At 60.0% G+C, this 57,130-nt stretch carries 53 protein-coding genes and 4 pseudogenes (1 of these 57 cut by a window edge); 40 read left to right on the forward strand and 17 right to left on the reverse strand.

Annotation, left to right across the window (positions count from 1 at the left end; all coding sequences use genetic code 11):
* The 3 genes from NKI63_RS26670 to NKI63_RS26680 all read left to right on the forward strand — a co-directional run.
* On the forward strand, positions 1–293 hold a 293-nt coding region (locus NKI63_RS26670), incomplete at its 5' end, for a hypothetical protein (protein ID WP_352823923.1).
* Between the two features lie 789 nt (positions 294–1,082).
* Positions 1,083–1,817: a thermonuclease family protein gene (locus NKI63_RS26675; RefSeq protein WP_352496426.1), complete on the forward strand. Its 735-nt coding sequence runs from the start codon at positions 1,083–1,085 to the stop codon at positions 1,815–1,817.
* Between the two features lie 223 nt (positions 1,818–2,040).
* Complete coding sequence (locus tag NKI63_RS26680) at positions 2,041–2,529, forward strand: hypothetical protein (protein ID WP_156937504.1); 489 nt, start codon at positions 2,041–2,043, stop codon at positions 2,527–2,529.
* A gap of 62 nt (positions 2,530–2,591) precedes the next feature.
* Here the strand turns inward: NKI63_RS26680 and NKI63_RS26685 are convergent, their stop codons facing one another.
* Entirely contained in the window at positions 2,592–3,986 is a 1,395-nt protein-coding gene (locus tag NKI63_RS26685; protein WP_031195538.1) for a Do family serine endopeptidase, read from the reverse strand.
* Between the two features lie 246 nt (positions 3,987–4,232).
* Between NKI63_RS26685 and NKI63_RS26690 the strand changes: the two are divergent.
* The 3 genes and pseudogenes from NKI63_RS26690 to NKI63_RS26700 all read left to right on the forward strand — a co-directional run.
* Positions 4,233–4,469 (forward strand): annotated as a pseudogene (locus NKI63_RS26690) (hypothetical protein); the annotation flags it as partial.
* Positions 4,470–4,558: 89 nt separating this feature from the next.
* A complete protein-coding gene (locus NKI63_RS26695) occupies positions 4,559–4,945 on the forward strand; it encodes a hypothetical protein (protein ID WP_023680933.1) in 387 nt (128 codons plus the stop codon).
* Positions 4,942–5,466, forward strand: a complete 525-nt coding sequence (locus NKI63_RS26700) for an RES family NAD+ phosphorylase (RefSeq protein ID WP_023723120.1) — start codon at positions 4,942–4,944, stop codon at positions 5,464–5,466. The genes NKI63_RS26695 and NKI63_RS26700 overlap by 4 nt, the downstream gene beginning before the upstream one ends.
* A 43-nt stretch (positions 5,467–5,509) precedes the next feature.
* Here NKI63_RS26700 and scpB (NKI63_RS26705) read toward each other — a convergent pair whose 3' ends face one another.
* The 4 genes from scpB (NKI63_RS26705) to NKI63_RS26720 form a co-directional block, all read right to left on the reverse strand.
* Positions 5,510–6,223: an SMC-Scp complex subunit ScpB gene (scpB, locus tag NKI63_RS26705; protein WP_352468048.1), complete on the reverse strand. Its 714-nt coding sequence runs from the start codon at positions 6,221–6,223 to the stop codon at positions 5,510–5,512.
* A 2-nt stretch (positions 6,224–6,225) separates the two neighbouring features.
* The gene (locus NKI63_RS26710) at positions 6,226–7,179 is read right to left on the reverse strand and encodes a DUF1403 family protein (protein ID WP_031195481.1); all 954 of its coding nucleotides are present in this window, start codon (positions 7,177–7,179) and stop codon (positions 6,226–6,228) included.
* Positions 7,180–7,421: 242 nt separating this feature from the next.
* Entirely contained in the window at positions 7,422–8,015 is a 594-nt protein-coding gene (locus NKI63_RS26715; RefSeq protein ID WP_023723123.1) for a type II toxin-antitoxin system VapC family toxin, read from the reverse strand.
* Entirely contained in the window at positions 8,005–8,301 is a 297-nt protein-coding gene (locus tag NKI63_RS26720) for a hypothetical protein (protein WP_352468047.1), read from the reverse strand. The genes NKI63_RS26715 and NKI63_RS26720 overlap by 11 nt, the downstream gene beginning before the upstream one ends.
* A 276-nt stretch (positions 8,302–8,577) precedes the next feature.
* On the opposite strand from NKI63_RS26720, the gene NKI63_RS26725 reads away from it, so the two are divergent.
* From NKI63_RS26725 to repC, 4 genes are all read left to right on the forward strand, one after another.
* The gene (locus tag NKI63_RS26725) at positions 8,578–9,708 is read left to right on the forward strand and encodes a site-specific integrase (RefSeq protein WP_051409794.1); all 1,131 of its coding nucleotides are present in this window, start codon (positions 8,578–8,580) and stop codon (positions 9,706–9,708) included.
* A gap of 1,006 nt (positions 9,709–10,714) precedes the next feature.
* Positions 10,715–11,896 carry a plasmid partitioning protein RepA gene (repA, locus tag NKI63_RS26730; protein ID WP_023749471.1) on the forward strand — a complete coding sequence of 394 codons (1,182 nt, stop codon included), beginning with the start codon at positions 10,715–10,717 and terminating at the stop codon, positions 11,894–11,896.
* Positions 11,893–12,927 (forward strand): plasmid partitioning protein RepB, encoded by a 1,035-nt coding sequence (repB, locus tag NKI63_RS26735; RefSeq protein WP_031195483.1) that lies wholly within the window; start codon positions 11,893–11,895, stop codon positions 12,925–12,927. Before repA ends, repB begins: the two co-directional genes overlap by 4 nt.
* A gap of 155 nt (positions 12,928–13,082) precedes the next feature.
* Positions 13,083–14,426: a plasmid replication protein RepC gene (gene repC / locus NKI63_RS26740; RefSeq protein WP_023723128.1), complete on the forward strand. Its 1,344-nt coding sequence runs from the start codon at positions 13,083–13,085 to the stop codon at positions 14,424–14,426.
* A gap of 301 nt (positions 14,427–14,727) precedes the next feature.
* On the opposite strand, the gene NKI63_RS26745 is transcribed toward repC, so the two are convergent.
* Entirely contained in the window at positions 14,728–15,660 is a 933-nt protein-coding gene (locus NKI63_RS26745) for a recombinase family protein (protein ID WP_031195486.1), read from the reverse strand.
* A 612-nt stretch (positions 15,661–16,272) separates the two neighbouring features.
* Here NKI63_RS26745 and NKI63_RS26750 point away from each other — a divergent pair.
* Both NKI63_RS26750 and NKI63_RS26755 read left to right on the forward strand, forming a co-directional pair.
* The gene (locus tag NKI63_RS26750; protein WP_084643174.1) at positions 16,273–16,536 is read left to right on the forward strand and encodes a hypothetical protein; all 264 of its coding nucleotides are present in this window, start codon (positions 16,273–16,275) and stop codon (positions 16,534–16,536) included.
* Positions 16,536–17,228, forward strand: a complete 693-nt coding sequence (locus NKI63_RS26755) for a nucleotidyl transferase AbiEii/AbiGii toxin family protein (protein ID WP_023723131.1) — start codon at positions 16,536–16,538, stop codon at positions 17,226–17,228. Before NKI63_RS26750 ends, NKI63_RS26755 begins: the two co-directional genes overlap by 1 nt.
* A 38-nt stretch (positions 17,229–17,266) precedes the next feature.
* Here the strand turns inward: NKI63_RS26755 and NKI63_RS26760 are convergent, their stop codons facing one another.
* A complete protein-coding gene (locus NKI63_RS26760) occupies positions 17,267–18,382 on the reverse strand; it encodes a tyrosine-type recombinase/integrase (protein ID WP_023723132.1) in 1,116 nt (371 codons plus the stop codon).
* Between the two features lie 141 nt (positions 18,383–18,523).
* On the opposite strand from NKI63_RS26760, the gene NKI63_RS26765 reads away from it, so the two are divergent.
* The 3 genes from NKI63_RS26765 to NKI63_RS26775 are packed head-to-tail and all read left to right on the forward strand — an operon-like array spanning position 18,524 to position 21,983.
* On the forward strand, positions 18,524–19,465 hold the full coding sequence (locus NKI63_RS26765) for a DUF1403 family protein (RefSeq protein ID WP_352756335.1): 942 nt from the start codon (positions 18,524–18,526) through the stop codon (positions 19,463–19,465).
* 2 nt (positions 19,466–19,467) lie between these two features.
* A complete protein-coding gene (gene scpB / locus NKI63_RS26770) occupies positions 19,468–20,169 on the forward strand; it encodes an SMC-Scp complex subunit ScpB (protein ID WP_352823924.1) in 702 nt (233 codons plus the stop codon).
* Entirely contained in the window at positions 20,166–21,983 is a 1,818-nt protein-coding gene (locus NKI63_RS26775) for an SWIM zinc finger family protein (protein WP_023722825.1), read from the forward strand. The genes scpB (NKI63_RS26770) and NKI63_RS26775 overlap by 4 nt, the downstream gene beginning before the upstream one ends.
* Before the next feature lie 82 nt (positions 21,984–22,065).
* Here the strand turns inward: NKI63_RS26775 and NKI63_RS26780 are convergent, their stop codons facing one another.
* From NKI63_RS26780 to NKI63_RS26800, 5 genes and pseudogenes are all read right to left on the reverse strand, one after another.
* Positions 22,066–24,384 carry a TOTE conflict system archaeo-eukaryotic primase domain-containing protein gene (locus tag NKI63_RS26780; RefSeq protein WP_352468044.1) on the reverse strand — a complete coding sequence of 773 codons (2,319 nt, stop codon included), beginning with the start codon at positions 24,382–24,384 and terminating at the stop codon, positions 22,066–22,068.
* Between the two features lie 154 nt (positions 24,385–24,538).
* On the reverse strand, positions 24,539–25,606 hold the full coding sequence (locus NKI63_RS26785) for a TniQ family protein (protein ID WP_023722827.1): 1,068 nt from the start codon (positions 25,604–25,606) through the stop codon (positions 24,539–24,541).
* 5 nt (positions 25,607–25,611) lie between these two features.
* Positions 25,612–26,489, reverse strand: a pseudogene (locus NKI63_RS26790) (TniB family NTP-binding protein).
* A 7-nt stretch (positions 26,490–26,496) separates the two neighbouring features.
* The gene (locus tag NKI63_RS26795; RefSeq protein ID WP_023722830.1) at positions 26,497–28,149 is read right to left on the reverse strand and encodes a TnsB C-terminal domain-containing protein; all 1,653 of its coding nucleotides are present in this window, start codon (positions 28,147–28,149) and stop codon (positions 26,497–26,499) included.
* Positions 28,150–28,184: 35 nt separating this feature from the next.
* The gene (locus NKI63_RS26800) at positions 28,185–28,382 is read right to left on the reverse strand and encodes a hypothetical protein (RefSeq protein ID WP_031195293.1); all 198 of its coding nucleotides are present in this window, start codon (positions 28,380–28,382) and stop codon (positions 28,185–28,187) included.
* Between NKI63_RS26800 and NKI63_RS26805 the strand changes: the two genes are divergently transcribed.
* Entirely contained in the window at positions 28,290–29,321 is a 1,032-nt protein-coding gene (locus NKI63_RS26805; RefSeq protein WP_280940438.1) for an RHE_PE00001 family protein, read from the forward strand. The genes NKI63_RS26800 and NKI63_RS26805 overlap by 93 nt on opposite strands.
* 349 nt (positions 29,322–29,670) lie before the next feature.
* Here NKI63_RS26805 and NKI63_RS26810 read toward each other — a convergent pair whose 3' ends face one another.
* On the reverse strand, positions 29,671–29,976 hold the full coding sequence (locus tag NKI63_RS26810) for a hypothetical protein (RefSeq protein WP_352468043.1): 306 nt from the start codon (positions 29,974–29,976) through the stop codon (positions 29,671–29,673).
* Positions 29,977–29,997: 21 nt separating this feature from the next.
* Here NKI63_RS26810 and NKI63_RS26815 point away from each other — a divergent pair, with 21 nt between their 5' ends.
* Positions 29,998–31,782, forward strand: coding sequence for a RecQ family ATP-dependent DNA helicase (locus NKI63_RS26815; protein ID WP_023722834.1), 1,785 nt, complete (start codon positions 29,998–30,000; stop codon positions 31,780–31,782).
* On the opposite strand, the gene NKI63_RS26820 is transcribed toward NKI63_RS26815, so the two are convergent.
* Positions 31,779–31,985: a hypothetical protein gene (locus tag NKI63_RS26820; protein WP_023722835.1), complete on the reverse strand. Its 207-nt coding sequence runs from the start codon at positions 31,983–31,985 to the stop codon at positions 31,779–31,781. The two genes, NKI63_RS26815 and NKI63_RS26820, sit on opposite strands and share 4 nt — an antisense overlap.
* Before the next feature lie 261 nt (positions 31,986–32,246).
* On the opposite strand from NKI63_RS26820, the gene NKI63_RS26825 reads away from it, so the two are divergent.
* The 13 genes from NKI63_RS26825 (at position 32,247) to NKI63_RS26885 (ending at position 49,019) form a co-directional block, all read left to right on the forward strand.
* A complete protein-coding gene (locus NKI63_RS26825) occupies positions 32,247–32,690 on the forward strand; it encodes a hypothetical protein (RefSeq protein WP_023722837.1) in 444 nt (147 codons plus the stop codon).
* A gap of 118 nt (positions 32,691–32,808) precedes the next feature.
* Positions 32,809–33,138, forward strand: coding sequence for a hypothetical protein (locus NKI63_RS26830; protein WP_051409787.1), 330 nt, complete (start codon positions 32,809–32,811; stop codon positions 33,136–33,138).
* Positions 33,139–33,542: 404 nt separating this feature from the next.
* A complete protein-coding gene (locus NKI63_RS26835) occupies positions 33,543–36,539 on the forward strand; it encodes an N-6 DNA methylase (RefSeq protein ID WP_023722840.1) in 2,997 nt (998 codons plus the stop codon).
* 170 nt (positions 36,540–36,709) lie between these two features.
* Positions 36,710–37,003: a hypothetical protein gene (locus tag NKI63_RS26840; protein WP_023722841.1), complete on the forward strand. Its 294-nt coding sequence runs from the start codon at positions 36,710–36,712 to the stop codon at positions 37,001–37,003.
* 116 nt (positions 37,004–37,119) lie between these two features.
* On the forward strand, positions 37,120–40,104 hold the full coding sequence (locus NKI63_RS26845; RefSeq protein WP_348633266.1) for a TrlF family AAA-like ATPase: 2,985 nt from the start codon (positions 37,120–37,122) through the stop codon (positions 40,102–40,104).
* A gap of 268 nt (positions 40,105–40,372) precedes the next feature.
* Positions 40,373–41,632: a metallophosphoesterase family protein gene (locus NKI63_RS26850; protein WP_023722843.1), complete on the forward strand. Its 1,260-nt coding sequence runs from the start codon at positions 40,373–40,375 to the stop codon at positions 41,630–41,632.
* Positions 41,629–45,099 (forward strand): ATP-binding protein, encoded by a 3,471-nt coding sequence (locus NKI63_RS26855; RefSeq protein WP_352468042.1) that lies wholly within the window; start codon positions 41,629–41,631, stop codon positions 45,097–45,099. Before NKI63_RS26850 ends, NKI63_RS26855 begins: the two co-directional genes overlap by 4 nt.
* Positions 45,100–45,534: 435 nt before the next feature.
* Complete coding sequence (locus tag NKI63_RS26860) at positions 45,535–45,981, forward strand: hypothetical protein (RefSeq protein ID WP_023722846.1); 447 nt, start codon at positions 45,535–45,537, stop codon at positions 45,979–45,981.
* Positions 45,978–46,181, forward strand: coding sequence for a hypothetical protein (locus NKI63_RS26865; protein ID WP_031195303.1), 204 nt, complete (start codon positions 45,978–45,980; stop codon positions 46,179–46,181). The genes NKI63_RS26860 and NKI63_RS26865 overlap by 4 nt, the downstream gene beginning before the upstream one ends.
* Before the next feature lie 93 nt (positions 46,182–46,274).
* Positions 46,275–46,652 (forward strand): hypothetical protein, encoded by a 378-nt coding sequence (locus tag NKI63_RS26870; protein ID WP_156948343.1) that lies wholly within the window; start codon positions 46,275–46,277, stop codon positions 46,650–46,652.
* A 137-nt stretch (positions 46,653–46,789) separates the two neighbouring features.
* On the forward strand, positions 46,790–47,332 hold the full coding sequence (locus NKI63_RS26875; RefSeq protein ID WP_352753155.1) for a hypothetical protein: 543 nt from the start codon (positions 46,790–46,792) through the stop codon (positions 47,330–47,332).
* Complete coding sequence (locus NKI63_RS26880; protein ID WP_023722851.1) at positions 47,329–48,030, forward strand: IS6 family transposase; 702 nt, start codon at positions 47,329–47,331, stop codon at positions 48,028–48,030. Before NKI63_RS26875 ends, NKI63_RS26880 begins: the two co-directional genes overlap by 4 nt.
* A 197-nt stretch (positions 48,031–48,227) precedes the next feature.
* Positions 48,228–49,019 (forward strand): calcium-binding protein, encoded by a 792-nt coding sequence (locus NKI63_RS26885; RefSeq protein ID WP_352468040.1) that lies wholly within the window; start codon positions 48,228–48,230, stop codon positions 49,017–49,019.
* 102 nt (positions 49,020–49,121) lie between these two features.
* Here the strand turns inward: NKI63_RS26885 and NKI63_RS26890 are convergent.
* Positions 49,122–49,211 (reverse strand): annotated as a pseudogene (locus tag NKI63_RS26890) (IS6 family transposase); the annotation flags it as partial.
* Positions 49,212–49,798: 587 nt separating this feature from the next.
* On the opposite strand from NKI63_RS26890, the gene NKI63_RS26895 reads away from it, so the two are divergent.
* Positions 49,799–50,227, forward strand: coding sequence for a DUF309 domain-containing protein (locus NKI63_RS26895; RefSeq protein ID WP_031195309.1), 429 nt, complete (start codon positions 49,799–49,801; stop codon positions 50,225–50,227).
* Positions 50,228–50,881: 654 nt separating this feature from the next.
* Here the strand turns inward: NKI63_RS26895 and NKI63_RS26900 are convergent.
* Entirely contained in the window at positions 50,882–51,040 is a 159-nt protein-coding gene (locus tag NKI63_RS26900) for a hypothetical protein (RefSeq protein ID WP_023722855.1), read from the reverse strand.
* Positions 51,041–51,914: 874 nt separating this feature from the next.
* Between NKI63_RS26900 and NKI63_RS26905 the strand changes: the two are divergent.
* Positions 51,915–52,114 (forward strand): annotated as a pseudogene (locus tag NKI63_RS26905) (cold-shock protein).
* 237 nt (positions 52,115–52,351) lie between these two features.
* Here NKI63_RS26905 and NKI63_RS26910 read toward each other — a convergent pair.
* Positions 52,352–52,822, reverse strand: coding sequence for a Ros/MucR family transcriptional regulator (locus NKI63_RS26910; protein WP_031195311.1), 471 nt, complete (start codon positions 52,820–52,822; stop codon positions 52,352–52,354).
* Between the two features lie 646 nt (positions 52,823–53,468).
* Here NKI63_RS26910 and NKI63_RS26915 point away from each other — a divergent pair.
* From NKI63_RS26915 to NKI63_RS26950, 8 genes are all read left to right on the forward strand, one after another.
* Positions 53,469–53,735, forward strand: coding sequence for a DNA -binding domain-containing protein (locus NKI63_RS26915; RefSeq protein WP_352468050.1), 267 nt, complete (start codon positions 53,469–53,471; stop codon positions 53,733–53,735).
* A gap of 348 nt (positions 53,736–54,083) precedes the next feature.
* The gene (locus NKI63_RS26920; protein ID WP_023722859.1) at positions 54,084–54,470 is read left to right on the forward strand and encodes a phage integrase central domain-containing protein; all 387 of its coding nucleotides are present in this window, start codon (positions 54,084–54,086) and stop codon (positions 54,468–54,470) included.
* Positions 54,361–54,822 (forward strand): tyrosine-type recombinase/integrase, encoded by a 462-nt coding sequence (locus NKI63_RS26925; RefSeq protein ID WP_051409784.1) that lies wholly within the window; start codon positions 54,361–54,363, stop codon positions 54,820–54,822. Before NKI63_RS26920 ends, NKI63_RS26925 begins: the two co-directional genes overlap by 110 nt.
* Before the next feature lie 296 nt (positions 54,823–55,118).
* The gene (locus tag NKI63_RS26930) at positions 55,119–55,325 is read left to right on the forward strand and encodes a helix-turn-helix transcriptional regulator (RefSeq protein WP_084643138.1); all 207 of its coding nucleotides are present in this window, start codon (positions 55,119–55,121) and stop codon (positions 55,323–55,325) included.
* 31 nt (positions 55,326–55,356) lie between these two features.
* A complete protein-coding gene (locus NKI63_RS26935) occupies positions 55,357–55,584 on the forward strand; it encodes a hypothetical protein (RefSeq protein ID WP_156948345.1) in 228 nt (75 codons plus the stop codon).
* A 77-nt stretch (positions 55,585–55,661) separates the two neighbouring features.
* Positions 55,662–56,108 (forward strand): hypothetical protein, encoded by a 447-nt coding sequence (locus tag NKI63_RS26940; protein WP_156948347.1) that lies wholly within the window; start codon positions 55,662–55,664, stop codon positions 56,106–56,108.
* Between the two features lie 348 nt (positions 56,109–56,456).
* Complete coding sequence (locus NKI63_RS26945; RefSeq protein ID WP_031195317.1) at positions 56,457–56,636, forward strand: hypothetical protein; 180 nt, start codon at positions 56,457–56,459, stop codon at positions 56,634–56,636.
* A 70-nt stretch (positions 56,637–56,706) separates the two neighbouring features.
* Positions 56,707–57,130 carry the 5' portion of a hypothetical protein gene (locus NKI63_RS26950; RefSeq protein WP_023722865.1) on the forward strand. It continues 206 nt past the right edge of the window, so the window shows 424 of its 630 coding nt (coding positions 1–424); the start codon lies at positions 56,707–56,709; its stop codon lies beyond the right edge, outside the window.

The following is a 57,130-nucleotide window of genomic DNA, read 5'->3' on the forward strand; positions in this document are numbered from 1 at the left end:
CCGGTGCCCCGTGGCCCGGATGCGCCAAGCTTAACGAACCTGACGTACCGAACAAACGATGGCACCAAGAACATCATGCCGGATACGGCTTCATCGAGAGCTTCAACGGCAAGGAAGGCGCGTCAACACTCTACGCTACGATTGCTGGCCGCCCGTCGTCACGGCGCATATGCGACGTTCCGTTAGCCGCCGATCGCGTTCCTATCCACGACAATCGCGTGGTGGTACATTCGGTTGATTTGGCGAATGTTTTTTGTCGTCAACTCACCGGGAAACCGGGAAGGTGGTCATGAGAATTATTACCGCTCTAGCATGCGTCGCCCTCCTTGCAGGTTGCACAACGGCAGGCCCCCCAGGGCCCCAAGGGCCTGTCGGTCCACAAGGTCTTCCCGGCAAGCAGGGACCTAGAGGTGCAATGGGGGCTGAGGGTCCGGCGGGGAAGGACGGCGTCGGCGGTTGGGAAATCACCCAGTATGCAAGCGCGAGTGATACAAGCCCAGACAAATCCGCACAGGCTTGGTGTCCCAAGCCAAAAGTCGTCATAGGTGGCGGTGCCAGCGCGTCAAATTCAAATGCTCTAATTTCTAGGAGCTTGCCGGTTACTTCCCCAGCTCCAGGGTGGGTAGCACAAGCGCATGTAGCCGCTACGTCCCCAACAGCTTGGACGCTGACAGCATACGCCATTTGCGCGCTTGTCAAATAGTCGGCGCTTGGCCGGGCCGGTGAACTTTGCGTTGTCGCGTCTTGGAGACACAAACGGCGTTCTAGTCTTCATCCCAAAAATCCTGCAGCGAGGCGTGCCGAAGGTCTTCCTCGCCCCGGAGGTGCTTCACGCGGACCTTGATGCCCGCTTGCGAAGGCCATAGTTGAGACGGTTGAAAGGCTGAGCCGGTGCCCCCCGCGTTGACCAGTTGCCGACCGGCTAGTGCAGCTTCTGGACTCTCGCCCGGAATGGCGGCATTCTCTCTTCCGGGAGAGCGGGCGTGGGCAAAGGCCACCGTTATCAAGGCGCCAATCAGGCTGACCGCTGGCGAAGGCGCGCCGGCAGAAGAATGCCGTTACGGCGGCTGCCGCGACCCCTCTTGGGGCTGATCTTCCTCGGCGCCGGCACGCTTGCCGCCGCAGTCACCCAATTCGCGATCCAGAGCACCGCCGGCCAACAGAGCACGATAACAAACTGGACAGAACCATTGCCTGGCCACATGGAAGGCCGCGCCTCGGTGATCGATGGCGACACAGTAGAGATTGCAGGCCAAAGGATTCGTTTCAATGGCATCGACGCGCCCGAGAGCCGTCAGCACTGCGACGACGCCAAGGGCTTTGACTACCCATGCGGGCGCCGCGCTGCCCAAGCCTTGGACAAGTTCCTGGCAGCTTCGCGACCGCTGCATTGCAGTTTTGTCGATCGTGATCGGTACGGGCGTCTTGTCGGGAACTGCGATCGGGCGGGCGGTCGTAGCGTTCAGCGCTGGCTTGTCGAGCAGGGCTTGGCACTGGACTGGCCCCTCTACAGCCACGGCGCCTATGCGGGGCAGCAGGCGAAGGCAGAGGCGGCAAAGCTCGGTCTGTGGGCCGGAACTTTTCAGGCGCCTTGGGTGTGGCGTCTAGCGCATGCCGACAACCGGCCGCTTTCTAACCAGCCGCTTGGCTTAATCAACCGCCATCAGGTCGCACAAAGCGGCTATTCATGCGAGCCGCGGCGCACCTGTTCCCAAATCAGCTCGTGCGATGAAGCAAGTTGGTACCCAGCCAACTGCTCTTGGGGCCGCAAGCTAGACCGCGACAAAGACGGCATCGCCTGCGAAAGCCAGTGTTGAACCTGCAGGTGCTGCCGCTTCACGGTCGCACGCACGTCGGTGTTGGCGCCGCGGCGCGTTGGGGTGGGTTTGGTCATGTGGAGGGGTTCCTAATGAAAGGGCCGCCTCGACGGGTGGCTTTTGAACGGTGACGGACTGCCGTTCCAAGCGGACCAGCTATTGTCGACTAAATGAAAGCGGGAAGATCCAACGATGCCTCCAAAATACGTGCAGCCCTCCGTTCATGAGACAGCTTTCAGCGGCATTCCAAATCGGCAGGGAGTTCGGCAGAGCCGAGGCCGAAGTTATGTTGCCCCGCCCATCGATTATGATCGCCACCCATCGACAACGAGCGATGCAGAACACGGCGAGCCGACCTGACGTTATCATTCGCTGGCATCAAGTCCGGCCTGATTTTCCAGAACTCGTTGCAACTGATGCGGCGAACTTTGACGCTGCCGTCTCAACAATGACCGTGCGAGATGTGGTCATATGGCGTCTTCGGGAAGGGCGCTCGCTGCGCGGTTCCGGCAAGGCCGGTCTTCATCATCGCCAACGCGGCGAAGGTCTTCTATCACGCTATATAGGAACGGAGTGCGTCAAAATTGACACGGGCTCGGCACGAGCTGCTCAAGTGCGGACGATGATGGGAGCCACGGCCGGCTGGCTGCTTTTTGCCGCGCGCGAGATGGGAGGAGGCGGCTGGAGTGATGTTTGGGCTCCGGCGACCTGATTCCGTTCTTTCGGATACGGAACGGAAACTTTGCCACATTTTTGGTTTCGACGCACGCTACGTCAGGAAGCAGCTAGGGCAATGAAGAGCGATTGTCCTTGCCTGTTTATGCGCAACAGAATGGGCTTGTGCTGCTGCCGGGATCTTGCCCACTCCTCCTGGATATCTGACGGCTGTGCCACATCCCGGTTGTTGGCCGAGACAATCACGTCGCCAGGTCGAAGGCCGTTCTCGGCGGCGGGGCTATTCGGCGCCACTTCCTGGATAAACACGCCGGTGGTACCCGGCTGCAGACCGAGTTGCTGGCGCGCTTCGTCCGGAATGGTGCTGAGCGACAGCCCGAGGCGTTGGTCCGCCGCTTCCGGACTCGGAACGGCACCGGTCTGCACCTCCTCGTCCTTGCGTTGGCCGACGGTCAGCTCCACCTCCTGCTGGGAGCCGCCGCGGTTCCTTGTCAGCGTCGCTTTCGACCCTGGCTTTTCGTTCGCTGCCGCCAGTGTCAAGTCATGGACGCCCTGGATGTCCTTGCCGCTGAACCGGGTGATTACATCGCCCGATTGTAGGCCGGCCTTCTCCGCCGGACTGCCGGGCTCGACCGAGGCGACCAGCGCTCCCTTGGTGCTCGATATCCCAAGCGCTTGGGCAAGCGACGGCGTCACCTCCTGGAGACGCACTCCGATGAAGCCGCGGTCAATCCGGCCGGTACGGATCAGCTGATCGGCGACGCTTCGTGCAGTTCGGGACGGCACGGCGAAACCGATGCCGATGCTGCCGCCCGATGGCGAGACGATGGCCGTGTTGACGCCGATCACTTCGCCGCGCGCGTTAAACAGCGGGCCGCCGGAATTGCCTCTGTTGATCGAGGCGTCTGTCTGGAGGAAATCGTCGTAAGGGCCGGCCTGGATGTCGCGCGAGCGGGCGGAAAGAACGCCGACGGTCACGGTTCCCCCGAGCCCGAAGGGACTGCCAATCGCGATCGTCCAGGCACCCGGCTGCATTGCGTCAGAGTCACCCCAGGCGGTGGTCGTCATGTTGGGGCGTGGATCGACCTTCAGCACCGCGATGTCGGTTGCTGGATCGCGGCCCACAAGTCGCGCGCGCGAAGTCTCCTTATCGGAGAATACGACGTGGATTTCGGTGGAGTCGGCCACGACATGATTGTTGGTGACGATGTAGCCCTCCGGACTGACCACGAAGCCGGAGCCGAGAGCTTCTCGCACCTGCGGCTGGGCAGGCCCGCGGCTGTCGAAGGGGTTGAGAAAATCGTCGAGCATCGTTTGGTCCTGGATGATCTGCCTCGTCGTGATCGCGACCACGGCCGGCAGCTTCTGACGCAGGATTGCGCTGAAGTCGTTCGGGATTTCCTGTGCTGAAACCGGAGCAAAGCCGCCAGCCGAGAGCATCAAGATTCCTGCGACGAGGCCCATGCTCAGTCGCTTCCTGGCAATGTAAGACATGATTGATTCTCCTGCCCGACCGCCCTGGCGCTGCCGCGCGACTTTTCCCAGACGCAACAACTGACATTCACGCCGATTGTTTCACCGGTTCGAAAAAATGTTGATCGTGGGCTGAACTGCGAGGATTTGGCCTTGTCGGGCCATTGAAATTTGCTCGAAACTCTCCAAAATTTCGGCTGGTGAAAATCGCGAGAGCCACCAAAGATGACATCAACAAAGGAGACTATTCAAAGCGGAGGACCATCGATGGAAGGAGCCATTTCGACGAGTTTTCCCCCAATCGGGCCCGAGGGTCCTGATGTTTTTCTTGACCGGTTGCTCCATCCAGCACGGCATTTCGAGCGACCTCAGGACGTGCTGACTGACGCGACGCTGGACGTCCAGGAGAAGCGTGCAATCCTTTCGTCCTGGGCATCGGATGCCTGTGCGGTGGAATCGGTGCCGGCGCTACGCATGCCGCCGGGAGCAACCGAACCGGTCAGCTCCATGTTGGGGACAAGACGATGCCTCCGTCCACTTGCTATGCATCGGAATGTGCATATATTGTGCATATGAGAGGTCGGAGATTTGTCATGGCCCACGCACAGCTCGCACATTCCACGGTGATTTCCGGCTTTGTCGATAGCCTGCAGGAGCCGCGCACGCCTTATATCTCGCCGAAGCGCCTGTCGCAGGCGCTGGGCGTGAAGGTGGCCAACTTGGCCCAGCTGACCGGTGTCCACCGCAACACGCTCCGCAATCCCTCATCGGAGCGCCTGCAGGGCCGGATGCGCGAGATGGTGAAAGTGATCTCGGCGGCGACGGAACTCACCGGCGACGTCAACAAGGCGATCTTTTGGTACCGCAATGAACCGATCGCCGACTATGGCCATCGTACCGCAGCCGAGCTCGTCGCGGGCGGCCAGGTCGAGGCGGTTCTGGCCTTTATCCGGGATCTCGAGAATGGTGCGCGCGGGTGAGGATCACCCGCATCGGTCCAGACGAAATCTTCCATCGCTATCTGACTCCCAAATGGGCTTTCCTGCCCACCAGCGGTGCAGGCGCAGCGATGGACGGCGGTCGTTTCAACCGGCCAGGCATCGAAGCACTTTATCTGTCGCGTGCGACCCAGACGGCGCTTGATGAATACAAGCAGGGAGCCAGCATCACCCCGCCCGCCACCCTTGCCGCTTACAAGATCACGCTCGCCGAGGTAGCCGACCTTTCGCAGGGTTTCGACCCGGACATCTGGGACGGCCCGTGGAAGGAGTGGGATTGTGCCTGGCGCCAGGTCGCTCGCATCGACAAGAAGATCCCGCCATCGTGGAAGCTCGCGGATCTGGTCATCACCGCCGGACTTCGCGGCATCCTGTTTCCGTCGCTGCGTCACGCCGGCGGCACCAATCTGGTGATCTTTCCGGCCAATCTTGTCGACAGCGACCATGTCGCGGTTCACGATCCCGATCAACGGTTGCCGCACGACCAGTCGTCCTGGTGCTGAGTTATCGACCGTCTCTGGGATCGCAACGCGACGACGTCCCCCGTCACGGCGCTTGGTCCCCAACGACATCGTCCTCGCCGTCGCCCTCCCCGCTCGCCAGCCCGGCTGGAATATCGCCGGCCAGCAGCTTCTCCTTCGACAGCAGCCCTGCGTCCTCAAGCGCCTCGAAATCCGGTAGCTGGCGCAGCGTGTCGAGCCCGAACTGCGAGAGAAAAGTTTTCGTCGTCACATAAGTATAGGGCGCGCCAGGTTGCGGCGAGCGCGGACCCGAAGCGATAAAATCCTGCGATCGCAGCACGCCGATCAGGTCGCGCGAGATCTCCTTGCCGAAGAAGCTCGACAGCTCGGCCCGGGTGATCGGCTGGAAATACGCAATGCACATCAAGATCAGCGCCTCGGACTGCGACAGGGGTTTTGACCCCGGCCCGCCATCCGTACCCTGCCCCGTGGCAGCTCGAATTGCATCGGAGTAGACCCTCCTGGTCCGGTGCTGCCAACCGCCGGCGACCGACACCAGTTCATAGGGCCGGCCGCGCAATTCTTCGCGAATGTCGTCGATAACCAGGTCGATGTTGCAGCTTCTTCCGACGACCCGCGCCAGCGTCTCGCGCATCACCGGCGTGTTGGCCGCAAAAATCACCGCTTCGACGCGACCCATCCATTCGCGCCAGCGCAACTCCGCCGGCAGGTGTTCCAACTCAGTGTCGAGCAGCGATGGCTGGGCATTTTCTTTTCTCTGGGCCGTTTGGTCGGCCATCGCTAGAGCCCATACAGCCGGAAGGTCGGCCGTCCCGACAATTCACGCACTGCCTCGAATTCTATCAACCGGTCGAACAGCCGCCGTGACCCGAACCGCGACAGGTTTTTGGTCACGAGCGAGCCGGAGACGGCATCATTGTCGAGCAGTTTTGCGATCGCCTCACCTGCGCCTTTGGCGCGGAGCTTAGGCGCCACCGCCATAAGCCGCTCAGCCCGCCGAGAAATTTCGCCGGCGACCCGGCAGGCATCCGCCGCGCCCTGCGCCAGCGCCACGCATACTGCCCGCTCAAACCCTTCCCCTCCAGGCCGGATCCGTTTGCCGCGTCCGCCTTCAGCATGGAAGGCCGGAGCAAACGCCTGCGCCACCAACATTGGCACGGGCCGCGACCAGCGCAGCTTTTGCGCCAAGACCAGATCGGCACACCACCAGGCCAGCGTTTCGGCCTCCGACCGCATTGCGACCACGTAGCCGGCGATTGCCCCGGCAGCGAACGGCGCCGGTCGCCCGGAACGGGCAAGATTGTCGATCACCTCGGGAAGATCGGCAAAGGCATCGTCCCAGCGCAAGCCGAGCAGCGCGACCACTTCGGCCAGTCTCGCGGCATTGACCACCGGCGGCCGCAACGCCAGTTGTCGCCAGGCGCCCAAAACAGCGCCGGCAGGTCCAGGATCGGTGTCGGGGGGACGCATATACCAGGCATCGCGCAGGGCGGCCTCGTCCTCGCTGCGGCCGGCCAGCCGAACGGCGGCGGCGGCGCATTTCAAGGCCCGCCCCTGCCGCCAGGCACCGGCCCAGGGCGGCTCCGAACGCACCAGATTATCGAGCGAAGTCAAGGCTGCCCCAGCCCAAAACGCGGCATCGGCATCGCTCGAAACTGGCCCGTCTGGCAGCGCCCAGCCCGGCACACGCGGCGGCAGAGGAGCGCTAACAGGTGAGGGGTCGGCTCGAATCATGTCTGACATGGTAAACTGGGCGTGCGCTTTACGCCATCATTCGAGGGCTCAAACGCACAGCCTGTCGTTGCACAATGACGAACGATAATGCCTTATCGTTCGTGTCTGTCATTACGTTAGAAATGGCCGCTGTCGCCCGCGGTTCAACGGTCGCAGGAGAGTGTCAGCGACCTTTTTGAAGACTGGTGGTCATTAAAGGAGGTTGGACGATCACGGTGCACGGGCATCTGCCACAGACGCTTTCAACCCTGCGGGCGCAAGTCTGTCACCGGCCGGTAGAAGATCACACGCACCGACGGAACAAGCTGGTTGAGGTAATCGAAATCCCCAACATTGCCGGTCAGGACCGTCGCGCCCAGCAGACCGGCCTGGTGAAAGATCAGCGCATCGTTGAGGAAGCGGCGTTCATGGCCCTCCCCTTTCGGCAGACGGCTCAGCCGGAACAGCAGGCCGGCAAGCATGCCGGCGCGTCCCCAGGCGGTGGCGTCGGGTGCATGCAGCCGGTGCACTGGAATGTCTTCAATCGTGCCTGCAACCACTTTCAGGACCGACTTCGTCGTGGGGTGCGCTGGGTCGAGCCGGCCGAACAGGTGGCTGAGCTCGGCAAGGCAGACGGCCGAGTGCTGACAGAGCCTATAGATCAGAAGGTCATCGACCACTTTGGGCGTGCGCCCCTGAAGGACATCCAGATAGACGCTCGTGTCGAGAAGCAATGCACCGCCGACAGGCGGCTGGTCCCCTGCCCAGGACAGAGCGGAATCCGGCCGCCGTTCCAGCCCGCCGGCACGCCGCTGTGGTTTGAGGGAACGCAGTGCGCTCCCGAGATCAAACGCCAAGATCAATGTCTGCGGAGATGCTGCCCTTGCGGCGGACGAGCTGGGCGCCAAAATCGTCCTCGAGGGCCAGCCGCGACAAGGCGAGCTCCAGCAGTTCAGTGTCGGAGGTCACATGAGCGCGCTTTTTTGCCGCCTCGATCAATTCCGACGGCACCCTCCCGGAAAGGCGTGTGTTCTTGGCCGCGCCGAGAAGGCCGACCGCCCTCGCCTGCTCAAGCACCAGACGGTTCCGGGTGTGGGCGATCCGCTCCTCGCTTTCGGCTGCCGTTGCGCCACGTACGCTCATCCTGGATTCTCCTGTTGAACGAAACATAAGGGATGTTGAACATGAAGGCAAGGATCGGCACTGAGAAAGAGGGCCCTAGGAGGGTCAACACTGGATCGGACATGGTCCGTCGCCCGGTCATGCTAAAGCACGACCCAGCGTGTGGTCGTACGCGACCGGCGCAAATCTCGGGAGCTACTGGTCAAGCACCTCGCGGTGGACAATTTGGGCGCTTTGGTCGCACGTTGGGGCTCTCAGAATCGCACCACTGTGACATTCAAATGATCGAGAGTTTCGATGGGCAGTCCCCGTAATTTCATGACGCCCATCGACGCGGTCGACACCAGCGACCTGCCTGACATTGTCGACGTCGTCATGGAAATGGGGCATCCGGATGAGGCTCCCGCTCCTCCCACGCAGGTCCTCGACTCGCGACGAGCATCACTGCCTGCCCATCTCGAAAAGCTGGCCGACCGCGCGCGCGATTACGTCGAGGCGGCGAGTTCGGCAAACACCCGTCGCGCCTATGCCGCCGACTGGAAGCATTTTTGCGCCTGGTGCCGGCGCCAGGCGTTTGATCCGCTGCCGCCAGATCCACAAGTCGTCGGCCTCTACATCACGGCCCAGGCCTCAGGATCGGAACGGGACAAAAAGTCTGTGTCGACCATTGAGCGCCGCCTGTCGTCGCTGACCTGGAACTATACGCAACGCGGTCAACCGCTCGACCGGAAGGACCGGCATATCGCCACCGTGCTCGCCGGCATCCGCAATAAACACGCCTCCCCTCCCCGTCAAAAGGAAGCCATCCTGCGCGACGATCTTGTCGCCATGCTGGAAACGCTCGATCGTGGCACGCTGCGCGGTCTGCGCGGCCGCGCCATGTTGCTTTTGGGCTTCGCCGGCGGCTTGCGCCGCTCCGAAATCGTGGGCCTCGATGTTGCGCGCGATCAAACCGAGGACGGCTGCGGCTGGATTGAATTTTTCCCGGACAAGGGCGTGCTGGTTACGCTGCGAGGCAAGACCGGCTGGCGCGAGGTCGAGATTGGCCGCGGCTCGTCCGATGCCACCTGCCCGGTCGTCGCCCTGCAGACCTGGCTGAAGCTGGCCCGCATCGCGCATGGCCCCCTCTTCCGCCGCGTCACGGGGCAGGGCAAAGCTGTGGGCGCCGAGCGGCTCAACGATCAGGAGGTGGCGCGGCTGGTCAAACGCGCGGCCTTGGCCGCCGGCGTGCGCGGTGATCTTTCCGAGGGCGAGCGCGGCCAAAAGTTTTCCGGCCATTCGCTGCGCGCTGGCCTCGCCTCCTCTGCCGAGGTTGACGAGCGCTACGTGCAGAAGCAGCTTGGTCACGCCTCGGCAGAGATGACACGCAAATACCAGCGCCGGCGCGATCGCTTCCGCGTCAATCTAACTAAGGCGTCAGGATTGTAGAGTGCGGTACGCCCCCCAGCCGCAGGTGCCTCTGGATGCGCCAATCCACCCCGGCGCCACAGATCCAACCATCAAGTTGATGGGTTTCTAAGGTTTATTGGTGCGGGCGCAAGCCTCCAACTTGAAGAGCTGTTCCCAGCTGGGAACTCAAAATACGGGTTGTGCGAGAAGTTGCTTCTCGATGAGTTCTCCAGGATCCTTCGCCGACACTTGGACTAGCCCCCGAGGGAAGTTGCCTGGCGACTGCAGGAGCCTCTTGCTCGACGCTGGAGGAAAGTGCGCGTGGACAGGACGCCCACGTGCCAAACGGTGCTGATTGCTGTCAAATCGCGTGGGACGCCTGGCGATAGATCCTAGCCGCTGAGTTGCCATTCGCGAGAGTCGCTCGGCCCGGAAGGAATGCCTCGTTGCAGGGTAGGGGCCGTGGGGCGTCTAACTTGTCTGCCTGGGGGCGTTCACCGAAGTGACATCGGAAGCGGCGCGGCATGGCTGCATTACAAACACAACCCATCGTCCCCGACGCAAAGGATGGTGACTTCCCTAGGACTGCGCGAGCTCAGTGCCTCCGTCACAACGGGAATTTCGCCGCCGCGCCAAAGTGGGGGGAGGGGGTATCTCTCCATGCGCCGAAACCTACCTGCGCTTTTGTAGGTCGCTCGCGGCCGTACGCGGAAGCCAGAGGCCAACCGGTACACCAACGTCGACTATCTACGAGAACAAAACGGGCAACGGGGCCCGCCCGTGCCCCCATGCTGCGTAACCAACTTCATAGCTGTCTTTTTCAATGCCTGATGCGCAACTTTGACGGCACAGGGAAGCCAGCGATAGCGAAAAGTTCCCAGCTGGGAACTGCCCTGTGTCCATTTGCTCGAATTCTCCGAATCGGGCATACCTCCAGTAACGGAAAAACCGCGTAATTCGAAAAGTTGGCGTAGTTGGCGTGGCGTTAACAGCTTGTTAACCACAGTCGCTATCAATAGGCGCTGGGTGCAAGAGGAGAATCTGGGTGACGCGGCATCTAAGTAGCCTTCAGTTCATGAATACCTTTTCGACGAAACTCGAGAAGGCACTCAACAATCTTTCGCTGGCTCAGTATCCTCCAGATGCGATTCGTACGATGCGCAAATTCACTTCGACGGAAGTGGCAGCATTGCTAGGAGTGACTGAAGCTTACATACGGCAGGTCTCCTTAAAAGGGCAGGGGCCTGAGCCAGAGACAACGACCACCGGAAAGCGCTTATATTCTGTGGAGCAGGTGCTGGACCTTCGGATGCACCTGGCGGAAAAGGCACGGAAGAAATGGATCAATCCTCGTCGTGTTAAAGGCGAGGATTGCCAGATCATCGCGATCACGAACTTCAAAGGTGGATCGTCCAAGACAGCGACCACTATTCACTTGGGTCATTGGTTGGCACTACGTGGATATCGCGTTCTCGCAGTCGACATGGATCCCCAGGCGTCGTTGACAAGTCTGCAAGGAGCGTTACCCGGATTTGACTACCGAGAAGGTGACACCCTTTACTCAGCGATTCGGTTTGATGATCCGGTGCCAACGGAAAAGATTATTCATCAGACGCATATCATCGGATTCGACGTCATCTGCGCCGGTCTTGAGCTGACAGAATTCGAGACGGCCGTCACCCTTGAGATGCGCAAGAGCGGTGGAACCAGTTTTCTGCTTCGAGTGTCACAGGCGCTCGAACAGATCGTCGATAACTACGACATCGTCCTTCTCGACTGTGCGCCGTCACTCAATTTCCTGACACTTTCGTCGCTCACTGCCGCTACCGGAGTCCTAATCCCAGTTCCAGCGCACATGCTCGATGTCGACTCCACAGGGAAGTTTTTGGAGCTGGCCGCATCTTATATGCAAATCCTGGATGAGGCTGGTGCAGGCGCACGTTGGGATTTCGCCAAATTCCTCATCACAAAGTTTGAGGCCAACGACCACCCGCAAGCCAACATGCAGGCCCTAATGCGCCAAGTGTTTGGCGAGGATTTACTTCTGAATTCAGTCTCCAAATCCACTGCGGTTGCGGACGCTCTCACTTGGAAGCAGAGCCTCTATGAAGTGCAACGATCGAGGTTTTCGGCACCTAAAACTTATGATCGTGCAATCGAATCGATCAATGCCGCGAACGCGGAAATAGAAAGCCTCATCACAATGGCATGGAGGCGTGAACAGTGAGCCGTAAAGATTCTAAGGGCATGTTTGCTGCTGTTTTGGGGCAACTCGGGGAGGACAATTCGGAGGAGGGCGTCAGCCGCCGCACGTCATCGCCGCACCTGATGAAGGTGGCGGCTGGTGTTCGCCAAATGCAAGAGCGTAGCGATATCGCCGACAAGTTACTGAAGTCAGGCGAACAGATCATTGAACTCGATCCCGACAAAATACGGCCGTCGTCTATTACCGATCGATATGATGACGCCTACGAGATTTCCGCCATTGCTGAGATCACTGAATCCATGCGGGAGCGCGGTCAGATTGTGCCTGGACTGGTTCGGCCAGTACAAGGCAAGGATGGCGAGTTTCAAATCGTCTATGGTCGCAGAAGATTAGCGGCAGCTAAGCAGCTTGGGATCGGATTCAAAGCGGCCGTCCGCGAGTTAACTGATGAACAAGCAGTCATTTTCCAAGGCGAAGAAAACACCGCTCGAGAGGATCTTTCATACATTGAGAAGTGCGCTTTTGCGCTTGCGCAGCAGGAAGCGGGATACAAACGGGACACCATCTGCGCTTCGCTGTCGACAGGAAAATCGCATGTCTCCGAGATGATCAAAATCGCCTCATCGGTCGACAAGGAGATACTGCAATCGATTGGTAAAGCTCCCGGGATTGGTCGAGGACGATGGCAGGAATTCTCGAACCGCTATTCCATAGACGGCTCACCCGCAAAAGCTTTCGATCTTATTCGCAAAAACAAATTCCGCGAGGCAACGTCCGACGACAGATTCATTATTCTGCTTGAGACGCTTCCATCGGATCATAATGCGATCAAAGAACCTGCGGGTCCGGCCAAGCCATCAAAGCCCAAGATTGCTATGAAATCCTGGGCTGCTCCAGACAAAACAGTCAGCGTCAGCCTCAAAGACAACGGAAAAACTACCATGATTGCGGTGGGAGAGGCTGAAGGATCGCGTTTCGCAGCGTTTATCGCCGGACAACTGGACGACCTGTTTGAGGCCTTTCGGAAGTCCATCACGAAACAAGGAGTCTGAAAACCGCAAAAGAAAAAGGCCCCCGAACGGCAAGCCGTGGAAGCCTCTCTCTGAACTAAGCACTCTGAGAATCGCATCTCCACGAATCACTGTCAAGAGTCATTGGCGTCGTTTTGGCGAGCAGGTTTCTTTTGCCTAATCGAGGGTGAAAGAAAATGGAGACGAATATTGCGACGACGCCCTTTGGGCGGCGGCCGATGACGCTTGGCATGATTTCAAGCCAAGTCACCGCAAGGGCCGTGCCGAAGGACGCGATCGTCCACAAATGGCATGTCTTCCAAGATATCAAGGATGCCAGGATCGCTCTGGGCGCCACTGATCGCGCTTTGGCTATTCTCGACGCGCTGTTGTCGTTCCATCCGGACACGGCACTTTATGGCGACAGTGAACTGGTTGTATGGCCATCCAACGAGCAGCTGATCCGCCGCGCCAATGGCATGCCCCCAACGACCTTACGGCGACACCTGGCCGTTCTGGTCGAGTGTGGATTGATCATCCGTCGGGACAGCCCAAACGGCAAGCGCTTCGCCCGGAAAGGGCAGGCGGGCGAGATCGAGCAAGCCTATGGCTTTGACATCTCGCCGATCGTGGCGCGCGCTGAGGAGTTCAAGGATCTTGCGGAAGCGGTCAGATCTGAGAAGAAGGCCTTTCGTCTCGTTAAGGAGCGGCTAACCATATGCCGCCGTGACATCGTCAAGATGATCGACGCGGGGATTGAGGAAGGCGTTCCGGCGAACTGGGGCAGGGTCCAGCAGGCCTACCAGGCGATTGTTGGTCAGATACCACGCACTGCACCTAGGCAGACTCTCGAGGTGATTGCCGAAGAACTTGAAGGCCTTTGGGCTGAAGTGCGTGAAGCATTGGAATCATTTGTAAAAACACAGAAAGTGGACGCCAATGAGTCCCAAAATGGGCGCCACATACAGAATTCAAAACCAGACTCTAAATTTGAATCTGAAAGCGGCTCAGGAAATAAAGATGAAGCGGGCGGAAACGTTGCGGACACCGACAACGTACGGAGCCTACCGAAACGCGAACTGCCGCTAGGGATCGTGCTGGATGCCTGCCCGAACATGCTTTGGCTGGTGAAGGGCGGCGGCGGAATCCGCAACTGGCGTGAATTTCTGGCCGCGGCCGAGGTTGCCCGACCGTCCATGGGCGTCAGCCCGAGCGCCTGGGAGGAAGCGCGAACGGCAATGGGTGAGCAGCAGGCGGCAATTTCCATTGCCGCGATCTACCAGCGGCAGGACCAGATCAACAGCGCCGGCGGCTATTTGCGCAGCCTGACAGATCGAGCAAAGGTCGGAAAGTTCTCGGTCTGGCCGATGGTGATGGCCTTGTTGCGGGCCAAGCTTGACGCGTCGAAAATGACCGGAACCGGAGCTGAAGCCGCTGCCGTCGATTTGGAGATGGCGGGCAAGGTCGTGCGCACCGAATCCCGGCTGGAAATCAGCAATGCGTTGCGCCGCAGCCTCGACAAGCCGGGGCGCGGATCATGATGAGGTGGGCGGGTTTCGATCCGCTTTATGAGCTTGGGCGGGTCGCTGCGGCGCTTGTCGGGACGAGCGTCTTATGCGAGCATCGAAGGTATGAGAAAAGAACATGACCCGCAACCGACGCCCGATGAAACCGCCGGGATGGTGTGGTGGAATTCGCTTACCGAATCCGATCGTGCGGCTTGGCTGGCGCGGGCCGGCAGCGCCGTTCCAGCTGATGCCTGGGCCGCGTACAAGCGGCTCGGGAACGTTGAGCGTCAGCCACAGACCGTAAACTGAGGACTGTTCTGCAGCGGGATGGCGGTCAGTTCGCAGGTAGTTCGGCGACGAGTCCAAGCCGTCGGGCTCGATCGAGCAGGTTCTTGACTGAGGAGGCAGACCATTTTGCGCTTCCTCGTGGGGTTCGCTCATGCAGACGCTCGAGCTGGCCAGCGATGTCGCGGAGCGACAGGTTTGGGTTAGACTGCGAAATCCCTGCCACGAGAGTCATCAGGCGATCTTCGGGAGACAGAGGAGACGCCCGCTTTAGCAGTGTGGAGTCGGCCAGGTGCTCTGTGACGAGCCACCTCACTGCCCGCCGCAGTCGTTCAGGCGTCCAGTCGAGGCCGCGCTGCTTCAAGACCCGAACGATGTCGTCCCAGTTGTGGTCGGGTCGCATCCGGCGGACCGTCGGAAGCCACTGGTTCATCGTTGATTGTAGCCGTCGGCCATAGGCTGCCTTTTGTACCGCTGTCATCTTCGCCAGGGCTTCGGGCCTGCGCTCCCGGATACCAGGATTGCCTGGCAGCCGCCCCTTCGATCGTGCAGCGATAATGCCGGCCTTGGTCCGCTCTGAAATCAGCGCACGCTCGAGTTGGGCAACGGCGCCGAGTACCTGTAGCGAAAACATGCCCTGTGGCGTCGACGTGTCGATCGGATCTCGGAGAGATCGGAAATGCGCGCCCTTCTCAGTCAGATCCTCGATCACCTGAAGAAGATGGCTTACCGAGCGCGCGAGGCGATCGAGGCGCACCACGACCAGGACATCGCCGGCGCCGATATCGCTCATCAACCGCAGTAGGGCAGGGCGAGCTCTTGACGCCCCGGATCCATGTTCCTGAACGACCACGTCGCAGCCAGCCGACCGCAGCTCAATTTCCTGCGCTTCCGTCGCTTGTTCGTCCGTCGACACGCGCGCGTACCCGATTTGTCGGCCCTGTGGTCGTCCGGAGCGTCGATCTTGCGCTTCACGGGCCATTTGCGGCGTCTCTCAGCTTAGGAAAGGGCGTTTGTACAAACACCGAAGATATCAACAAACGATCGTTTGTAAACGTCTCTAGTGGCCCTTTGGGTAGCTCCTACGGCTTCGATGAGGCTGAAAATCAACCATTTCTAGCCTCCTGACCGCCCCAGGGCGTGGTGCTGTACAGTCCCGATATGAGGTCATTATCGATAGTGAGCTTTCTTGCCGAAGATATCGCCTGTGACTGTCGCTTTTATTTCCCGATTTCAATTGAAGTCGTAAGCTGAAGTTCAGTACCGCCGTTTACACCTTACGGCTTCAAGCGCGGGGAGGGGACCTTCAGAGCCTTTGGTGAGGTCGACGCGGAACCGATCGCGCCACCGCCGATCTCGCCCTGCGGCTTCGTAAGGGCGAGACGTGCCGGAGTCGTGCTTCCGAAGATCAGTTCGCAGCTGGCCGAATGCCGCTCGATCCCGCGCGCGTCTGTAGCTCGTCCGTTTACGCGCGCATGGCCGCTCAGGCGTCACTGTGGTCGACGGAAGGACGATTGTGAGTCTCGCGAGCCATTTGCAGTGCCCGAGTCTCGCAGCTTGTGCCCCATCCACGAATTGACTATTTTGCATGACTATGAGTGAGCATCTGGCCTTGGTTCTGACGACAGTGAACGCGCCCTACAGCGAACAGCTCGACGGGGTGGCGCTGGCTCATTGTCTTTCGGATCTAGATCTGGCGAAGCAGTATCCTGGGCAGGTCAGTGCCTTCCTTGGAGAAGTACCGGTCGAGCAGCAGATGGAGTTCGCCGCCGCGCACCAGATAGCGGTTGATGATCTGAAGGCTTTCGCGGCCCATTTCTCTGCCTGGTCCGGCGAGAGCTATCAACTCGCTGCCTGATGATCGAGGTCCATAGCCGTCGTCCGTCCGAATGGCGGCGGCTTTTCGCCATTGCTGCCGATCTGATCGACCAGCTCCGGGAGAAGGCCGGAGGTTTTGAATTCGAATGGTCGTTTGGCGGCGGCACGGCGATGATGATCCACATCAACCATCGCGAAAGCCACGACGTCGATATCTTCCTCGACGACCCTCAGCTACTCGGCTTCATTGACCCATCCAAGAGCCAACTGAGCTTCAGCACGGGTCCTGCCGCATATGACGGCGACGGGACGAGGTTTCAGAAATTCGCGTTCGAGGGCTTGGGCGAGATTGACTTCATCGTGGCCGGGGCCTTGACCGGGACACCTTTCGAAAAGCGAGAGGTAGAAGGTCGTTCGGTATGGCTTGAGACCATTCCCGAGATCATTGCCAAGAAGGTTTATTACCGAGGCGCGGAGCCCAGACCGCGGGACATCTTCGATATCGCAGCCGCCGCGCGATCGCATCGAGCCGGCGTTGTCGGAGCCCTCCGGGCATTTCCGGATCGTGTCGCTCGAACAAGGGAGCGGCTTGCAGAGCTGAATCCGGAGTTCGTCAGACGGACGATTGCACAGCTCATGATCATGCCAGACTACGAGGAGATGGCTGCTGATAGCCTTGCCACTGCAACAGCCCTGCTCGAAGAGGTGCTGTCGCCAGCGACATCATCCTGACCAACGCCGGCAGCCGGCTTCAAGCGGGGGAGGGGCTTTCAGAGCCCAGACGCCTTGGTGAGATTGACGCGGAACCGATCCCGCCGCCGCTGATATTTGCGCGTCATCTCGGCCGAGGCGTGGCCAAGCTGCTTCTGGACGTAACGCTCCTCGATGTCGGCCGAGGAGGCAAGGCCGGCGCGCAGCGAATGTCCTGAGAACAGCAGTTTCCGTTCCCCTTCCGGAAGATCCGAGCGGACGCCGGCGGCGAGTGCGGTCTGCTTGACCAGGCGCGCGACATGCTTGTCGGAGAGCCGCTCGACGTCGACGGTCTTGTTGTCCTTGAAGATGCGCCGGAAGAGCGGGCCTCTCGCGATGCGGCCGAAGCGGATCCAGCTCTCGAGGGCAGCGACGGGGCAGGTCTGGTCGGAGGCGCCGCGGCCGACCTCGACCTCGCGCCAGCCGGTCTTGCCGCGCAGCGTCACCAGGACGCCCTGGTCAGGAAAAATCTCGATCCAGCCGGCGCCGTCGCTGTGGTTGCCATCGAGATGGTCGTCGCGCGCGACGTCGAGGCCGACGATTTCCGAGCGCCGCAGCCCGCCGGCGAAGCCAAGCAGCAAAATAGCGCGGTCGCGCAGGCCGCGCAGATCATGGCCGAGCGTCGCGATCATGGCGATGAGATCGTCGCCGAGCACGGCCTCTTTTTGCCGCGGTGGCTTTGCGTGCTTGCGGCGAATGCCGGCGAGCACGGTGGCAATATGCCGATCGGCGCGATCCATTGGCACGCCGCGCTGGGTAAAGTTCCAGGCAAGACCGGAGAGGCGCCGCTCGATCGTCGCGACAGAAAGTGGGGGGAGGCCGCGTCTCGGATCCCCGGCGGCGCAGGCGCCAATATAGAGGCCGATGACCTGGCTCGACGGCGGCATCGGATCGAATCCCTCCCGGCGGCACCAGCTGGTGAAATGCCGCCAATCCTTGGCGTAAGCGTCTCTCGTGTTGTCGGAGCTGGCCGCCTTGGCGTAGGCCGTCGCGGTCTCGACGAGGGCTTCCAGACGCGCCGGCGCCCGCGAGGCGGGGGGTGAGGAGCCCATTTCCAGCACAAGGTCGACGATGTCGGGCAAATCGTCGTGGGTCGGTTCGTCGGTTATGGCCCTGTTTTCCGGGGGATTTTGCATGATTTGGGAGGCTATCAGAATACGTCCGATAAGGCAAGCTTATCGGACATAAAAGCGTTGCGACAGGCTGTGCGCTTTGCACCGGATCGCTAGCGAAAAGCGCACGATGGCGTTATCGTCCACGCCATGATTCGTCCCGCCATGTCGCCGATTGCATCGACCTGCGAGCCGCCCACCGTGCCCGGCTGGGCGACCCAGCGCGGGTCGGTGACAAGCGATGCGGAGGCGGCGTTCATGGCCGGCGCGGCGTTGCATGCGCTCGACACTCTGGTGCGCGCGGCACCGCCCTGGGCCGGCGCCTGGCGCCAGCGCCAGGCCTTGAAATGCGCCGCGGCCGCCGTGCGCCTCGCCGGCCGCGCCGAGGACGAGGCGGCGCTGCGCGACGCCTGGCATCTGCGCAGCCCAGGCGACGATCCCGGCCCCTCCGGCGCCATTTTTGTGGCATGGAAACGACTGGCCTCACGCTCGCCGGCGGTCGACGCCGACGGCCTGCGCGGAATCTGCGACTTGCTCGGGGTCCGCTGGGATGGCGCGCTGGCGACCATCCCCGAACGCATGGACGATCTGCTGCGGTCCGCGCCGCCGGCGCCGTTCATGGCCGCCGCCATCGCCGGGCACGTCCACGCCGCGCGGCCGGAGGCGGCGTTTTTGGGCTGGTGGCTCGCCGACCTGTCGCTGGCGCAAAGATTGCGCTGGCCGCGGCCGGTGCCGCTCCTGATGGCGCAGGTGCATTCGTCAGCCTTTCGCACCGAGGGCGCACGAGGCGCAAAAATACGGCCGGGGGAGCAAAAGTTCGAGCGGGCGGTCTGCCTCGCGGTCGCGCAAGCCTCGGTGGAGGCCTGCCGGCTGGCCGCCGACATCGCCCGGAACGCCGCCCGGCTTGCCGCGGCGGCGCCCAAGCTCAGGGCGAAAGGGGCGGGGGAGGCGATCAGGTTGCTTCTCGACGAGGACGCCGTGCCCGGCTCGCTGCAGACGCCCCATCTGTCGCGATGGGGCGCGCGGCGCCTGTTCGAGCGGCTGACCGGTCTCGGCGCGGTGCGCGAACTGTCCGGCCGCGCCACCTTTCGCATCTACGGGCTGTGATGATGGCGGCGCGTCCGACGAAGGCTTGCCGAGGAAATGGGGATGGGCAACGACTGTTGCTTGACCGAGATCTCGACCACCTGCCGCCGGAGGTTCGGTGGCGTGAATGGATGGGGCGGGTCGAGGCCGTCATTTTCGCTTCCCACCAGCCGGTGTCGCGGGAGGTTCTTGCGCGGATGGTGGGCCGCGACTGCAATCTCGATCTTCTGATCGACGACATCCGCGCCGAACTGCGCGGCCGACCCTACGATCTAGTGGCGGTCGCCGACGGCTGGCAGCACCGCACCCGGCCGGCTTTTTCAGACGCTATCCGCGCCGCTTCGGGCGTCAGCGAACAGACCGTCGACCTGTCGCAATCGGAAGCGCTGGTGCTGATGACGGTGGCGTATTTCCAGCCGATCACCCGCGCCGAGCTGTCCGGTTTTTTCGGCCGCGAGATCAGCCGCGACCTCATTGGCAATCTGCGCGGCGCCGGCTTCATTGCTTCCGGACCGCGCGCGCCGCAGCCGGGGGCGCCCTACACCTATGTGACGACGAAGACCTTCCTGTCCCACTTCAGCTTCGAGACGCTGCGCGATCTCCCCGACATGGAGAAGCTCGAGGACGCCGGCCTGCTCGACAAGGCAAAACTGCTCGCCGACTTGTCCGGCGCGCTCGGCATTGTCAGCGAAGACGCAGAGGCGGAGGAGCAGGGGCTGCCATGACGCCACCGCCATTCGGGGAAGACACGATCCGTGCCCTCGCCACCGAGGAATCCTTCGCGCGCGGCAAAAGCTACTTTCGCAGCGGGGCTGTTTCCGAACTCGTGCGCCGCGGCGATGTCCTGACCGCGCAGGTCGAAGGCAGCGAATTCGCGCCTTACGTCGTGTCGGTCAGGCTCCGCGATGGCGGCGTCGCCGACACGCGCGGCGTGATCGAGACACGCTGCTCCTGCCCCTACGACTGGGGCGGCGCCTGCAAGCATGTCGTCGCCGTGCTCCTGAAGTTTGTTGCCAAGCCGGGCGAGGTCGTGGAAAGGCTTCCGCTCGCGGACATGCTCCGGGACCTCGATCGGGCGGCGCTGGCGGCGCTGCTGATCAGCCGGGCCGAGGAGGATCCGGGCTTGGTGCTCTGGCTCGAGGCGGAACTGGCCGTCGGCGCGCCGGACGGATTTTTGGCGGGTGCGCGTCGCACCGCCGTCGATCCGAAACCGATCAGACGGCAGGCTGAGGCGCTGCTGTCGGGGCGCAATTCCCGAAGACGCGGCTGGAGCGACGATGTCCCCGCGATCGACGAGGACGGCGTCGCGGCGCTGATCGACAAGGCGAGGCCTTTCCTCGAGGCGGGTGACGGTCGCAACGCCCTCGCCATTTTGGAGCCGGTCACCGAGGCCCTGGTGCCCGCATGGCTCGAACAGGCCGACTGGGACGAAACGCTGCACGAGTTTTTTCCCGTGCTCGGCCAACTGATCGCCGAGGCGGTCCTGATGAGCGATCTCGCACCTGGCGAACGCGACGACCTGATGGCGCGGCTCGATGTCTGGCAGGGCGAACTCGACGGCTACGGCCTCGACGACCATCTGCAGGTCGCGATCGATGCGCTCGAACAGGGCTGGGATGAGATCGGTCTTGCGGACGTGATGGCCGGCCGGGGACGAACCTGGCCGCTCTCGGGCCTGGGCGACTGGATCATGGAGCGGCTGACGGAAGCCCGGCTGCGGGTGCTCGATATCGGCGGGCGGGCGGAGGAATTTCTCAACCTCGCCAGAGCGGCGGGACGGCATGGCGATCATGCCGCGATGCTCGTGCGGCTGGCACGTGTCGCGGAAGCTGCCGCTTATGCCCGGAAACAGTTTCGCTCCGCCGAAGAGGTTCTGCTGCTCTCACAGGTCTTGAAGGAGGCGGGACAGATCGACGAGGCGCTGGAACTGGCCGAATGGGGTCTGACGCTGAAGGCGGAAGAGGACCGCTCCTATGGGATTGTCGGTCTCGCGCGCTGGCTGCGCGATTGCGCCGCCGCGCTGGCCAGGAGAGAACCCGCATTGACGGCGGCGGGCGCCGCTTTCGAGCACAGTCTGTCGCTCGATGATTTTCGGGCGGCCGAGACCCTGGCCGGACCGGAATGGACGGCGATGCGCGCCCGCCTTCTCGCGAAGCTGGCGGCGGCGAAACACGCTCACGACCGGACCGAGATTTTCCTGAACGAAGGCAGGATCGACGAGGCGGTGCGGTCCGTCGACGTCGAGAACGTTTTGCGCAATCCGTCCAATACGGTTCTTATGCGCCTCGCCGAGGCGGCGCACGCCAGCCATCCCGACTGGGTCATCGATGTCTGCGAGCGCATGGCCGTCAACGTCATGGATTCGGGCCAGGCCGGATTCTACGAACTGGCGGCGCAGTGGCTGGAAAAGGCGGTGCTCGCCTATGATGCGGCGGGCCGGTTCGACGACTGGATCGAAAGAATCGACAAGCTTATCGAAAAACACCGGCGCAAGCACAAGCTCAAGCCGCTGCTCCAAGCGTTGCGCCCGGGCGCATAGGCATGGCCGGACGGCCTTGGAGAGCCAAACCGCCATATCGTCGCACGAACGCGGCAACATCGTCGATAGACCCTGACCGACGCTATTCCAGACGGTAGCCAAGGGTCCGATATCCGGTCCGCCGCTTCGCGGCCATACGCGCCAGAACCTGCACGGCCCCGTCGACATAATCATAGACGAGAACGTCGGACTTGCCCTGATGTTCGCGATGCAGGCGCCCGACATACTGGGCGAGCGTCCCCTTCCACGAGATCGGCATGGTCAGGAACAGCGTGTCGAGCCGATGGTCGTCAAAGCCTTCTCCGAGATAGCGGCCTGTCGCCAGAATGAGCCGTTCCTGATCGTCCGATACGCGAAGGGCAGCCTCGGCCGCATTGCGGTCCGCAGCCTTCATGCCGCCGCGCAGGACCACGAGATTGCGAGCAAACTTGGCAAATCGCGCCTGCAAGCGTTCGAGATGATCCCGCCGTTCGGTCAGCACGACCGGCGACCGCCCCGCTTCCAGCGCCTTCAGCACGTCGTCGAAGATCAGATCGTTGCGGGGCTCGTCCACAGCAAGCGCGGCATAGATTGCTGGCATCGAGGGGCGTTCCATGTTCGCAAGGGAAAGCGGAAGCTGGAATGTGGTCGATCGTTCCAGGACACGGTGGCTCAATGTGCTTTCGATTGCCTGGTGGCGCGCACTCGCGCGATACCGGACCGGTCCGCATTGCATGAAGATGATCGGATGGTGCCCGTCCTTGCGCGCGACAGTCGCCGACAGGCCGAGGACGTATTTCGCCTTGGCGCGCCGCGCCACCAGCTCGAAGCTTGCTGCGGACAGATGATGGCACTCGTCTACGACGAGATGGCCGTAGTCGGCCACCAGATCCGAAACTTCGCCGCGCCGGACAAGGCTCTGGATAAGCGCGATGTCGATAATGCCTGTCGGTTTGCGGCGCCCGCCGCCAATGACGCCGATATGCTGCGGGTCAATTGCGAGGAAGGCTTTCAGACGTTCGACCCACTGGGCGAGCAGTTCTCGGCGGTGCACGAGGATCAGCGTGTTGCGGGCGCGCTGCGCGATCAGTGCCGCGGTGACGACCGTCTTGCCGAATGCCGTGGCGGCAGCTAGCACGCCAAAGTCGTGCGCCGCCAGCGCTTCATTGGCTTCGACCTGCCTGCCCCTCAGCGCGCCGAGAAACCGTGTGCCTTCGGGAAGCGAAGCTCCCGATTCCCGGCGATCCTCCAGGTCGACGTCACCGCCGTGATTCCAGATCAGGCCGATCACCTCGTCCAGACAGCCGCGCGGCAGGCCGACATGACTCGGATGCACCTCCGCGCAGGAAATGATCCGGGGTTTGCCGAAGGTCGACAGGCGCATGGCCTGGGCGCGATAGAACTCCGGATTCTGGAAAGCAGCCAACCGAATGAGCCGCGCCACCATGGTGGCGGGCAGGCCGGTGCGTTCGACATAGGCCTGATCCGCGAGCACGATCTTGATTCGGTCTGGCAGCGGCTCGGTGACTACGATCGGAGCACGCCTGGAAGGCGTCATCCGCCAGGGCTCATCCGCTGCTTCGTCCTCGACCGGCAATCGCACGCCGAGCACGCGGCCCCGCATCTCCGCCTCGTCTACCAAGCGGCTCACCGCGTCGGCGGGCAGAAGCGGCAATGACGACAGGAACGCCCACTGGTCGGCATAGGGACGCAGATCTCGATCGACAAAGACGCTGTTGCCCTGTTCCCGCGCGCGCCGCTGCAGCGGAAGGGCGATGAGGTTCCCGAATCCGCCAATAGGCATGGTGTCCTGGCTTGGAAAGAAGCGGTCGTAAGAAGCAACGCCGATTTCCGGGCGTCGCTCCATGGTCTCGGTCACGAGGAGGGAGCCGAGCTGTCGCGCGGTGCGCGCCGGGATCGGTTCGGAGAAGAAAATCCAGAGATGCCCGCCATTGCCGGACCGCGACCGCTCGAGCGCGGAATCAATGCCCTTGGCATCGCAAGTTTCCATCATGGCGATTGCATCCGCGGACCAACTCTCGCCGTCGAAATCAGCCGCCAGGAACCAGCAGGTTTCGTCGAGCAGCAGCGGGTAGACCCCGGCAACGAAGTTCTCGGAGCCGCGTCGCGACCCGGTCGCGCCACGCAGATGGTTTTCAATTACGTCGTCGGAGACCGGAATGAAGGCCTGACGTGGACATTCGCCACATTTTACCCGCGGCTTGCCGCAGATTCCCTTCACCCACTCATTGGCGCAGGCCGGCGCATAGCCCGACCGCCCCGCCTTCCTGTTTTCCCAGCGGACCGGATGCACGTCCGATCGGCCAGCAAATAGGCGGCGGAACAGAGCAATTTTGTCTACCGCCGTTGACGCATTGGTGACCGGCGCGGCTTCGGCGAAAGGCGCGGACAGGTCCGCCAAGGGGAGCAGTGCCTGTGGCTGATCAAGCTCGACAAGTCTTGCTTCAAGGGCTCGTCGCTCCGCAGCCAGCGATTCCAGGCGGGCACGGATACGGTCAATCTCATCGTCTCTTTCAAAATCGCATTTCGACACAGCCTGAACCACTGTCTGTCAATCAAACGCCAGATATGTCAGCTCGGCCTCCAACAGGCCGATATGCTCTGGTACCATGACCACCTAACTGCCGTTCTCTAACACGTCGATAAGCGCCAATCAGGGCAGAAAGATCGACGCCCTGGATATCAATCGTCCTTTGGGGAGCTTCGTCCTCGATCATGACACGCTTGCGCATCCACTGGCAGAGCGGTTGCAAGGCTGCAGCAAGGCTACCGGCGGCGAGAATGCGCTGACGCCAGAAGATGATTTCGAAAGCCTCCGTCCCGGCCGTCAGATGATCGTGACATTCTTCTGCTATTTGGTCGAAACAGCGGATGCGCGCGGCTGAAGATAGGTTGATCAGCGTCCTGGCCGAGCCGGGATCAACGGCCGTCGGAAGGCTGAGGAGTCGCGCGATCAGCGAACTCTTTGCGAGAAAGCCCTTGGCGGCCTCCATGCGGAGCATGTCATGAAGGCAGCGCTCGAAACGCCGCGTTGCCGCTTTCACGCTGACTTTCGCGGCTGTTCTCAGGTCGAAATGGCAAGTGGCGCAATGATGCTGCGGAATAAGGCCCGATTGATTAAATGCTGCAGTGCCGCTGCCGCAAGACGGACACCGGTCACGCAGCCCGCAGCCGTGCATCGGGCAGGAGATACTGCTCGCCATCCGCCACCGCCGGCGGAAGTAAGGCGCCAAATCGGAGGTGAGGCACTGAGGGCAGAATTGCAGCCAGGTCGAGCGCCCTCGGTGGCCGGTCTGGCGCAGTGGTAGCAGGAGGCGCGTGCGCTCATCCTGCGCAAGGGTCATTGCAGCCAAAGTGTCTCGCGCAACTCCGGAATAGTGATGAAGCAGGCGCGCCGCGCCATCCGGCAGCGCAAGATCGAGCCGCGCCGACCACATGCCGCCGTCTATCCCGAAAACGTCGGCAAAATGGCGCGGTGCGATGCCATTGGCGAACGCCAGGCGATTGAGCCAGCTCGATAGCAGCTCATCCGCTTGCGGCACGACCACGACTGGCCAGCGGTCGGAATGAATCTCCCGGTAGTGCGACTGCACTTCGATCGCGAACTCGGCCGTGCCGGTCATAGCCGCTATAGCAGGGCTTCGCGCACCGGCGCCTGACGACGGGCCGAGAGTGGAATGTGGCCTAACCGATCGATCATCGCCATCGAGATGCACTCGGCGCCGGATCGGACGGCGACCGCCGCCGCCTTGGTGAGGATGGCGACGACCTCGCCGATCAGGCCCTCCGAGAGCGAAAAGATCTTGCGCGCCATCTCTTCCTCCGACAGGTCGGAGCTTTTGGCGAGCGGCAGGGCCGCCTCGAGACTGTCGAGGAGCGCCAGATATTCTTCGCCATAGCGCCACCGCGGGACCGCGCACAGCTCGAACCGGCTCGCCATTTCATCGGTCGCATTGATAAAGTCATAGACGGCGACCTCACCGATCAGCACCGGCGAGATGTCGTGAATCCGGCCAAGCCGACGCAGGAAGGCGAAGATCGCCTCGACGTCGCGGGTGCGGCCGCGTAACGCGTTGTGGAATTCGTCGAAGATCAGGATTCGGGGCGCGAGGCTGGCGAGCAAGTGATCGAGTTGCGCAGCCTTCCGACCACATTGCGGACGTTGCCGATCGGCGCTTTCAGCGCCTGAAGGACGCTGGCATAGAAATGGGCAAGCCCCGCGCCCTCGTGGGTTTGCACGATCCAGACCCGTTGCGTCGGAGACATCCTCAAATGCTCGATTGCGAATCGCTCGGCGACCATCGTCTTGCCGTTGGCGTAAGGACCAATCAGCATCAGGCCGCCGGTGCGCAGTGCAGCCGGACGGGAAAGCAAGTCGGCCAACCGCTCATGAGCGTCCAGCGCCGCGTGATGGCCGATCCAGCGCGGCGAGCGGATGAAGGCGATCCGCTCCTCGATGTTTCCATCGAGATAGGGCCGTACATGGTCGAGAAGATGATCGGCCATTCACGCGCTACCATTCTTCGATCGGCAGCCGCCGCTTTTGACGCACCGGGTGCTCCACCGGGGCCGGCGGCACCGGCGCCATTGCCTCATAAGGCTTGGAAGCTCCCGCCGCATGGCCAGCGCGAACGGCGTTGCGCAATTCCGTCTTCTTGTGCTTGGCGGTTCCGGCAACGGACGCAATCTCACGGCGGAGCTGGACCTTCTCGACATTCGACCGGGCATTCGCCATCCGGCGGTTGGCGCGGTCGCTTTCGTGCTCCCACAGGGTGACCGGCGTCAAAATCCCGTCACGGCGCCGGACCGAGCGAAAGGCGACACCTGCGGGGTCGCGGACATAGACATGACTGATGTCGCGCGGATCGTAACGAATCTCCAGCTTGCCCAACCGGTCGCGTTCGGGAACGAACGAACCGAGCCATGGCGCGTAATAGAACAGGGCAAACATGCTGATGCCTTGCGGCGTCAGGCGCCGTTCGGCACCCGGCAGAAACGTCAGCAGGACGTCATGCGCGTCGTAATTGAAGCGCGGATTATCCACCGCGTGTGCCTGCCACTCGGTAAGCGGCACTTTTAGCGTCTTGGCGTTCTCCTGGAGATTGTGATCGACGACAGCAAGCGCGACGCAACGCTCGAGATCGGCAAAGCTCAGGCAAGCACGTTTCTCGGACGGATATTCGTCACGGTCGGCCACCGATCGTCCGGTCGATCCCGGGTGCGTAGCAAGCACGGCATTGAGCTTGCCCAGCAGACGCTCGACCACACCACCCTGATGGACGCGGCCGCGGTCACGATATCGGATGCCGATGCCGTATTCCTCGCAGCCGCGCTGAAACGCCCGCCCCTTGAACTCCTTGGCCGAGTCCGTGACGAGTCGGCGTGGTCGGCCGAGCATTGGCCAGTCATGGTCAAGGCCGCGTGCGGCCATCCACTGCTCCTTCGGGCACATTGCGTGCGCAAGACAGAGTGCGACGGAGAGGGAAGACGGCTTTTCCAGGGACAGGCAGAAACCCAGAATGCAGCGCGAGAACACGTCGGTGAGGATGGTCAGGTAGGCGCGGCCGACGAAAATGCCGGCACCGTCGACCACCTCGACGAAGTTGATGTCGGTCGGCGTGTGATCGATCTGACAGACGTCGAGCGGGCGCGGGGCATGGATATAGCCCGGCCGCGGCTTGAGGCGACGAAGGTGCTTCGGGTTGGCTGACCGCCCCTTGGCAATCTCTTCCGGCGTGAACAAAGCCGGGATGCGGCGCGCGGCGGCAATGTAGGACGGCGGTCGAAGGCCGGCCTCCTCGCAACGCGCGCGGATTTCGGCGACGACAGGGGCAAGCGGCGGCGCTTCCAGAACAAGCCACTGCTCGCGCAATGTCGCAGCAATGATTTCCTCGATCTTCGACGGCAACCGCTTCCGGCGTGTGTTGCCCGTTTTCGGCAAGAGCACCGTTACTGTTCGGTCGTCACGATAGCGCGCCAGGAGATTGTAGATCTGACGGGTCGACAACTGCAGCTCAGCCGCTACGCGAGCAATCGCCGATCGGCGCGGCGCGGAACCATCGAGGACCTTGTCGAGTTCGCTCGCTATCCGCCGCGCCTGCGACCAGTGGTCGTCGGTCGCAGTTCGGGACGCGGCCGAAGGCCCCTTTTGCACCAGCTTCTGCAAGGCGGCACCCCATGATTGAAATTCTTAGCGAGAAATCAGTCGCGCAATACCACCCAAAGCCAACGCGGATATGACATTCGCAGGATTGAAATCCGCAAGTAAAAGCCACAACCGCGGCACTGACCCGCCTCGACGAGCGGCTGGCCCGCTCGCCCGTCCGCGACGGCTTTGTCGAACGCCAGAACTTTGCAGATGCCGCCGCCGCGCTGTGGATCGAGGGCGAGCTCGTGCACCTTGAGGATCTCGTCCTGCACGACGCCCATATGGACATCCGCACCCCGACCCATGAGCTCACCCGGGCACATGCGGTGCTGCGCGCCCGCCGCCACATTTTTGCGAACAAGCCGAACTGGGCGCTCGGCCGCGACGGGCTTTTGGCGCTGACTGGCCGCGGCGGCGCAGCTGCGGAGCCGGCGCAAAAAGGCCGCGACGGCGAGGGTGCCTGGCCTTCTGAAGAGGGCGTCGATGAGGGGGGGTCGTCGGCCGAGCAGGACGCGTTGGCGCACGAGTTCGCCGAAATCGACGCCTTGCTCGCCCGATCGACAAAGGTGCTCGCCGGCATCGAGGCCGGTCCAAAAAGGCCGATCGCGAACGACCGGCCGGCGCTGGTCTACGACCTCGACTGGGATGAGGATGCACGGCTGGTTGAATGGCAGGCAGTGCTGCAGGCAACAATCGACCTGCCCGCCGTGCTGCGCGTCGCGTTGCTTATCGACGCCTGGACCGAGATCGAGGTCTTGCAGCACGCGCCATGGCTCGGGCCGCTTTTGGCCGCGGCCCTGCTGCGTCAGACCGGCACGACCGCCAACCATCTCGCCAGTCTCTCTGTCGGCTTGCGCGCTATCCAAAGGGACCGGCGGCGCGCCCGTGAGAAAAGTGTGCGGCTGCTCGCTGTCCTCGAGACCATCCACGCGGCGGCATCGGCCGGGCTGAAAGAACATGACCGGCTGGTGCTGGCGCGGTGCCAGCTGGAGCGGCGCTTGCGGTCGCGGCGGACGAACTCGCAACTGCCGCGGCTGATAGACTTGGTCCTGGCGCGGCCGCTGGTGTCGACGGCCATGGTCCAGAAGGAACTGGAGGTCAGCCGGCAGGGTGCGCAGGATCTTGTAGGTGCGCTCAATCTGCGCGAAATCACCGGCCGAAAGCGGTTCCAGGCCTGGGCCGTTGTCTGATGACCGGGAATGCAGCGCGTTCTCGGCGTCCGTGCGTCGCCGCCGGCCCGTCGGGCCCTCGATCACCTCCAGCCGACCGGCATAGCCGTCGCTTGAGGCGTCCAATTGGACGCCCATTTTGCCGTCTCTATCCATGCAGTCACCTCCGTCCAAATCAGAGGATTCTTCGCATGGTCAGGCCAGGCTGAGCAGGGCCGGAATCGAGGGGGTCGGATGAGCGCTTACAGGCGTTCACACACGAGAAAGAATGGTTCGCTGCCATCGTGCGGGCGGCGACGGCTGCGGAAAGCTGCCTGGAAGCCAATCTTTGAATCTGGCGACATGTAACGCCTGGCACCGGATACTCAGATCAGGCCGCAGGCGGAGTAGCATTCGCCGTCGGCGAAAACCGTTGTCGAGAATTTCGGAGCGGGATTTCTGCGCCGATCTGCAGGGCTTCCTTGATCAGGCCACCCGGACTTTGAAGAACGACGGATATCCGCTCCTTTTTCTCTACCAGCTCGTGGAACCGATCGGTGGCGCCATCGGTGATCTCGCCCTTGATGCTGATAATTTCGAGGTCGCCCGGGAGATCGAGAAGTTCGACTTCGGCGGCTATCGCTGAACTTGAAAAGATTGCCAGCCCCATCATCGCGCAGACGGCTGCCCAACGCATCATAAAATTCAAGAACCCCCGTTGCCCAGCCTATTCTCTACCAAAGCGGTGGCGCTGATCAATGGTCAGTCTTTGGTAAACCCACGTCTGCTACAGGTCTGTACCTTCACGGGGGATGGGCATGACCGGATGATGGACCAATCGTCTAACGCAGGCACATGGCAGGTCACTCGCCTCCTGGTTCTCAAACGCGACAACTACCGCTGCGTGGCCTGCTCGACACCCGTGAAATCCGCCGAGGCTGATGTTCACCATCTCCTGCCGCGGTCAATGGGCGGAAGTGACGAACTCTCGAACCTCATCACCCTCTGCGATGGGTGCCACGCATCTCATCATCCAAATCTTGCAGGCGGACTAGCACGCAGGGTTATCGAAAGATGGGCGGTCAGGCTGGCCAGATGGCTGGATACTGACGGTCAGTATTCGGAAGCGGTCGCGAATTTCGGCCCGGCTCTCCGTCTCTTCGGGTTGGATCGGTTCCGCCAAGGGCAACTGCCGATCGTTCTGGCTGCCCTGTCAGGCAAATCCGTTCTCGTCGTCAGCCCAACCGGATCCGGCAAGACGCTGTGCTTCCAACTTCCTGCGGTTCTCCGTTGCGGTCTCACCATGGTTGTCAGTCCGCTGAAGACCCTGATGGCGGAGCAGGTATCGGACCTACTCGCCAAAAAGATTCCGGCCACCTTCATCAATAGCGATCTGAATGCAGAAGAGAAGCAAACGCGGTTTTCGTTGCTCGGCCAATCCGCGATCAAATTGCTGTATCTCGCACCCGAGCGGTTTTTCGTCCGCAGCGAGGAAGAGCGACAGCGCCTCAAGCAAACGAAGCCAACATTCCTGGTCGTCGACGAAGCCCATTGCGTCGACCAATGGGGTCGCGATTTCCGAACTGAATACGGCCGCCTACGTGAGGTCAGGGAGAAATTGGGATCGCCACCCGTGCTCGCATTTACTGCGACGGCAGGGAGGGAGATGCAGGAACGCATCCTGGCTTCGCTTGGTGTTGACGATGCCGTAGTTTTCGTCCGGGACGTAGACCGCCCCAACATCGCGCTCGCCCGTTGGAGGTGTGCGACCGAACACAGGGCAACGGAAATCGCTACTCTGCTCAGATTGCCTCAGCTCCGCGGCCAGAAGGCGATGATCTTCGTGCCGTCGGTAGCAGTCGGCGAGCACTTGCAGCAGGCACTATGCGATGGCGGGCTTGATGTCCCGTTGTACCATTCGAAGCTGGGAACCTCTTGGGATCGTCAGGAACTCGTGAAAAGATTCCTCGGGCAGAGCAGACCGTCAGTCGACCAGATCATTTGCACGAACGCGTTTGGGATGGGTCTCGATGTCCCGAACGTCCGCCTGGTGATCCACTGGCAGCAGTCGGCCTCTGTCGAGGATCAACTGCAAGAATTCGGCCGCGCGGGCCGGGACGGAAGGCCCTCTGTGGCTGTCATGTTCCACAATGGCTCAAGTGTAAACCGCGACGTCTCGCGTCTTCGATTCATGGCCGAGAAAACAGTCGCATCGACTGATGTCTTGATTGTCGATCGCGAACACAGGCTTGAACAACGCTTCCGCCAGATCGACCAGGTGAACGAGATGATGAGGTCGCAGAGCTGTATGAGAGAGGCGATCTCGACCTACTTCCAAGGCCCGAAATCCAGGGAACGTCCGAGTCTGTCAGTCAGAATTCTCGACTGGGTATTCGGGAGCCGCTCGCCCACAATGGGATTTCGAGCTTGCTGTGATCATTGCGACCGGGCCGAAATCAAGAGGCGTGGCATGAGCGGATACGTTGCCGGGGTTCTCAGCTAGCGATCTATGCGCCCTAGCCGATCTCGATCGTCTACAGATTTGTCAGCCGCCCGGATGATGCCTTTGGCAACCGGACGCTGCCCGATCCAGCTCACGGGTATCTTTGCCAAGGCCACCTTCTCGGGGCCCTTGAAGATGACCTCACCCTTGAGGCTGTCGAAATCGATGTCGAAAAGCAGCAGGTGATCAGTACTCGTGTCCATATGCCGAAAGACCGGTCCGCGTCCGTACCGGTTGCCTTCACCTGAACGGATCGCCCGTCAGCCGCATGGCAAACGATGACATGCCGCCTTGGATGACCGGGAAAGCGGCTGTCCGATTGGCAAGCTGACGGCCGACACGTACCAAATCGTGGTGAAAAAGGGGCTTCTCGAGTGAAGCAACGGGAAAGCTGTACGGCTTCATAATTCTGTTGCCGGGGCTCAGATAGATGTGATTGTGTCGACGAAGGGTCGGGCTTGGGGATGGCGAATGCTTCGGACAGTAGCGATGTATCTGGTTTTGATGCCGGTTCCGCTTTCGCACAATCCGCAGAGACTGCCGCCTTTCTCTTTAGCGGGATCTCCGACACCGGGAGTGAACCCGTCACTGAAATGTTTAGGGCACGCAACCTCGAGCGATTGTCGGAAGAACCACCAACCCTCCAGACGCAGATCGACATGATCAATCGGCAAACCCAAGAGACTGTCTATCCGCCTCTCAGCTCGAGCACGGTCTATTGGCCACAGAAGGACGGCGTACCTTACGAGTATCGGCAGGATCCCGGCTTCGGATGCGGTGCTCGGGAGGGTGGATACATCAAGTGCAACAGCGACAGTATGCACGGTTCGATCCTGCGGGAACCGTCCCGGATTATTGCTGCTGTAAGCTACTTCAACGCCAATTTCTGCAAAACCAAGGCATTCTAGAGGTAGAAGGGCCGATTGTCGGCCTGGAAGATCAGGCATGTACCCGCTGAGCGCCATGAATGGTGCTTGAATTCCCTTCCTCTTTGTCCGAGTGTCGCCGCGGTCGTGGAGGGGCATGATGACAATCAGAACAGTGTTAATAGCGTCGTTTCTCATCGTGTCGACGTTGTACGCGCACGCGCAGGAGATCCCAAGGTATGACCCGGCGGGGTACGGCAAGGACGTTTCCGATGTGAGCGGCGGATCAGCGATGATCTACAACGGATGCATGAAAATGGAACAAGAGGCTTACGACGATCTCAGGCCTGTGTGGTCTGGCGTTCCATCACAGACTCGCAGCTATTGTGACGAAGTCGCCAATGTCAGTGGAAGTTCCTACTCAATCCTGAAGGGCTGCGTCGAAATGGAAGCGAACGCGTCGGCATCAAGACCAGAGTTCAAATTCTAATGGCGCGTCGTTTCCTCGCGTCCGCCTGGCTCTTACTGCTGCCAACCATGGCGACAGCCGCCGAACCCACCGTCGTCAGTTGCCAGTTCGAGAAGATGCCTCCCATGATCCTGACATTCCGCGGTGGCATGGGTGCCGACGACAACTCGCTTCAAGTTGGCCAGACTAAGCCCGTTCCTATGAGTGTAGGATCGAATTTGATGACAGCAGCCTACGGCGCTCAAGAATTCACATTTTCCCTAAGGCTCCCTGCGAACGTAAGCGTCAGCGCTCCCGGTCAGGACACCCAGACGTTCTATGGCGAGTGCATAAGCTCGCTGCAGCAGTGAACGAAAAAGCCTTCCGGTTGCACAAGAGGTGCGAACGGTGAATGGTGTGATCGGTTTGACGGGGCGGATACTGTATTGCTCGAATTATTTTCGCGGATAGCGCGGCGGAACGACAAGCGGACGGAATCGGAAATCCAGGCGGACGTGCGACAGTTTATTCTGTCTGCACCGTTCGAACTAGAGGATGACGATGTCCGCATCGTAAATCTTGAAGCCCAGGTGGGTGACGGCAAGCGGATTGACGTCGAGGTCGGCTCCACCGTCATCGAGGTGAAGCGAGATCTTCGTCGTGAGAAAGCGAAGCGCGAAGCGGAAGAACAGCTGGCGGACTATGTTGCCCGCCGCATGACACAGACGGGGCTTCGATATGTCGGCGTGCTGACCGACGGCACCGAGTGGATTTGCTACAACCTCGTTGATGACCGCCTCCATCTGGTATCCGCGATAACGCTCGTCGCTGGCGAGGTCGAGAGGCTCGTCGTCTGGCTTGAGGGTGTCTTGGCGACTGCCCACGGCATCGCGCCGACCGCACAGAACATTGAAATGCGCCTTGGTGCCGGCAGCAGTTCCTATGCGCTCGATCGGGCAACGCTGTCCTCACTCTACGAACGGAACAAGACAAACCCGAGCGTAATCATGAAGCGGACGCTTTGGGCCCGCCTTTTGACATCGGCACTCGGGACCCAGTTCGAAGATACCGATGACCTCTTTATTGAGCACACGCTGCTGGTAAATTCGGCGGAGATCATCGCGCACGCCGTTCTCGGGCTTCATCTCGAATCCATTTCGCCTGCTGCCCTCCTTGCTGGCGATAAATTCGATGAGAGCGGCATCTACGGCGTTGTCGAACCAGATTTCTTCGATTGGGTTGTAGAGGTTGAGGAAGGCGACACATTCGTCAGGACGCTTGCCAAGAGACTGGCGCGGTTCGACTGGAGCGCTGTTGAGCAGGACGTTCTCAAGGTGCTCTACGAAAGCGTCATTGGCGCTGAAACCCGAAAGCGGCTGGGGGAATACTACACCCCCGACTGGCTGGCTCATGTGATCGTTGCCGAGACGGTCACTGATCCATTGGAATCACGAGTGCTAGATGCCGCCTGCGGATCGGGAACATTCCTGTTTCACGCGATCCGAAAATATGTCGCGGCCGCGGAATCTGCTGGCATCGGCATTCGGGAAATGATCGATGGGATTACCAAGCACGTGGTTGGCATGGATTTGCATCCTGTCGCCGTCACGCTTGCCCGCGTCACCTATCTTCTGGCGATCGGGCGCGAAAGGCTCACCGACGAGGATCGCGGCGTAATCCAGATTCCTGTCTACCTTGGTGACTCCCTGCAGTTTCAGGAACAGGGTGTCGATCTTTGGTCGGCAGGAAATCTTGTCATCCGTGCAGACGACGAGCGCGAGTTGTTCGATTCCGAACTCCGCTTTCCCGATGCTCTGCTCGAAGACGCGGCCAGGTTTGACCTTCTTGTGAACGAAATGGCCAACAAGGCGGCAGGCAGGAAAGCGGGTGATCCCATCCCTTCGCTGAACCCTGTGTTCAACCGGTTGGCTATTCCGGAGCAGCACCGCGCGGTTATCAATGGTACCTTCAAAACGATGTGCCGCCTTCACGACGAAGGACGAGACCATATCTGGGGCTACTATGTGCGGAACCTGGCGAGGCCGCTCTGGATGTCGCGTCCAGGCAACCGCGTGGACGTGCTGATCGGGAATCCGCCATGGCTTGCTTACCGACATATGCCAGCAAACATGCAGGCGACTTTTCGTAAGATGAGCGAGGCCCGTGGTCTTTGGGCTGGCGCAGAAATCGCGACCCATCAGGATTTGGCGGGTCTCTTTGTCGTAAGGGCTAGCGAACTCTATCTTCGCAAAGACGGCAAATTCGGTCTCGTGCTGCCAAATGCGGCAATCGACCGGGATCATTATGATGGTTTCCGGCGCGGGCATTATGGCGACGGAGCTGGAGGACTTGCGCTTTCATTCGGCCCTTCATGGGATCTCCGGCGCATACGACCCCACTTTTTCCCGAGGGCGGCGAGTGTGGTATTCGGAACGAGGTCGGAAGTCAGCCGACCGATGCCTGAAGAAGCGGAAATCTGGTCTGGCCGCTTGCGGACACCCAACAGCCACTGGGAAGAAGCCCGCCTTTCTCTCGTGCGGGCTGACGGCAAAGTCCGCCGGGTCGGGCAGATTACGAAATCGCCATATGCTCCGGCGTTTACGCAAGGGGCGACCTTCACGCCGCGAGTTGCTTTTGTTGTCGAGAAACAAGAGGTGTCACCACTTGGACGGGTTCAGGGCACCGTTGCGGTGAAATCGTCGCGAAGCGTTCAAGAAAAGAAGCCGTGGAAGGACTCGCCCGCGATAGAGGGCGTGATTGAGTCGGAATTCGTGCGGCCGTATTTTACGGGCGACAACGTGTTTCCTTACCGGGTTGGCAATCCGCTTCTTTCGGTGATCCCATGCAGTGCGCGAGAACTTCTCGACCAAAGCCAGATCGAAATGCACCCCGGCCTGCATCAATGGTGGTCTCGAGCCGTCGAGTTGTGGGACAGCAATCGCTCAAGCGATCGGATGACACTTGCCGATCGGCTCGACTATCAAACGACCCTTTCCAAGCAGCTTCCGATCCCCCCGCTTCGGGTGGTCTACAACCGTGCTGGTATGCATGTCGCCGCAGCTAAAATCGATAACCGCAGAGCCATTGTCGCCAACGGGCTCTATTGGGCTGCGGTTCATTCCGTCCAGGAAGCAGATTACCTTTGCGCGGTGTTGAACGCGCCTGTAACCACGGAGCTTGCCAGGCCGTTCATGTCGTATGGCAAGGACGAGCGCGATATCCACAAGCACGTCTGGGAAGTGCCTATCCCGCTATACGATGCCAATAATGAAATTCATCGGACGCTATCGAGGTTGGGCAGTGCGGCCGAAAGCATTGTGGCAGGCTTTGCAATCGACCGTGATCTCCATTTCGCGGCCACGCGACGACATATCCGGGAACTCCTGGATTCCACAGACGAAGGCCGCGAGATCAACGAGATCGTGTTCGAGCTGCTGTCGTAATCAAGGGTAATCCGCATGACCAATGCAGTGGAAGATGCTCTCGCTGATTTGCGGGGCGAAGTCGAAGGTGGTGGCGAGCTGGCGGCTGCTACCAAATCGCGGCGGAACACGGACTCAATCCAATTCTTTTGGAACGAAAATTCACGGAACGCTTCGGATCGGCTCCCGCAGTGCTCGAAAAGCTGGAACACGCCAGGGCGTCAGCTCGCCCCGAGATCGACTACGAGATCGACTACGAGAAGGTGAAGTCACTGGTCGAATACCAGTGCAAGAGATTCCGAGTGAAACCTGACAAATTCTTTCCGCTCAAAGGGAAAACCAAAGTCACGATCACCTCGCGGCTCGTGGGCGACCACATGATTCATATCGACGTGGACTTTTACGAATGCGCCGTTATCGAGAGGGTCGGCAACCAAGTGCGCGAGGGCTTGGAAGCATTGTGGGGAAACCGGACGAGCAAATGATCCACCTTCTCGCCTCCAGCAGAGGCCGAGCGCGATATACATTCAATGGCAACAACAATTGACAAGTTGATAATCGTTGCAGACGGCACTAACAAATGGGCGAGATCGGGGGACGAATGAAACCAGGTTCCAAGAATGGGGCAGTGTGGCGCCGTTGGGATTTACATCTCCACCCACCGGGGACCAAGATGTCCAATGGATATGGGAATTCGTCTCCAGAGATCGATGAAAAGTACATTGATGCACTCGAAGCGTCTCCCATCGAAGTTTTCGGAATTACTGACTATTTCAGCTGTGACAGGTCGTTCGAGATAATTGACGCTTTCCACAAGAGGCATCCTGATTCCCCTAAGGCATTTTTCATTAACATCGAATTTCGCCTCTCCGACGCAATTAACGCAGCGAGTGACAGCCCGCATCTTCACGTGATTTTCGACAGCGACGAGCAGTTCTGTCCCCGCAGAAAGATCGAGAAATTTCTGCAGCTGCTGACAACGAAAGGTGTGGATCGTTCCGGCGCCTCCATATCCTGCGCTGAACTTTCAAAGCCTGCGGACTATGAGTCCGCCTCGGTGGCGTTCGAGGATCTTAACAAGAAGCTCAACGAAGCATTCGGTGATAGCCAGCCCTATCTCCTCGCGTTTCCCGCTAAGAACGATGGCATGAAGTCCACCGACATGTCTTCACCTCGGAAAGTGAGGGTAGCGGACAACATTGACCGGATATGCCACGCCTTTCTAGGTTATGGCGCGAGCCGCGACCATTTCTTGCGAAAAGATCGCTATGACGACGGCCAGTCGGAGCCCAAGCCCGTGATCTGGGGCAGCGACGCGCATTCATTTGAAGATTTAGAGCGGCTGCAGGGAAACATCCCCTCCTACCCATACACGTGGATCAAAGCCGACACGACGTTTCGCGGCCTGCAACAGATCTGTTACGAGCCCGAAGCTCGGGTGTTCATCGGAGAAGAACCTCCCGTCGAGACGCGAAAGATCCAACATCCGACGAAGATTCTCAGAGGACTCAAGATAGGGCAGGTGAGAGGCTATGATGGCGCCCAGGGGCAGTGGTTTAAAAACGTAGACCTTCCACTCAATCCCGAACTGACGGCAATCATCGGAAACAAGGGAAGTGGCAAGAGCGCATTGGTCGACATCATCGGTCTGCTCGGCGAAAGCCGCCTTGAGGAATACTTCGCATTCCTGTCAGACTCCCCCGAAAACAAGAAATTTCGGCAGAGACGCTACGCAGAGAACTTCGAGGCCGAGCTTGAATGGCAGAGTGGAAGCCTCACCGCGAAGCGGCTGAGTGACCATGTCGAAAGTACAAAGCCGGAGTTGGTCCGCTACCTGCCGCAGAACTATTTTGAAAAACTCACCAACGAAATCCAGATCGAGAAATTCCGGCGGCAGATCGAAGACGTTGTTTTCTCCCACGTGGACGAGACCGAACAGATGGGTCAAGCCTCCTTCAAGGAGTTGCAGGATCTGAAAACTTTGCGCAGCAAGGACGAGACCAGTGCGCTAAAGACGCGCCTTCGTGCCCAGAACGTGAATCTGGTCGCCTTGGAGGAACAAGCTGATCCGCAGTTTCGCCGGACTCTGAAAGCGCAGCTTGATGCTAAGTATAATGAATTGAACGCTTTAGCCAAGCCGGAGGTGATGGACGCACCGGATGATATTGAAACCCCAGAACAGAAAGTCCTTTCAGCGACCGTCGAACAATACAGCGCCCAGCTTACAGCTCTGCGCTCTCGGGAGCAACCCGCCATCGAGTATCTGGCTGAGCTAAAGAGAAAAAAGCAAGTTCTCGAAGGTGTTAATGAGTCACTTGAAAGTCTTACCAAGCGGGTCGCAGATGCGGTCGAGCAGATCCGATCGGATCTTGGTAAATTCGGGCTTGATGCCGATCAAATCGTTTCGCTGCGCATCCAGAATGCGGCCTTGCTTAGCCTTGCTGCCGACCTGACCAACCAGATCGGCAAGCTCGAAGCTAACAATGAATTAACGTTTGAGCACGGGTTTGACTTCTCGACCCTTGAGAGCCTGCCGGACATCCGGAAGGCCATCGACCATTTGGTCGATGCCGTCAATCTCGCGCGGGACAAGCTTAGCGCGCCGCGGCGCGCATATCAGCAGTATCTGGAGCGCCTCGACGCCTGGAAGAGCCGAAATATCCTGATCACGGGCAATGAAACCGACCCGCAACCGAACACCATTCGATATATCGAGAGCCAGATCACCGCTCTGGACAATGATTTGCCGGCGAAAATCGTCGCGGCTCGGGAGGCGAGGCGTAAGCTTGTCGAAGCGATCTATGCGAGCAAGAACAAGATCCTGAAATTCTATGCCGACCTTAAGAAGAGTGTCGACACCAAGCTATCCGAGGTTGCGATCGAGGGCTTCAGCGTCGAGATCGACGCGTCGTTCGTTCTCAGTAAGGACTTTCAGGATAGCTTTCTGTCCAAGGTCAGCAAAAACAAACGAGGCCCGTTCAATGGCCAAATCAAGGAGCCGGGCCAAACCTTGTCCGACTTCCTCCGCGATGTCAGCTGGAATGATTTCGCCGCGATTTCAGCGGGCCTCGACCGAATTCTCGACGCGATGCAGACGGAGGACTTGAAGTTCACCGACCAGGTGCGCGACCAGAAGGAGTTTTACGACTTCCTATTCAGTCTCGAATACATTGAACCATCGTACAAGTTGCGTCTTAGCGGCAAGGATCTTGAGGAGCTGTCGCCGGGTGAGAAAGGACTCCTTCTGCTTGTCTTCTATTTGCAGCTCGACAAGAACGACATCCCGCTTATCATCGATCAGCCCGAGGACAATCTCGACAATCAAAGCATCTTCTCGGTGCTTTCCAATTGCATTCGAACGGCCAAGAAACGTCGTCAGGTCGTTCTCGTGACGCACAACCCGAACCTAGCTGTTGGTGCGGATGCCGAGCAAATCGTCTATGTGAAACTCGACAAGACCAAGAATTACAAGTTTTCCTACGAGAGTGGCGCAATTGAAAATCCTAATATTAACCGGCGTATTGTCGATGTATTGGAAGGGTCTCAGCCGGCGTTCGTTAAGAGGCGCCTAAAGTATAATTTCTAGCCGTGCATCGTCAGGCCTGCGTCAGGGTTTAGCCCTGTGAGAACTGCCGGCGAAGCGGAACTAGATCGATGGTGCAAAGGCACATAGCAAGTCCCGCCAGAGCTTTGACAACTGCATCCTGCGACGTGATAGGAGCCTAGCGAAACTACGCCGGCATGAGTGCTAGATGAATGGCAGCCTGAGCTCAGGACAGCCAACACCGCGTGTCGTATAATTTTTTGTCGAGCCGCAGTCGAACACCCTATGTTCAGTGGCCGGAGACCGCCGAATGGCATTTCGATTTATACATACGGCCGATATTCATCTCGACTCGCCGCTGCGTTCGCTCGCGATGCGAAGCCCCGATCTTGCCGAACTCGTCGGAGACGCCAGTCGCCAGGCGTTTGTCTCCATTGTGGATCTGTGCCTTGCGGAGCGCGTCGATGCGCTCGTCATTGCCGGCGATCTTTATGATGGCGATCAGACTTCGATGAAAACAGCACGGTTCCTGGCATCGCAGATGACACGCCTCCACCAGGCCGGCGTCAGGGTTTTCAAGATCCGCGGAAATCACGACGCCCTGTCGCGGATATCGAAACAGCTCGTCTTTCCCGACACGGTAACGATCTTCAGCGGCCGTCCCCAGTCCGTACTTCAAACGGCCGGCGGTCTTGACGTCATGTTCCATGGATTGAGCTTCGCAAGCCCCAAGGCACCTGAAAGTCTGCTGCCCAAGTATACAGCCGCCCGTGAAGGGGCGGTCAATGTGGGTGTCATGCACACGAGTCTTGCCGGATCGCCCGGTCACGACGTCTACGCCCCTTGCAGCGTCGCTGACTTGCACGGCCATGGTTTTGACTACTGGGCGCTCGGGCACATCCACGTCCGCAAGGTTCATCCTAGAGCGAGCACGGTGGTGATGCCAGGAATGCCGCAAGGCAGGGACATAAACGAGGCCGGCGAAAAGTCAGTCACTTTGGTAACGATACGTGACGACCGTTCCGTCGAGGTCGAGGAAAGGCTGACCAGTATCGCGCAATTCGAGCGGGTGAACGTCGACCTGACAGGGACTGTCGAGTGGCCAGAAGTCGTCGGGCGAATCCGATCCGCGCTCGAAGATATCCGGGCTTCCGTCAGATCCCGTCACGTTGTTGTCCGTCTCGGTCTGACCGGTGACTCGCCTTTGTCTTGGGCACTGATCCGCGACAGGGACCTGCTCCTGGCCGAAGCCGAGCAGGTAGCGGAACAGGCCGGCGACACATGGGTGGAAAAGCTCGAGCTGGGCCTCTCTCCGCCCAGGACGGAAGCACTCGAAGGCGTCGCGGATCCGATTTTCGAACTCGCTGAATCCATGCGCGCCGATGCAAGTTCAGAAGCCTTCCGTGCTGAAGCGAGGGAATTCGTCCTGAAAACCATCGCGGACCTTCCGCCCGACGGGCGCGACTTCGCCGGAAAAGACGAGGCCGCGCTGGAATTATTCCTCGACAGGGTTCTTGCCAGCGGCGCTGACCTGGTCACGGCCCGCCTCAAGGCAGGTGGATCGCAATGAGGCTCCGGCGCCTTGATCTCATTCGTTATGGAAAGTTCACCGACAGGACGATCGAGTTCGGACCAAAACCGGATTCCGGGCCCGACTTGCATATTGTATTCGGGCTGAACGAGGCCGGCAAGTCAACCGCGCTTTCCGGCTATCTGGACTTGCTGTTCGGGATTGAAGAACGCAGCCGCTACAATTTCCTGCATGAATATAGCGCGATGCGCATCGGCGGCGTGCTCGAATTCGGGGGAGAGGAGCATACGTTCTCACGCACGAAACAGCGCAACAACTCGTTGTTGAACGCAATGGGCCAGCCGGTGAGCGAACTGGCGATTGCGGCACATCTCGCAGGTCTGTCCCGGGACGCATACGGCACCATGTTCTCGTTGGACGACGAGACACTGGAAGCCGGCGGAAAATCGATACTGGAGTCGCGTGGAGACCTGGGCAAGCTCCTGTTCACGGCCAGCGCCGGTCTTGGACACGCGAGTGACACATTAAGCGCGCTCGAGGCAGAAGCGGACGGGCTTTATCGGAAGCAGGCACACGGAACCGAACTCGCGCTTCTCAAGAAGCGACTTGCGGAACTGAAGTCCCGGAAGGATGCTATCGACACACTGGCTTCGACGTTCGAGACCCTCGAGGCCGAACGTCTTGATGCGGCGGAAAAATACGATCGCAGCATCACCGAACGGTCGGTGCTGTCGGCTAGGCTCGATACCATTGCCAAGTATCTCCGCGCAGTCCCGATCCTCGCGGATATCCGACGTAAGGTAGCCCGGCTGGCTGAGTTGCCTGACATCGCTTCACCGCCACGGACCTGGACAGGTAGTGTCGCCGAAATGATCGATGAGGACGCCAGCCTGAGAACTCGGCTGTCAGCAAACGTCGACGAAGTCGAGCGAGTGACGATGAAAATCGCGTCGGTCGAGGTGGACGAGGTGATCCTTGCAATCTCCGAGCGGGTTCGCGGACTGGCGGATCGCAAGGTGCGCTATATCTCGGCAGGCTTGGACCTGCCCAGTCGCAGGACGGAGCTGCAAATACTCGATAACGCCATGGCAACTTGCCTTGCCGCACTGGGAAGGTCCTCCGAGCCAGAGCCTGCCGCCCTGATTTTGCCTGCTGCCATTGCTGGTGCTGTTCGCAATATGGTCGAGCAGCGATCCGGAATTGCTACCAGCGTGCGCGTCGCCCGAGACGAAGCCGCGGCAGCCCTTGATGCGCTTCAGACGGCACGCGAACGGGTCGGTGAAGAAAGGGCCGTGCCCGAGCCTGCCAGGGCAAGGCTTACCTCGGCTTTGTCGAAAGCGAGGGGGAGTGGGCACCTAAAGGAGATCAAGATGGCACGGGAGGCAGAGGACGAGAGCGGAATTCGATGGGAAACAGCGGTCCATCGCATGCATCCCTGGTCCGGAGATGCTCAGGCGCTGGCCAAGATCTCAGTTCCGACGGCCCGGCAGATTGGTGCATGGAAAACTCGCTCAGCAGAGCTTGGGACGAGCAGGGCAGTCCTTTCAGAACGTCTTGCCGAATACCAGGCCAATCACGAGTTGCTCTCGGCGCGGCTGGACGCCCTTCGTGGCTCGGTTGACATAACGGACGATGAAGCCGCCGCAGCCATCCGGCGTGCCCGGGACGAGGCTTGGACAAGGCATCGAGATGACCTTAAGGGCGAAACAGCGGACGATTTCGCGGTAGCGTTGGCTCGTGACGACAGTGTTGGAGCAGTTCGTCTGGCCAACGTGCGGGAGCTCGCCGAGATCCGAACCACGACCCGCAGCCTTGCCGAAACCGCGGCCTTCATCTCGCGTGCGAGCGCCCAACTTTCCCAGGTCGATTTGGACGTGGAAGCAGCACTGTCGGAAATCCGCGTATCGGCAAGAGATCTGCTCGGAGATAGCCTGGAATCTTCGCCTGAACGAATGATCGAACTGATCGAGGATCGTACTTCTGCCCGGACCGATGCGCTCGCGGCGTGGGAGGGGATCGAGGTCGCACGTAAGAAGGCTGGTCGGGCGGCCGACGAGGGAGACCAGATACGCCTGGAGTTGAGCGGGGCGCTGGAGAGCGTCGGAATACAGTCTGACTCCGAAGAGAGTTTGGAGACGATCATGGCCGTCACAGAGCTGTTCCTCGACAGGCAGCTCAAAGTGGACGCTGAACGTGCCGAGGCGCTCCGAACAGTCAGCGCGAAGGAGGAGGATCTGGCTGCCAGACGACGGGCCGTGGACGTGGCAGAAAGGCGTGAGGAAGAATGGCTGGCCGGCGTTGCGGAGGCGCTTAAGGGTACCTGGCTCGAGAGCGGGCTTTCGGCGCCCGGAGTGGGGAGCGTACTCGATCAATTGGCTGAACTGTCCAAAACCCTTCAGGATCGGGATGCCATGCAGCTCCGCATCGGGAAGATGGAGGCAGACAGAGATAATTTCATTGTCGAGATTACCGCAGCTGCAGCCGAAGCGGGTGAACCGCCGAACGACGACGAACCGGAACAGTTGGCGATCCGGCTTGCTGAGCGCCTGGAGCGCGCCGATCGCACTCGCGAGGCGAAGGCAAACCTCGTCAATGACCTGCAGCGCCTTCAAGATGCTCGTGGCACACTCGATGTCGAGATCGCGGCGCATGAACGCCGCAAGAACGAGGTCTTGGGCGTCTTTGGCGTAACCACCCTATCCGAAGTCGTGGAACGCGACGAGCTGCTGCGGGACAGAGATCGTCTGCGCGCTGCTGTAGCCGACCTTGAGGAGCAGTTGTCGACCGAGCTCGCTGTGGAGGGGATCGAACAGGCGTGTTCAATATTGAATGCTCTCGATTTCGATAGCCTTGCAATCGAAAAGGCTGAAGGCGAGCAGCGGCTTCGGGATCTTGATGAAGCGATACAACAACAGCTTATCCGGCAGACGCGAGCGGCGGACAAACTGGACGCCATTGGCGGCGATAGTGCTGTTGCCCGAATAGATGCCGAACGTCGCACCGTCCTTCTGGAAATCGAAGAAAAGGCCGTCCATTATATCGAGCTTAAACTGGGAGTTATGTCGGCTGGAAACGCTCTGCGCGTATACCGCGAGCGTCATCGCTCCGGGATGATGGCGCGGGCATCTGACGCTTTCGCGCTCATCACGCGCGGTCAGTACTCGGGCCTGGCAACCCAACCGGTGAAGGGCGGCGAAGTCCTCATCGCATTGCAGCGCGACGGGCAGTCCAAGGTCGCCGACGCGTTGTCAAAGGGCGCGCGTTTTCAGCTCTACCTGGCCCTGAGGCTTGCCGGGTATTACGAATTTGCCCAGTTTCGACCCTCAGTGCCATTCATTGCCGATGACATAATGGAGACTTTCGACCATTTCCGGTCCGAGGAGGTTTTCAGACTGTTTGGCGAGATGGCAAGTGCGGGTCAGGTGATCTACCTTACGCATCACCAGCACCTATGCGAGATCGCCAAGGCTGTCGTGCCGGGCGTAACGATCCACGAGCTCGGATAGTTGCCTGCTGTCGCGTAGCATGAGTTGATGCACCTGCTACCCAAAGACGACTTCCGTAGGCCGAACCTTGGATGGCCGCTTTGCGCCCCATCTCCGCCTTTCGGACGACGACACGCTTCTCCCGAAACCGGTCATTCCTCCGAGGTCTCGGCGGCGAGCGACCCTAGCGACTGCGCCGGGACAAAGCCGTCATCCACGCGGGTCACACCGAACGACAATTTTCTGCAGGACCAGGCATTGTTGATTGGGATTGGACCCCGCCGCGAATCCCGGATGCTGACCGCTCGCTGACAATCGACATTGAATTGTAGGAGAGTGGACATTCGGACCGGTATAAATGCCTCCGTGTACTTGATCTCTCTACCGCATTGAGCAGAGGTAGGCACCGCAGCTGCTATCATGGCGTGACACAACAACAGCTCCGGGGGAAAAACGATGGATGAACAAGAGGCGAAGAGCGCTTATGATGAAATATCGGATGTGCTCCGAAAGGTCGGGTTGAATTGGGTAGTAGAGCAAGTTGAGGAGAGCATCTATCTCGGGAAGACGGTCATCACTAAAGCTGATGCCAGCGAGTTCATCGATGACCAAGTCGCGGGTCAGCGGCGCGGCAGACGGCAAATGCAGGAGTTCGTTACGACTCAGCTCTTTTCCAACATTGAGCGCCTAAATCTTCTTCTCGATGCCATCGATCGCATATTGGCTCTCCCGCAGTTCGCAACCGATGCGCTGAAGATCTTGGAAGTAAAGAGCGTGACGTTCGTTTCTGAACGAGAAGGCGATGATGGCCACAGCTTGCGCAGCGATTCAGGCAAACAGCAGGAGGCAGCCCGCCGCCGCTTCCGGGAACTGCGCCAGCAAGCTGGAGTTACCGCCGCATGATGACCGCATCGACTCTCGTCGGACAGATCTCCGCGATTCTCGGTCCGGCACATGGCATGAATTACTCCGCGGCGTCGGACGCCAACGACGTGTTCGAAGGCTATACGCTCGCGATCGTCGTGAGGGCGGCCCGCGCCGCTGGGGCCACCATCGCTTTCGAGGCGAACGATGGAAATGCCACCACCAACTTGATTTTCTGAACCTCGCCGGGCGACATCTTCAGCCCGAAGAAGAAATACACCCACGCCGTTATAGGCTTACCAGGCTGCCCGCCGCTTGAGGCGCATATCGGCGTGAAAGTGTCGGGGCGCTCGGGTGTCCTCCACGAATGCGATCTCGCCGTGATCGATCAACACGAAGCGCGCGTCTGTCGCAAAGAAAAGGTGCATCCTCGTGCTAGCAAGGTCCTGAACGCAGCCGAATGTAAATTTTACGCGAGCACCCTGAAGTTGGGTTTGGCGCGAGGATATCTCGGACTCGCCGAAGAACTCGGTAAGCAAGATCGGTTGCTGGTGACCAACACGACCTCCGATTCCGCAGCAAGGATGATTGCCTACCATAAAGCCGGTTGGGAGTTCGACCTGTCGTCACCGACTTCGGCCCAGGCAGTAGATCTCGAAGCGAAATTCAAAGAGGCCTTTCGCAACTATGTTGCGAAGCGCAAATCGTGAGCGCTGGTTCGATCCTAGTCAGCGGGAGCATTCCGCTGACGGAATCTAGCATTCGTTCGTCTCCGCATCGCAGAGGTGTCCGTTATGCGCTCGAGTACTAAATTGCTCTCGCCGCCCGGCGTCTTTAGAGAATGCGCTTGGCGAACGGAATGGGACTCATGACGGAGAACTTCAATTACATCTCTTTTGGCAACTGGGAATATGTCGAGGGGAACGTCGATGTCGTCACCATCGGGCGAGGGCGCATGTTCGAATACACGCCGCCTGACACCGAGAAGCGGCTTGAAAGCCTCGATTCCACTGCGATCGCCTTTCTCGAAAAGTTGCCGACTTTTCTGTGCAGTGAGATCAAGTCGGCCGGAGACGCCGTCTCCATGCTCATCAAGTACGGTCGGATCTCCGACACCACGCCAGGGCGAAGAGAGGTCTCCACCACTTTCGAGACATTGGTCGATTTCGGCGAGGTGGGTTTCGACGACATTGAGATGGCCGGGTCGGTGTTCGGCGCGGACCGGTTCCAGCTCTACCGCACGCATTGGGCAGTCCGTGAAGGCGATGCCCAAGAGGTGCTGGCCAGATTGGCCGATCTCAAACCCAATCTTGCCCATCTTATCGGGGAGCAAGGGGGGCATCGTCAACTTAACGAAGCGTGGATACCGATGTGCGATGACGGGCTATGACAGAGCGTGACCCACTCTACCGCCGCCATCGCTTCCCCGCCGAGATCATCGCCCATGCTATCTGGCTCTATTTCCGTTTTCCTCTCAGTTTGCGAATGGTCGAGGACTTGCTGGCGGCACGAGGGATTATTGTCTCGCATCAGACAGTCCGGCTTTGGGCAGAGAAATTCGGGCGGACCTTTGCCAGCGAGATCCGCCGCCGCTCAGCGGGTCGGCTGGGTGACAAGTGGCATCTCGACGAGGCCGTCGTTTCGATCCGCGGCAAGAAGCACTGGCTCTGGCGCGCCGTCGATCAGGACGGTTTCGTCCTGGAAGTTCTGGTGCAAAGTCGTCGCAATGCCAAGGCGGCCAAGCGTCTGATGCGCAAGCTGTTGAAGGGCCAAGGCCGCGCGCCGCGCGTGATGATCACCGACAAGCTTCGGTCTTACGACGCTGCAAAGCGAGAGATCATGCCGGGCGTCGATCACCGTTCGCATCAAGGCTTGAACAATCGGGCGGAGAATTCCCATCAGCCAGTCCGGCGACGGGAACGGATCATGAAACGCTTCAAGTCACAACGCCATTTGCAGCGCTTCGTCTCAATTCATGATCCGATTGCCAACCTGTTCCACATCCCCCGCCACGAAATCTCCTCCAGCCATCATCGCGAACTGCGTTCAGAGGCAATGAACCTCTGGGCAAAAATCGCGCGGGCTTGAACCGCCGTGGGGCAAGCGGGCTACGACCGCCTCGCGCTCTTTAAGTTTACGATGCCCCCGCAACTGCTCAGCAGAAGGAAGTGAACGTGAGTGCATCCATTTCGTAAATGTGTGTCTATCCAAGCAATCGATTTCTCTAATTATCCGATGAGGAATATGAACGCGCCAGGCAGGGTGCATCATTAGGAGTATTTTCGATGGCAAACATTATCGAGGGTGGCCCGGGTTCCGAAACACTCCTCGGCACCGAGCTTGAAGATTGGATGGAGGGTTTCGGGGGCAATGACTGGATTGACGGTCGTGGCGGCAACGACGAGATCTCGGGTGGCGCGGGCAGTGACCGAGTCATCGGCGGCGAGGGTAACGACCGCATCTTCGGCGGAGATGGCTGGGACGATCTCTCCGGCGACAACGGCCGCTTCAACGCGCGCATCTCCGGTGAGGACAATGACAGGCTCAGCGGCGGTCCCGGCCAGGATGTCCTCTACGTGGGTGACGGCCAGGATACGTTGACCGGGGGCACCGACAGTGACACGTTCGTGTTCCAGTTCCACAATCCGGTGCCTGGGGTTGTCGGGTCGAAGTCGGACATTTCCACTATCACCGATTTCAACCCGGCGGAGGACAAGTTCGCCTTCGATGCGGTGGGCCTCTACAACGACGGTTTTGGCGCGAACTTCGTCAACAACGCCAGCATACAGTCCGGCTACCCGGTGAGCAGCTTCTACAGTGGTGCGGCCTCGGGTGCGAACGGCGAACACGTCGTGGTGATCACTGGCGAATCTTTCAACTCTGCTTCTGAAGCCGCGAGTGCGATCTCCGGCGAGCACGCCGGCGACATCATTGTCTACCAAAGCAGCTACAGCGACAGAGTCGCAACTCTGGCCTATGTCACCGCCGACAACAGCGCGCATGAGTTCGTCCACCTGGGCGGTGTGGTCACCGTGGCCGACCTAGGCCTGACCGCGTCGGACTTCACCTTCGTTTGATCCAGAAAACCCATACGGAACAGCGCCCCGCCCCCCTGGGCGGGCGCTTTCCGTTTCCGCTACTTGCGATGGGCCGGGGCGCCCGGGAGCAGTCGCAGCGTGTAGAGCTTGATGAAGCCGATACATCCATTGGCCGCGGACCTTGATGTACGTCTCGTCCATATGCCACTTGCTGCCGACCGTACGCTTGCGTCAGCTTCGGAGCTCTGGTCACTTCGCCCGTTCTAGCCGGCTGAGCGCCGCTTCCTAGCTTGCGGGCTAAGCAGATGGCGCGGCGGCGATGAGGCACCAGCGCGCGAATCCCCGCCAGCAGCAGCCGCTCCGCAGTGAGACCCAGCTTCGTTCCCGTCATCAAACTGCTCACGTTGAACGCCGGCGCGACTGGCTCCGGGCAGAGATCGATCCGAACTACCCTGGCGTCGCCTTCGGCCTTGCGACCGGGCTTGCTGCTCGCAGAAGCAGCGTCAGTCTTCGGTGCGCGAGTAGTCGGGCTTCAAGACGGTCAAGCGCTATCGGCGTCTGCCACCGAAGACGTCCGGCGTCGTGCGTGTACGGCGGAGGCTGAAATCTCAGGGATGGAAGGACCCAGCAGCCAATGCAGCGGTGTCCATCAGATTCCATATGACATGATTGTCATCGACGTGCTTTCATGATTGCTGGGGTCTATGTCACGTCGTCGCTTGCTACCCGAAAAGAATTTCCCGGGCTACGCATACCTGCCTGGCAAACATCCGCATCCGGTTCGCGACCCGCTGGGTCACAGTTACCAAAGCGACCCGATGACCGTTGTTGCCGTCGAGGAATCACTCAGCTCAAACGGGTTCCGATGGGGTATCGACCTGTTCAATCACGGTTATTACTGGGAAGCCCATGAGGCTTGGGAGCCTCTTTGGCACGCTGCGAAACAAAGCACTCAGCATCGCCTTTTGTTCAAGGGATTGATCCTGTTGGCGGCGGCCGGGGTGAAGATCCGCGAGGGAAAGCCGGTCGCTGCCGCGCGCCATGCGGCGAGAGCTGCAGCGCTTTTTCGTCGGGTGGCGCCTCTGCCGAGCCGGCCCTTTGAGGCCGCACTCGGAATGACACCTGCCGCGCTCGCGGTACACGCCGAAGCGGCCACAACTTTCCCGGCTGTTTTGCGAGAGCCGATGCCTGGCCAGCCTGAGCCCGTTTTCGATTTCATTCTCGCCCCTAAATCCGAGGGCGTCTGATAGGCAACCCCTACAGTACGGTTCAAGCCTCTTAGTTATTTGGGTGCACTGCCGACCTGTCATGGACAGTTCGACAAGGGCAGCTTCAATCCTGGCGCAGTTGACCTACGGCACAGCCCGGCGCTGGCGGAGCACCCATGGCAGGCGCCGCTTCCATCGTTCATCTCGCGGCAAAGCAACATCTTTCTGCCACCGCTTCTTCTTGCGGGTCCGTCTGCCTCCAGTCGGTGCGTTCGATGCCTTCGGAACCGGCGCTTCCTCAACCGTCGGCGGCTTAGGAAGCGATACGTCGGGCATGATCACGTCCTTGGCGTCGGGTACTGCTTCACCAACGGCGGCCATGGGCCGAGAACGGATATCTTCGCAAGGAACAATCGGCGCTTCAGCGATCGGACCTTCAGTCTCGCTTCCGCGATATCGTTCGTGATGGCGGCCAAGTCGATGCCGGCCCAGATTGAGTGTGGCCGCTTCACGAGCCAACGCTTCTGTTTGATCTCGACGACAAAGGGTCGCTGCTGCCTCATAGGCTCTCGGCAGACTCAGGAGAGTTGCGAATGTCGTCTAGGCCGATCGCACGCTTTCGTCCACCCGCCCCCACGCATTCTCCAACGGTTTTCCAAGACGTTGCTGTCGTCCAAGCCACGACTGAAGCGGCTAACCGCTGAGGCCGGGGCCCACGCTCCCGATCTCTTGTCCTGCTGTCAGCATGACCGCCATAACGACAATATCGCCCACGCAGTCGCCTTTATTAGGCCCATCGCGAAGCCGCAAAATATTCAAAATGCAATGAAGATGGCCGCCACCCTTGTCCATGCTCGCATGTTCCCGTGTAAATCGGACCCGTCCAATGCATTTTTTGAATCGGTCACCTGCGACTGATTATGCTGCTGATGGTCCGCATGCCGGATGTCATGGGTGGCCGGGCACGGATTGCGCTCCGCAAGCGGTCGGCAATCCCAAAGCTACACTTGGTGCACATCGCATCGGCTTTCCTCCACCGATCAACCCTTAGTGTGGGTTGAGAAGTCGCAAGAGGTGGCGCTGACCAGGCTTGTTCCGCAGCCCTCGTTGTCGTTGATCCAGACGCTGGGTGGTGAATGAGGAATCGCAGCAGCGATCACCCACAGGATACAGGTCAGCTTTGCTGCGCTCGATTTTGTCGATGATCAGATCGGCCCCCTTCTTCGCGAGAGTGGGCGCTCTAATCAGCCTAGAACGGCCTGATCCTGGTCAATCTCACGCGCGCCAACTGCCTCGCCGGATTGTAGAGCCTCTTGCGGGTGTTTTCTACAACAACCACCAGGGTCATCAAATCAAGCAGGAAGTCGTCGATCGCTTGGGCGGTTGTTCCTGACTCACCTTTGGACTGATCCCAGCAAAACGCACGCCCGATCGATCGCATCCGCGCTGGCCGCAGTGATTAACGCTCCGACTCCTCTTGACGATGGCGATCGTACGAGGTGCCGGCCCCCGACTCCTCATTGCAAGGTTCACCACGTGATGCGTTAGTTTCGTCTGCCTTTGCGACTGCCGCTTGGTCGCGGCCAGTCCACTGGCTGCACGATGCGCTTACCACGGCGTGTCGCTCCGGGCCTTCCGGTCTTTCGCATTTGCTGCGTTATACTATGAACGGCCCGGCATGATCGCCGAACCAGAACGTGTTGCAAACTTTACAAGGAATACGCACATGGCAACTGGAACCGTGAAGTGGTTCAACAGCACCAAGGGATTTGGATTTATCCAGCCCGACAATGGCGGTCAGGATGTTTTCGTCCACATTTCCGCTGTCGAACGCGCGGGCCTCTCGACCCTCAGATCAACTATGAGATCGAACAGGATCGCCGCACTGGCAAATCCTCCGCTGGCAGCCTCAGCAAAGCTGGCTGATTTTTCTCCTGCCCCCCGGCAAGAGCCGGGAGGACGCGGCAAGTCCGGATGTACTGACGGCCGCTCGACAAGAGCGGGCGAGAATAGGGCTCGGCGCAGCAGATTGCTGCAAGCGGACGCGCTTCTTGTGAAACGAGAATGTTTGCAGTTGAAGGCGGGCTGTCCCCGCCTTCTCGTATTCTGCGCAAATGCCGACGGCAGTTGCGCGCTCCAGAACGAACCTCGATTGCCGAAATTCTAACCTGCGACCTTCTTGCGGGTCCGCTTCGCCACTGCCGGCTCCGGCGCTTCCGGCGCTTTCGGTTTGCGGCCGAGCCCCATCGTCTTGGCCAAAGTCGAGCGCGCCGCGGCGTAGTTCGGCGCGACCATGGGATAATCCGCCGGCAGGCCCCATTTGGCGCGATATTCATCTGGCGTCAGCCCATGGTGGGTCGACAGATGGCGCTTTAGTGATTTGAATTTCTTGCCGTCTTCAAGGGAGATGATGTAGTCCGGTGTCACCGACTTCCTGATTGGGACAGCAGGCGTAAGCGCAACCGGCTTTTGTGCGGTGACGCCTGCGGCCGTGCCTTTCAGCGCCGCGTGCACTTGGCCGATCAGGGCAGGGAGATCCCCCACCGGGACCGGATTGTTGGAGACATAGGCTGAGACGACATCGGCGGTGAGCTCGATGAGGGTGTCAATGTTTTTTGCGGCTTCTTCTGTCATGAAACTCTCCAGGCGGCGTGAAACACAGTCGGCGAAGCGTCGCTTCATAGTGGCGGTCGCCGCTGAAAGCAAATACAGCCCGGCAGGACTATCGCGATGCTCGTCGGCACCGAGGACCATAGCGCTGCATCCGCCGTCGTGGGCGTGTTGATCTGCGCGCTGTCGGCCGGGCAAAACGAAGGGCCAAAGATGCTTTGCGCCACCCATGAAGCCCCAAGGTCGTCCTTGCGCAGCTCACGAAGCCCTCACGGACGCGGTAGCTAGTCTTCGGTTCTTGACTTTCGATTTGACCTGCGCCCCGGCCAGCGCGCCCTCGGCAGGCGCTACGAACTCGAATAAGGTGGTTGAACCGATGCTGAGCATCACGGTAATTCAAGCACAAGCTTTGCCTGTTAATCCTGTGGTCACAAACGACCTTGATGGCCAACAATGCGAAACCCGATGTGCGCGCCGCACGGTCTTGAGCTTTTTGCAATTCATCCCTCACCTGGGTCGAACCGGTCAGAAGATGCGCATATCGCCTCGAGCGGGCGCTTGCGGGTCATGATCGCGATGGTGTCTTAGCTACGATGTTTCCCATCCTTGGTTAGGCTGTCGAAAAGAACAATCGCTCTTCGATCACTTACTTCCGGAGCCCGATGTCATGATGAAATATCCAGACGTTAAACCAGGTCTTAAAGAAGAAGTGCCCTGGTCTGACAGCCTGACCAGCTACGACCGTCAGCACTTCACGACCTACCTGAGGCTCCTGGATGCAGGTGCCGACGAGGCAAGCTATGAGGAGATGGCGCAGGTCATCCTCGGCATCGATCCGGTGCAAGAGCCGGAGCGGGCCCGGAAAACTGCGCGAAGCCATCTCGATCGGGCGAACTGGATGGTGACGACCGGTTACAAGGAATTGTTCGCCGGATGAGGGCGAACAGGCGGCGACACGCTCCGCCTGTTCAGATGTGGTTACGGCGTCCGCGAAAAGAGCGGTCTCACGGTCGGGGCTGCGGGAATTAGGTTCAAATTGAAAGACCTCAGTTCTTTGCTCCATCATGACGATCGACCAGATGGCGGCGACCGGTGCGAGCACCAGACCCGCCACGCTGGACGACAGCAACACGAGGCCAACCAAACCCGAACCGCCAACATGAAAAGCCAACCATGCAGGCAGGACAATTCCGACGCCAACGATAACGAAAGAAGCCGATGAAAAAGCTATAAACAGCGGGTCTTTCGAATCGTCAAGCGAGACACTTTCCCGGCTCGCTTTCCGATGAAGATAGCGGTGAAGGAGAAGTCTTTCCGCAATGGGAAGCACAAGGCGCAGTGGTCGATGACGTTGCGTGAATATGCCAAGCCGCTGCACAAGAGGCCGATCGCCGAGATCGCGCGCGACGACGTGGTCGAGACGCTGAAGCCGATCTGGGAGAAGATACCAGAGACTGCTGACCGCCTCCGCATGTGCATTGCAGCAGTAATGGATCACGCGAAGGCGAGGCGGCTTTTATGTCGGCGACAACCCTGCCGACTGGCGGAGAGGCCTGAAGGATATGCTTCCGGCTCGACAGAAGCTCACGCGCGGCCATCACGCAACAGTCGGCTACAAGGAACTGCCTGCCATCATCAAGCGCCTACGAGCCGCCGCTGGCGTGTCAGCTAGGGCTGTGGAGTTCGCCGCATTGACCGCAGCGCGTTCCAGTGAGGTTCGCGGCGCAGTGTGGCCGGAGATCGACCTTGATGCGGCCTTGTGGACGGTACCCGCCGCAAAGATGAAGGCTGCGCGCGACCATGAGGTTCCGCTTTCCGAGCGCGCCGTGACAATCCTCCGCGCTACACAGCAGCAGTCGACCAGCGATCTGGTGTTCGAAGGTGGACGCGACGGAAGGCCAATCAGCGACACAGCGATGACGAAGGCGCTTAGGGCCGCTGGTGCGGGCGATGCGACCTTGCATGGTCTGCGCTCATCGTTCCGTGATTGGGCTGGCGATAGACCGATTACCCGCGCGATGTAGCCGCGGCGGCCTTGGCTCATGTGCTCAAGGACAAGACCGAAGCCGCATACAGACGTGGCACCGCGTCGCAAAAAAGACGCGGCTTGATGGTAGACTGGCACAGTATTGTGAAAATAAAGCCCGTTGACCATATCGACATTACAGGCGAAAACGCATATTGTTCTTCACCTTGGCTTACCTCGCCTAAGTTAACGGCGACCCGAATCCCTCTCTAAAGATTCAGAGTTTGAACGTGCCCCTTCGCACGTTGGATTTTCCGCACGCTCTTTTTGCGCCGGGTTGCACTGGGGATTCCGATGACAGCAAACGACAACCGACCGCGCCTGATCGCACCAAAAGACGCGGCGGCAGCCACGTCTCTTTCTCGTACACTATTGATTTTGATGGCCGAAGCCGGGGGGTTCCCGAAGCCCGTTTCGCTATCCGAACGACGTAGTGCATATATGCGTGCCGAGGTCGAAGAGTGGATTGATAAGCATATCGCCGCGAGCGCGGCAGCATGAGCCACAATGCCGAAACTGTTGCGAAATGTTTATGCTTTGGAAGGCTACCGAGAAGGCGTTCCTGCAGCATCTTCTGATCCGCTTGATAGAGGATGTTCCGGACTTCAATAGGGAAAAGTTCGCAACCGGCTTGCACCTACTGCAAGAGGAGTGGCCCATCGACCGAACAGACAAAGATCGAGAAGCGCAGGGCTTAGTCAGCATCCGCTTCCTTGGCGAATTGATTGAAATGACAGCAATGCGCATCGCTCGAGAGTGAGCACACTGACGGGCCGCGGCGTTTCTTCAAAAAACACCGCCGACCAACGGCGGCACTCCAAGACTGGACCGCTCCCCTTGAAAATCCTTGATGCCCGACCGGAGCCGCCAGGCTGCGGCAACGTCATTGCGCGCGTCGACGTAGCACTGAATGATGCCGTGAAAATCTATAATCTGAAGGTGTCCAAGCGACCCGATGGCGGCTTCGCCGTTTTCGCGCCGAACGCTCATGGTGGGCGCGTCGTCACGTTTTCTCGTTCTCTTGTTGCCGAAATTGCCAGCGCCGCTGTTGCCGCGCTCATGGAGCCGACGCCGAATGACCGCACCCACACTGAAGCAGAAAGGTTCCTCGACCTTATCAACAATGGCGACGCAGAGAGGCTGGCCAGTTTTCACTACGGCAATATGGCCAGGACAGGCGGATCGATCATGGTTGCGCCGGAAGACGTGGCCTGGGAACCACTACACGTTCAAGCGCGAACTGTTACAGCCGCGATCCGACAACGAACCTGCAGATATCAGTGAGGCCCTCCGCTGGTGCGTTGTGGTCGACAACATTCCAGAATGTGACGCCGACACGGCCGGGATTATTTACATCGAGAGAGAGACGCCCTTGATGAGAAAGTTCTTAGGGCGGCTATCAGCAATGTCGTCAAACCAGGTCATCTTGAAGCGGGACTTAGGAGGATTGTCGTTGTAAGTCTCGGCCGATTTGGAACACCGCATGAGCGCGCCAAGACCAAGTAAAAATTTTAGCATGATCGTCCTCCTTTCAATGGAGAAACCAATGCGGCGGGCAGATAGTTCCACAGGTCCGGAACAATGCTCACTAGCGCTCGTTGCCTCTGATCGATGGGCGAGGAGCGCGGAGATATGGCCGTGAAGAAAAAGAGCGACGATAGCCGCGTTAAGAAGGGCGCAGAACTTGAGGTAGAGCACCTTACCGAAGTCACGGACCTATCGGCCAAACAGGCGCGCACATTATTGCGGAAGCACGGCGCTGACTGGCAGAAGCTCAAGGACGAAGCCGAAGATTTAAAGGATGACGACTGACTACCCGTCCCGCGCATTGCGGAAACGGACTACCCGGCCTGGCCGGTTTCTCGAATTGGGATGACCACCCATGACAAAGACCACCCGCAAGGAAATACTAGAAGCAACAGACGCCTTCCTGAAGGCCAACCCGGCGGAGAAGCGCACCGCTGTACGGATTCGTTTTCGTGGCGGTCGGCCAGCTTGGAATTGGCTGAAAAAGCACGACGGGAAGGGGGCCGCCGCATTGTGGCTCATCGTTCGAGAGCGCCTTCCGCAGGCCGCCAACGACAACCTGCCCACTGACGCGGGACTGCATGTCGACCGGAGCCGAAAGGACGGCAGGCCAAGAGGGAAGAATCCAGATCCACGTTCGTTGGATGCCTGCATAGCGCTGCCGTCTGCCCAACCGCGGCTCGGCGATGCCGAACCGGAACCGGCACGAGCAGGCAACTGGGATACGGTGTCGCGAGGTGTCTCTATAAAATCGCAGGAGTGGATACATCCCGACGCAG

The organism is Mesorhizobium sp. M0410 (assembly GCF_040321435.1).
Taxonomy (GTDB): domain Bacteria; phylum Pseudomonadota; class Alphaproteobacteria; order Rhizobiales; family Rhizobiaceae; genus Mesorhizobium.

Bases quoted from the DNA above. Each gene is read 5' to 3' on its own strand.
- NKI63_RS26680 (WP_156937504.1), top strand. From the start codon at position 2,041: ATGAGACAGCTTTCAGCGGCATTCCAAATCGGCAGGGAGTTCGGCAGA.
- NKI63_RS26685 (WP_031195538.1), bottom strand. From the start codon at position 3,986: ATGTCTTACATTGCCAGGAAGCGACTGAGCATGGGCCTCGTCGCAGGA.
- NKI63_RS26695 (WP_023680933.1), top strand. From the start codon at position 4,559: ATGGCCCACGCACAGCTCGCACATTCCACGGTGATTTCCGGCTTTGTC.
- scpB (WP_352468048.1), bottom strand. From the start codon at position 6,223: ATGGCCGACCAAACGGCCCAGAGAAAAGAAAATGCCCAGCCATCGCTG.
- NKI63_RS26710 (WP_031195481.1), bottom strand. From the start codon at position 7,179: ATGATTCGAGCCGACCCCTCACCTGTTAGCGCTCCTCTGCCGCCGCGT.
- NKI63_RS26720 (WP_352468047.1), bottom strand. From the start codon at position 8,301: ATGAGCGTACGTGGCGCAACGGCAGCCGAAAGCGAGGAGCGGATCGCC.
- NKI63_RS26725 (WP_051409794.1), top strand. From the start codon at position 8,578: ATGGGCAGTCCCCGTAATTTCATGACGCCCATCGACGCGGTCGACACC.
- repC (WP_023723128.1), top strand. From the start codon at position 13,083: ATGGAGACGAATATTGCGACGACGCCCTTTGGGCGGCGGCCGATGACG.
- NKI63_RS26745 (WP_031195486.1), bottom strand. From the start codon at position 15,660: ATGGCCCGTGAAGCGCAAGATCGACGCTCCGGACGACCACAGGGCCGA.
- NKI63_RS26750 (WP_084643174.1), top strand. From the start codon at position 16,273: ATGAGTGAGCATCTGGCCTTGGTTCTGACGACAGTGAACGCGCCCTAC.
- NKI63_RS26755 (WP_023723131.1), top strand. From the start codon at position 16,536: ATGATCGAGGTCCATAGCCGTCGTCCGTCCGAATGGCGGCGGCTTTTC.
- NKI63_RS26760 (WP_023723132.1), bottom strand. From the start codon at position 18,382: ATGCAAAATCCCCCGGAAAACAGGGCCATAACCGACGAACCGACCCAC.
- NKI63_RS26765 (WP_352756335.1), top strand. From the start codon at position 18,524: ATGTCGCCGATTGCATCGACCTGCGAGCCGCCCACCGTGCCCGGCTGG.
- scpB (WP_352823924.1), top strand. From the start codon at position 19,468: ATGGCGGCGCGTCCGACGAAGGCTTGCCGAGGAAATGGGGATGGGCAA.
- NKI63_RS26775 (WP_023722825.1), top strand. From the start codon at position 20,166: ATGACGCCACCGCCATTCGGGGAAGACACGATCCGTGCCCTCGCCACC.
- NKI63_RS26785 (WP_023722827.1), bottom strand. From the start codon at position 25,606: ATGACCGGCACGGCCGAGTTCGCGATCGAAGTGCAGTCGCACTACCGG.
- NKI63_RS26810 (WP_352468043.1), bottom strand. From the start codon at position 29,976: ATGCGTTGGGCAGCCGTCTGCGCGATGATGGGGCTGGCAATCTTTTCA.
- NKI63_RS26820 (WP_023722835.1), bottom strand. From the start codon at position 31,985: ATGGACACGAGTACTGATCACCTGCTGCTTTTCGACATCGATTTCGAC.
- NKI63_RS26825 (WP_023722837.1), top strand. From the start codon at position 32,247: ATGGCGAATGCTTCGGACAGTAGCGATGTATCTGGTTTTGATGCCGGT.
- NKI63_RS26830 (WP_051409787.1), top strand. From the start codon at position 32,809: ATGACAATCAGAACAGTGTTAATAGCGTCGTTTCTCATCGTGTCGACG.
- NKI63_RS26845 (WP_348633266.1), top strand. From the start codon at position 37,120: ATGAAACCAGGTTCCAAGAATGGGGCAGTGTGGCGCCGTTGGGATTTA.
- NKI63_RS26850 (WP_023722843.1), top strand. From the start codon at position 40,373: ATGGCATTTCGATTTATACATACGGCCGATATTCATCTCGACTCGCCG.
- NKI63_RS26855 (WP_352468042.1), top strand. From the start codon at position 41,629: ATGAGGCTCCGGCGCCTTGATCTCATTCGTTATGGAAAGTTCACCGAC.
- NKI63_RS26860 (WP_023722846.1), top strand. From the start codon at position 45,535: ATGGATGAACAAGAGGCGAAGAGCGCTTATGATGAAATATCGGATGTG.
- NKI63_RS26865 (WP_031195303.1), top strand. From the start codon at position 45,978: ATGATGACCGCATCGACTCTCGTCGGACAGATCTCCGCGATTCTCGGT.
- NKI63_RS26880 (WP_023722851.1), top strand. From the start codon at position 47,329: ATGACAGAGCGTGACCCACTCTACCGCCGCCATCGCTTCCCCGCCGAG.
- NKI63_RS26885 (WP_352468040.1), top strand. From the start codon at position 48,228: ATGGCAAACATTATCGAGGGTGGCCCGGGTTCCGAAACACTCCTCGGC.
- NKI63_RS26895 (WP_031195309.1), top strand. From the start codon at position 49,799: ATGACCGTTGTTGCCGTCGAGGAATCACTCAGCTCAAACGGGTTCCGA.
- NKI63_RS26900 (WP_023722855.1), bottom strand. From the start codon at position 51,040: ATGGACAAGGGTGGCGGCCATCTTCATTGCATTTTGAATATTTTGCGG.
- NKI63_RS26910 (WP_031195311.1), bottom strand. From the start codon at position 52,822: ATGACAGAAGAAGCCGCAAAAAACATTGACACCCTCATCGAGCTCACC.
- NKI63_RS26915 (WP_352468050.1), top strand. From the start codon at position 53,469: ATGAAATATCCAGACGTTAAACCAGGTCTTAAAGAAGAAGTGCCCTGG.
- NKI63_RS26920 (WP_023722859.1), top strand. From the start codon at position 54,084: ATGAAGATAGCGGTGAAGGAGAAGTCTTTCCGCAATGGGAAGCACAAG.
- NKI63_RS26925 (WP_051409784.1), top strand. From the start codon at position 54,361: ATGCTTCCGGCTCGACAGAAGCTCACGCGCGGCCATCACGCAACAGTC.
- NKI63_RS26930 (WP_084643138.1), top strand. From the start codon at position 55,119: ATGACAGCAAACGACAACCGACCGCGCCTGATCGCACCAAAAGACGCG.
- NKI63_RS26935 (WP_156948345.1), top strand. From the start codon at position 55,357: ATGCTTTGGAAGGCTACCGAGAAGGCGTTCCTGCAGCATCTTCTGATC.
- NKI63_RS26945 (WP_031195317.1), top strand. From the start codon at position 56,457: ATGGCCGTGAAGAAAAAGAGCGACGATAGCCGCGTTAAGAAGGGCGCA.